The 57,035-nt window shown below is 66.2% G+C and carries 52 protein-coding genes, 1 tRNA gene and 1 pseudogene (2 of these 54 cut by a window edge); 36 read left to right on the forward strand and 18 right to left on the reverse strand.

Annotation, left to right across the window (positions count from 1 at the left end):
• The 3 genes in view from hisF to N4S67_RS15810 are tightly spaced (at most 28 nt apart) and all read left to right on the forward strand, a layout consistent with a single transcriptional unit that may run on beyond the window.
• Positions 1-565 carry the 3' portion of an imidazole glycerol phosphate synthase subunit HisF gene (hisF, locus tag N4S67_RS15800; protein WP_260993899.1) on the forward strand. Its footprint begins 209 nt before the window's first position, so only the last 565 of its 774 coding nucleotides appear in the window; the start codon falls outside the window, past its left edge; its stop codon occupies positions 563-565.
• A gap of 28 nt (positions 566-593) precedes the next feature.
• Positions 594-941 carry a phosphoribosyl-AMP cyclohydrolase gene (hisI, locus tag N4S67_RS15805; RefSeq protein WP_260993900.1) on the forward strand — a complete coding sequence of 116 codons (348 nt, stop codon included), beginning with the start codon at positions 594-596 and terminating at the stop codon, positions 939-941.
• A 3-nt stretch (positions 942-944) separates the two neighbouring features.
• The gene (locus N4S67_RS15810; protein ID WP_260993901.1) at positions 945-1,937 is read left to right on the forward strand and encodes an alpha/beta hydrolase; all 993 of its coding nucleotides are present in this window, start codon (positions 945-947) and stop codon (positions 1,935-1,937) included.
• On the opposite strand, the gene N4S67_RS15815 is transcribed toward N4S67_RS15810, so the two are convergent.
• The 3 genes from N4S67_RS15815 to N4S67_RS15825 are packed head-to-tail and all read right to left on the reverse strand — an operon-like array spanning position 1,934 to position 4,361.
• Positions 1,934-3,091: a SpoIIE family protein phosphatase gene (locus tag N4S67_RS15815; RefSeq protein ID WP_260993902.1), complete on the reverse strand. Its 1,158-nt coding sequence runs from the start codon at positions 3,089-3,091 to the stop codon at positions 1,934-1,936. The genes N4S67_RS15810 and N4S67_RS15815 overlap by 4 nt on opposite strands.
• Positions 3,088-3,888, reverse strand: coding sequence for an alpha/beta fold hydrolase (locus N4S67_RS15820; protein ID WP_260993903.1), 801 nt, complete (start codon positions 3,886-3,888; stop codon positions 3,088-3,090). Before N4S67_RS15820 ends, N4S67_RS15815 begins: the two co-directional genes overlap by 4 nt.
• Positions 3,888-4,361 carry a peroxiredoxin gene (locus N4S67_RS15825; RefSeq protein WP_260993904.1) on the reverse strand — a complete coding sequence of 158 codons (474 nt, stop codon included), beginning with the start codon at positions 4,359-4,361 and terminating at the stop codon, positions 3,888-3,890. Before N4S67_RS15825 ends, N4S67_RS15820 begins: the two co-directional genes overlap by 1 nt.
• Positions 4,362-4,435: 74 nt before the next feature.
• Here N4S67_RS15825 and N4S67_RS15830 point away from each other — a divergent pair, with 74 nt between their 5' ends.
• The 13 genes from N4S67_RS15830 (at position 4,436) to N4S67_RS15890 (ending at position 21,893) form a co-directional block, all read left to right on the forward strand.
• Positions 4,436-5,155, forward strand: coding sequence for a phytanoyl-CoA dioxygenase family protein (locus tag N4S67_RS15830; protein WP_260993905.1), 720 nt, complete (start codon positions 4,436-4,438; stop codon positions 5,153-5,155).
• 39 nt (positions 5,156-5,194) lie between these two features.
• A complete protein-coding gene (locus N4S67_RS15835; protein WP_260994061.1) occupies positions 5,195-6,715 on the forward strand; it encodes an anthranilate synthase component I in 1,521 nt (506 codons plus the stop codon).
• The gene (locus N4S67_RS15840; RefSeq protein WP_260993906.1) at positions 6,712-7,290 is read left to right on the forward strand and encodes a TIGR02234 family membrane protein; all 579 of its coding nucleotides are present in this window, start codon (positions 6,712-6,714) and stop codon (positions 7,288-7,290) included. Before N4S67_RS15835 ends, N4S67_RS15840 begins: the two co-directional genes overlap by 4 nt.
• Before the next feature lie 71 nt (positions 7,291-7,361).
• Entirely contained in the window at positions 7,362-8,180 is an 819-nt protein-coding gene (trpC, locus tag N4S67_RS15845) for an indole-3-glycerol phosphate synthase TrpC (protein ID WP_260993907.1), read from the forward strand.
• Between the two features lie 36 nt (positions 8,181-8,216).
• The gene (trpB, locus tag N4S67_RS15850) at positions 8,217-9,476 is read left to right on the forward strand and encodes a tryptophan synthase subunit beta (protein ID WP_260993908.1); all 1,260 of its coding nucleotides are present in this window, start codon (positions 8,217-8,219) and stop codon (positions 9,474-9,476) included.
• Positions 9,473-10,261: a tryptophan synthase subunit alpha gene (gene trpA / locus N4S67_RS15855; protein ID WP_260993909.1), complete on the forward strand. Its 789-nt coding sequence runs from the start codon at positions 9,473-9,475 to the stop codon at positions 10,259-10,261. The genes trpB and trpA overlap by 4 nt, the downstream gene beginning before the upstream one ends.
• Entirely contained in the window at positions 10,258-12,480 is a 2,223-nt protein-coding gene (gene lgt, locus N4S67_RS15860; RefSeq protein ID WP_260993910.1) for a prolipoprotein diacylglyceryl transferase, read from the forward strand. Before trpA ends, lgt begins: the two co-directional genes overlap by 4 nt.
• Before the next feature lie 87 nt (positions 12,481-12,567).
• Complete coding sequence (locus tag N4S67_RS15865; RefSeq protein WP_260993911.1) at positions 12,568-12,981, forward strand: TM2 domain-containing protein; 414 nt, start codon at positions 12,568-12,570, stop codon at positions 12,979-12,981.
• Positions 12,971-13,381, forward strand: a complete 411-nt coding sequence (locus N4S67_RS15870; RefSeq protein WP_260993912.1) for a DUF2752 domain-containing protein — start codon at positions 12,971-12,973, stop codon at positions 13,379-13,381. The genes N4S67_RS15865 and N4S67_RS15870 overlap by 11 nt, the downstream gene beginning before the upstream one ends.
• An 81-nt stretch (positions 13,382-13,462) precedes the next feature.
• Positions 13,463-18,004 (forward strand): glutamate synthase large subunit, encoded by a 4,542-nt coding sequence (gltB, locus tag N4S67_RS15875; protein WP_260993913.1) that lies wholly within the window; start codon positions 13,463-13,465, stop codon positions 18,002-18,004.
• Positions 17,997-19,514, forward strand: a complete 1,518-nt coding sequence (locus tag N4S67_RS15880; protein ID WP_260993914.1) for a glutamate synthase subunit beta — start codon at positions 17,997-17,999, stop codon at positions 19,512-19,514. The genes gltB and N4S67_RS15880 overlap by 8 nt, the downstream gene beginning before the upstream one ends.
• Before the next feature lie 27 nt (positions 19,515-19,541).
• Entirely contained in the window at positions 19,542-20,960 is a 1,419-nt protein-coding gene (gene pyk / locus N4S67_RS15885; RefSeq protein ID WP_260993915.1) for a pyruvate kinase, read from the forward strand.
• Between the two features lie 63 nt (positions 20,961-21,023).
• The gene (locus N4S67_RS15890; protein WP_260993916.1) at positions 21,024-21,893 is read left to right on the forward strand and encodes an acyl-CoA thioesterase II; all 870 of its coding nucleotides are present in this window, start codon (positions 21,024-21,026) and stop codon (positions 21,891-21,893) included.
• Here the strand turns inward: N4S67_RS15890 and N4S67_RS15895 are convergent.
• From N4S67_RS15895 to N4S67_RS15920, 6 genes are all read right to left on the reverse strand, one after another.
• On the reverse strand, positions 21,890-22,402 hold the full coding sequence (locus N4S67_RS15895; RefSeq protein ID WP_260993917.1) for a DUF4190 domain-containing protein: 513 nt from the start codon (positions 22,400-22,402) through the stop codon (positions 21,890-21,892). The two genes, N4S67_RS15890 and N4S67_RS15895, sit on opposite strands and share 4 nt — an antisense overlap.
• Positions 22,399-23,889 (reverse strand): ATP-binding cassette domain-containing protein, encoded by a 1,491-nt coding sequence (locus tag N4S67_RS15900; RefSeq protein ID WP_260993918.1) that lies wholly within the window; start codon positions 23,887-23,889, stop codon positions 22,399-22,401. Before N4S67_RS15900 ends, N4S67_RS15895 begins: the two co-directional genes overlap by 4 nt.
• Entirely contained in the window at positions 23,882-25,435 is a 1,554-nt protein-coding gene (cydD, locus tag N4S67_RS15905) for a thiol reductant ABC exporter subunit CydD (protein WP_260994062.1), read from the reverse strand. The genes N4S67_RS15900 and cydD overlap by 8 nt, the downstream gene beginning before the upstream one ends.
• 32 nt (positions 25,436-25,467) lie before the next feature.
• Entirely contained in the window at positions 25,468-26,508 is a 1,041-nt protein-coding gene (cydB, locus tag N4S67_RS15910) for a cytochrome d ubiquinol oxidase subunit II (RefSeq protein ID WP_260993919.1), read from the reverse strand.
• 16 nt (positions 26,509-26,524) lie between these two features.
• Positions 26,525-27,979 carry a cytochrome ubiquinol oxidase subunit I gene (locus N4S67_RS15915; RefSeq protein ID WP_260993920.1) on the reverse strand — a complete coding sequence of 485 codons (1,455 nt, stop codon included), beginning with the start codon at positions 27,977-27,979 and terminating at the stop codon, positions 26,525-26,527.
• Positions 27,980-28,041: 62 nt separating this feature from the next.
• The gene (locus N4S67_RS15920; RefSeq protein ID WP_260993921.1) at positions 28,042-28,647 is read right to left on the reverse strand and encodes an HdeD family acid-resistance protein; all 606 of its coding nucleotides are present in this window, start codon (positions 28,645-28,647) and stop codon (positions 28,042-28,044) included.
• Between the two features lie 223 nt (positions 28,648-28,870).
• Between N4S67_RS15920 and N4S67_RS15925 the strand changes: the two genes are divergently transcribed.
• The 8 genes from N4S67_RS15925 (at position 28,871) to N4S67_RS15960 (ending at position 36,159) form a co-directional block, all read left to right on the forward strand.
• Positions 28,871-29,227: a DUF732 domain-containing protein gene (locus N4S67_RS15925; protein WP_260993922.1), complete on the forward strand. Its 357-nt coding sequence runs from the start codon at positions 28,871-28,873 to the stop codon at positions 29,225-29,227.
• Positions 29,228-29,321: 94 nt separating this feature from the next.
• The gene (locus tag N4S67_RS15930) at positions 29,322-30,242 is read left to right on the forward strand and encodes an ABC transporter substrate-binding protein (RefSeq protein ID WP_260993923.1); all 921 of its coding nucleotides are present in this window, start codon (positions 29,322-29,324) and stop codon (positions 30,240-30,242) included.
• A 9-nt stretch (positions 30,243-30,251) separates the two neighbouring features.
• Positions 30,252-31,190, forward strand: coding sequence for an amino acid ABC transporter permease (locus N4S67_RS15935; RefSeq protein WP_260993924.1), 939 nt, complete (start codon positions 30,252-30,254; stop codon positions 31,188-31,190).
• Positions 31,191-31,195: 5 nt separating this feature from the next.
• The gene (locus N4S67_RS15940) at positions 31,196-31,948 is read left to right on the forward strand and encodes an amino acid ABC transporter ATP-binding protein (protein ID WP_260994063.1); all 753 of its coding nucleotides are present in this window, start codon (positions 31,196-31,198) and stop codon (positions 31,946-31,948) included.
• A 5-nt stretch (positions 31,949-31,953) separates the two neighbouring features.
• The gene (gene macS, locus N4S67_RS15945) at positions 31,954-33,081 is read left to right on the forward strand and encodes a MacS family sensor histidine kinase (protein ID WP_260993925.1); all 1,128 of its coding nucleotides are present in this window, start codon (positions 31,954-31,956) and stop codon (positions 33,079-33,081) included.
• On the forward strand, positions 33,054-33,722 hold the full coding sequence (locus N4S67_RS15950; RefSeq protein ID WP_260993926.1) for a response regulator: 669 nt from the start codon (positions 33,054-33,056) through the stop codon (positions 33,720-33,722). The genes macS and N4S67_RS15950 overlap by 28 nt, the downstream gene beginning before the upstream one ends.
• Positions 33,723-33,775: 53 nt before the next feature.
• A complete protein-coding gene (locus N4S67_RS15955; RefSeq protein ID WP_260993927.1) occupies positions 33,776-35,629 on the forward strand; it encodes a DUF2339 domain-containing protein in 1,854 nt (617 codons plus the stop codon).
• Between the two features lie 38 nt (positions 35,630-35,667).
• Positions 35,668-36,159 carry a Dps family protein gene (locus tag N4S67_RS15960; protein WP_260993928.1) on the forward strand — a complete coding sequence of 164 codons (492 nt, stop codon included), beginning with the start codon at positions 35,668-35,670 and terminating at the stop codon, positions 36,157-36,159.
• On the opposite strand, the gene N4S67_RS15965 is transcribed toward N4S67_RS15960, so the two are convergent.
• Complete coding sequence (locus N4S67_RS15965) at positions 36,156-36,773, reverse strand: TetR/AcrR family transcriptional regulator (RefSeq protein ID WP_260993929.1); 618 nt, start codon at positions 36,771-36,773, stop codon at positions 36,156-36,158. The two genes, N4S67_RS15960 and N4S67_RS15965, sit on opposite strands and share 4 nt — an antisense overlap.
• A gap of 29 nt (positions 36,774-36,802) precedes the next feature.
• Here N4S67_RS15965 and N4S67_RS15970 point away from each other — a divergent pair, with 29 nt between their 5' ends.
• On the forward strand, positions 36,803-37,615 hold the full coding sequence (locus N4S67_RS15970) for an alpha/beta fold hydrolase (protein WP_260993930.1): 813 nt from the start codon (positions 36,803-36,805) through the stop codon (positions 37,613-37,615).
• Here N4S67_RS15970 and N4S67_RS15975 read toward each other — a convergent pair.
• Complete coding sequence (locus N4S67_RS15975; protein ID WP_260993931.1) at positions 37,612-38,907, reverse strand: adenylate/guanylate cyclase domain-containing protein; 1,296 nt, start codon at positions 38,905-38,907, stop codon at positions 37,612-37,614. The genes N4S67_RS15970 and N4S67_RS15975 overlap by 4 nt on opposite strands.
• 647 nt (positions 38,908-39,554) lie before the next feature.
• On the opposite strand from N4S67_RS15975, the gene N4S67_RS15980 reads away from it, so the two are divergent.
• Positions 39,555-41,639, forward strand: coding sequence for a cellulase family glycosylhydrolase (locus N4S67_RS15980; protein ID WP_260993932.1), 2,085 nt, complete (start codon positions 39,555-39,557; stop codon positions 41,637-41,639).
• Here N4S67_RS15980 and N4S67_RS15985 read toward each other — a convergent pair.
• Positions 41,636-41,902: a helix-turn-helix domain-containing protein gene (locus tag N4S67_RS15985; protein ID WP_260993933.1), complete on the reverse strand. Its 267-nt coding sequence runs from the start codon at positions 41,900-41,902 to the stop codon at positions 41,636-41,638. The two genes, N4S67_RS15980 and N4S67_RS15985, sit on opposite strands and share 4 nt — an antisense overlap.
• On the opposite strand from N4S67_RS15985, the pseudogene N4S67_RS15990 reads away from it, so the two are divergent.
• A pseudogene (locus tag N4S67_RS15990) lies at positions 41,855-42,046 on the forward strand (arginase family protein); the annotation flags it as partial. The gene N4S67_RS15985 and the pseudogene N4S67_RS15990 sit on opposite strands and share 48 nt — an antisense overlap.
• Before the next feature lie 143 nt (positions 42,047-42,189).
• Here N4S67_RS15990 and N4S67_RS15995 read toward each other — a convergent pair.
• Positions 42,190-42,263 (reverse strand) — tRNA-Leu (locus N4S67_RS15995).
• 66 nt (positions 42,264-42,329) lie between these two features.
• Here N4S67_RS15995 and N4S67_RS16000 point away from each other — a divergent pair.
• From N4S67_RS16000 to N4S67_RS16025, 6 genes are all read left to right on the forward strand, one after another.
• Positions 42,330-42,950 carry an ANTAR domain-containing response regulator gene (locus tag N4S67_RS16000; RefSeq protein ID WP_260993934.1) on the forward strand — a complete coding sequence of 207 codons (621 nt, stop codon included), beginning with the start codon at positions 42,330-42,332 and terminating at the stop codon, positions 42,948-42,950.
• 198 nt (positions 42,951-43,148) lie between these two features.
• On the forward strand, positions 43,149-44,381 hold the full coding sequence (locus N4S67_RS16005; RefSeq protein WP_260993935.1) for a branched-chain amino acid ABC transporter substrate-binding protein: 1,233 nt from the start codon (positions 43,149-43,151) through the stop codon (positions 44,379-44,381).
• 83 nt (positions 44,382-44,464) lie between these two features.
• Entirely contained in the window at positions 44,465-45,502 is a 1,038-nt protein-coding gene (locus tag N4S67_RS16010; protein WP_260993936.1) for a branched-chain amino acid ABC transporter permease, read from the forward strand.
• Positions 45,499-46,668 (forward strand): branched-chain amino acid ABC transporter permease, encoded by a 1,170-nt coding sequence (locus N4S67_RS16015; protein ID WP_260993937.1) that lies wholly within the window; start codon positions 45,499-45,501, stop codon positions 46,666-46,668. The genes N4S67_RS16010 and N4S67_RS16015 overlap by 4 nt, the downstream gene beginning before the upstream one ends.
• Positions 46,665-47,492, forward strand: a complete 828-nt coding sequence (locus N4S67_RS16020; RefSeq protein ID WP_260993938.1) for an ABC transporter ATP-binding protein — start codon at positions 46,665-46,667, stop codon at positions 47,490-47,492. Before N4S67_RS16015 ends, N4S67_RS16020 begins: the two co-directional genes overlap by 4 nt.
• Entirely contained in the window at positions 47,476-48,231 is a 756-nt protein-coding gene (locus N4S67_RS16025) for an ABC transporter ATP-binding protein (RefSeq protein WP_260993939.1), read from the forward strand. Before N4S67_RS16020 ends, N4S67_RS16025 begins: the two co-directional genes overlap by 17 nt.
• Here N4S67_RS16025 and N4S67_RS16030 read toward each other — a convergent pair.
• The 3 genes from N4S67_RS16030 to N4S67_RS16040 are packed head-to-tail and all read right to left on the reverse strand — an operon-like array spanning position 48,228 to position 50,212.
• Positions 48,228-48,542 carry a hypothetical protein gene (locus N4S67_RS16030; RefSeq protein WP_260993940.1) on the reverse strand — a complete coding sequence of 105 codons (315 nt, stop codon included), beginning with the start codon at positions 48,540-48,542 and terminating at the stop codon, positions 48,228-48,230. The genes N4S67_RS16025 and N4S67_RS16030 overlap by 4 nt on opposite strands.
• Positions 48,543-48,551: 9 nt before the next feature.
• The gene (locus N4S67_RS16035) at positions 48,552-49,793 is read right to left on the reverse strand and encodes a lipid-transfer protein (protein ID WP_390893374.1); all 1,242 of its coding nucleotides are present in this window, start codon (positions 49,791-49,793) and stop codon (positions 48,552-48,554) included.
• The gene (locus tag N4S67_RS16040; protein WP_260993942.1) at positions 49,748-50,212 is read right to left on the reverse strand and encodes a Zn-ribbon domain-containing OB-fold protein; all 465 of its coding nucleotides are present in this window, start codon (positions 50,210-50,212) and stop codon (positions 49,748-49,750) included. Before N4S67_RS16040 ends, N4S67_RS16035 begins: the two co-directional genes overlap by 46 nt.
• Before the next feature lie 231 nt (positions 50,213-50,443).
• On the opposite strand from N4S67_RS16040, the gene polA reads away from it, so the two are divergent.
• Positions 50,444-53,203: a DNA polymerase I gene (gene polA, locus N4S67_RS16045; protein ID WP_390893375.1), complete on the forward strand. Its 2,760-nt coding sequence runs from the start codon at positions 50,444-50,446 to the stop codon at positions 53,201-53,203.
• Positions 53,204-53,207: 4 nt separating this feature from the next.
• On the opposite strand, the gene N4S67_RS16050 is transcribed toward polA, so the two are convergent.
• Together N4S67_RS16050 and N4S67_RS16055 are read right to left on the reverse strand one after the other, a co-directional pair.
• Positions 53,208-53,846, reverse strand: coding sequence for a LysE family translocator (locus tag N4S67_RS16050; RefSeq protein ID WP_260993943.1), 639 nt, complete (start codon positions 53,844-53,846; stop codon positions 53,208-53,210).
• Between the two features lie 32 nt (positions 53,847-53,878).
• Positions 53,879-55,069, reverse strand: a complete 1,191-nt coding sequence (locus N4S67_RS16055; protein ID WP_390893376.1) for a PrsW family intramembrane metalloprotease — start codon at positions 55,067-55,069, stop codon at positions 53,879-53,881.
• 285 nt (positions 55,070-55,354) lie between these two features.
• Here N4S67_RS16055 and rpsA point away from each other — a divergent pair, with 285 nt between their 5' ends.
• Positions 55,355-56,803 (forward strand): 30S ribosomal protein S1, encoded by a 1,449-nt coding sequence (gene rpsA / locus N4S67_RS16060; RefSeq protein ID WP_260993944.1) that lies wholly within the window; start codon positions 55,355-55,357, stop codon positions 56,801-56,803.
• Between the two features lie 77 nt (positions 56,804-56,880).
• Positions 56,881-57,035: the beginning of a dephospho-CoA kinase gene (coaE, locus tag N4S67_RS16065; protein WP_260993945.1), read on the forward strand. Its footprint extends 1,057 nt past the window's final position; the window shows 155 of its 1,212 coding nt (coding positions 1-155); it begins with the start codon at positions 56,881-56,883; its stop codon lies beyond the right edge, outside the window.

The raw sequence follows: 57,035 nt of genomic DNA on the forward strand, positions 1-57,035 counted from the left end.
CGCGGAGCAGGTGTTCATTCCGCTGACCGTCGGCGGCGGAGTGCGCTCGGTGGCCGACGTCGATGTGCTTCTGCGTGCGGGTGCCGACAAGGTCGCGGTCAACACCGCCGCTATCGCTCGGCCGGAACTGCTGGCGGAGTTGTCGCGCCAGTTCGGGTCGCAGTGCATAGTACTGTCCGTCGACGCCCGCACCGTGCCGCAGGGGCAGGGCTCAACGCCCTCCGGGTGGGAGGTCACCACCCATGGCGGCCGACGGGGCACCGGTATCGACGCAGTCGAATGGGCGACGCGCGGAGCCGAACTCGGGGTCGGCGAAATCCTGCTGAACTCCATGGACTTCGACGGCACCAAGGCCGGGTTCGATCTGCCGATGATCAAGGCGGTGCGCGGCGCGGTCAATGTGCCCGTGATCGCCAGCGGCGGTGCGGGAGCCGCCGAACACTTCGCGCCGGCCGTCATCGCCGGTGCCGACGCCGTGCTGGCCGCCAGCGTCTTTCACTTCCGCGAACTGACCATCGGTCAGGTCAAGGCGGCGATGGCGGCGGAAGGGATAGTGGTCAGGTGATGAGCGCTCGTGCGGAGAACGGACAGTCATGAGTCTCGACGCAAGCATCGCCGGGCGGTTGAAGCGCGACGCGAACGGGCTGTTCGCCGCGGTCGCGCAGGAGCGCGGCACCGGTCAGGTGCTGATGGTGGCGTGGATGGACGACGACGCCCTGGCCCGCACGCTGGAAACCCGTGAGGCGACGTATTACTCGCGTTCCCGCGGCGAGCAATGGGTCAAGGGCGCGACGTCCGGCCACACGCAGTACGTTCACTCGGTCCGCCTGGACTGTGACGGCGATACCGTCCTGCTGGAGGTCGATCAGGTCGGCGCGGCATGTCACACCGGCGACCACAGTTGCTTCGACGCCGATGTGCTGCTCACGCAGGAAATCTGAGCAATGGTGCGGTTGGCCGCGATAGCCGTCGTGGCATTCGGCGCCGTCGTCGTGCGCACCCGTCTGAAGGTGCGGGATGCGCTCACGGCAGTGGCTCCCGAACTGCGCAGCCCGCTGCTGCCGTTCACCGCGTTGCGGTTCACCGAGCGCAACCTGCCGATCATCCGGCGGGTGTTCGGGATCCGCGCGCGGACCGGTGGCGGCGTCGTAGTCGGTGAGCGTCATATCGGTCGGGTGCCGGTGTTGGTGATCACGCCCGAGAAGCATTCGGCGCCAAGTCCTGCGGTGTTGTGGATTCACGGCGGTGGGTACGTCGTTGGCAGCCCCCAGTTCGAGGCGGGCGGTGCCGCACGTCTGGCGCGTGACCTCGGGGCCGTCGTGGTGTCACCCGACTACCGGTTGGCGCCTGAGCACCCGTTTCCGGCCGGACTGGACGACTGCATGGCGGTGCTGACGTGGATGCGCACCAACGCCGCCGGGTTGGGAATCGACGCCGACCGGATCGCGGTCATCGGGGCGAGCGCAGGAGGTGGTCTGGCCGCGGCGGTCGCTCAACGCAGCCACGACGAGGGCATCCCGCTTCGGGCCCAGGTGCTGGTCTACCCGATGCTCGACGACCGCAGTGCGCTACGAGGAGACCACGGAGGCCGCGGCACCTTCGCGTGGACACCAGAGTCGAACGTCTTCGGGTGGACGGCGTATCTGGGCCGTCCACCGCGGATGTCGGACGCCCCCGATTACGCGGCCCCGGCACGGCGCACCGATCTGGCGGGCCTGCCGCCGGCGTGGGTCGGAGTGGGCCGACTGGACCTCTTCCACGACGAGGACGTCGCCTACGCCGAGAGGCTGCGCCGCGACGGCGTCCCGTGCGAACTCGTGGTCGTGCCGGGGATGTACCACGGCGCGGACGGAATCGCGATGAAGGCCCAGTCGATGATGGACTTTCGCGCAGGCATGCTCGCCCATCTGCGCACCCACCTCGCCGAGGAGGGCTAGGCGGACCGGTTCGCCGGGACGCTCACGGCCAGGACCGCGACATCGTCTTCGACACCGGTGCCGAGACTTTCGAGCAGTTCCTGGACTTGGGTCACGACGGCGACCGCCGTCGTCGGGGCGTGCGCCGATGCGAATTCGATCAACGCGTCCTCGTCGTCGTAGCGCTTCGAGTCGACACCGGTACGCGCTTCGGTCAGTCCGTCGGTGTAGAGCATCAAGGTATCGCCAGGCGCTAACCGCAATCGCGCGGAAACGAACCGCGCGTCGGTGGTGATACCGATGGCCTGGCCACCGGCCGTGCTCACGTAGCGCGCGCTGCCGTCGGCGGTGATCAGCAGGGCCGGCTGATGCCCTCCGCTTGCCAGGTGGACCTCGAAACCATCCCGGTCTCGGGTCAATACACCGAAAATCACCGTGCAGAAACGGAGTGCCTCGTTGAGCACCTCCTGATGAAAGACCACGTCGAGATTGCGCAACACCGTGGTCGGATTGTCGTCGATGGTTGCCGCGGCTCGCAGTGTGTAGCGGGTCAGTGAGGTCAGCGCCGCGGCATTGGCTCCCTTTCCACACACGTCGCCGAGGAAGAATCCTGATTTCTGCGCCGACAGCGGGAACAGATCGTAGAAGTCGCCGCCCACGTCGTCGGACGAGGCCGCGTGATAGTGCGCACGCGCCTGCAAGCCCTCCGGGGGTACGAGCGACGGCGGAAGCAACGAGCGCTGCAGTGTCCGCGCGAGGACCTGTACGCGCATGCGTTCCCGTTCGGCTTCTCTTCGCGCCTCGAGCAGTTCGCGTTCGTAGGAGCGTCGATCGCGCGCGTCCTGCAGGACGAACCGATAGAGCACCGCGTGTCCATCGTCGCCCATCTTCGCGTTCGCCGTGAGGAACACGGGCATGCGTGCGCCGCCCGCGGTGACCAGATCGACGGTGATGCCGGCGAATTCACCGGTCATGTGCAGCATGGGGCCGAAGTGGGTTTCGTAATGGATGCGCCCGCCGGCGCTGAACAGGTCGGTGATCTCGGTTCCCACCAGGTCCTCTGGCCGGTAGCCGAGCCACCGCGCCAGCGTCGAATTAACCGCGGCGATGCGCCGATCGGGGTAGGCCTCGACACACCCGCACGGCGCGTTGTCGAAGAAGTCGCCCGAGTTCACGTCGAACCGGCGAAGGTCGCGATCGCCCGCGCTGTCTCCTCCGGCGCACTGAGATGGGGGCAGTGGCCCGTCGTGTCGAGGGTCAGCAGTGTGCTCCCGGCGATCTGCTCGTGGACATAGGCGCCCACCTCGCGGGGTGCGATCGCATCGTGAGCGCACTCGATCACCAGCGTCGGCACCGAAACACGTTGCAGGTCTTCACGGTTGTCTGACAGGAAAGTGGCGCGAGCGAACACCCGGGCGCACGCGGGATCCGTGCGGCAGAACGAATCCGACAGTTCGTCGGCGAGTTCGGGGCGGTCTGGCGTGCCCATGATCACCGGCGCCATGGTGCGCGACCACCCGAGGTAGTTGCTCTCCAGCGACTCCAGGAGTTCGTCGATGTCGGCCGACGAGAACCCGCCGCGATACCCCTCGTCGTCGACATACCGCGGCGACGGCGTCAGCAGCACCAACCGGGCGAACCGGCGTGGATCGGCGGCAACGGCGAGCACCCCGATCATCGCGGCGACGGAGTGCCCGACGAGGGTCACGTCTCTGAGGTCGAGCGTTGCCGCGATCTCCAAGATGTCCTCGGCGTAAGCCTGCAGCGATTCGTAGCGCTGTGCATCCCAGGCGGCAGGATCGGCTGCGCCGGACCCGACGTGGTCGAACAGGACGACCCGGAAGTTCGGTGCCAGTTGCGGGGTCACCAGTCGCCAGAGGTTCTGGTCGCAGCCGAAACCGTGCGCGAGCATGATCGTCGGTCCACGGCCGGAACCGACGACGTTGACGTTGTTTCTGGTCAGTGGATCCACTAGGCCTTCTGACGCTCCCTCAACACGTCGAGCGCCTTGTCGGCGTGCGTGTTCATGTTGACCTCGCTGCCGATCACTGCCAGCACTGTCCCGTCGGTGTCGATCACGAAGGTGGTGCGCTTGACCGGCATGAACTTGCCCAACAGGCCGCGCTTGACGCCGAACTTGGTGGCGACGGCACCGTCGACGTCGGCCAGCAGCGGGTAGTCGAAGCCTTGCTTGTCGGCGAACTGCGCCTGCTTATCCACAGGGTCGGTACTGATGCCGACACGGCTGGCCCCCACGGCAGCGAATTCCGATGCCAGATCACGGAAATGGCAAGCCTCCTTCGTGCAACCCGGGGTCATGGCGGCGGGGTAGAAGAACAGCACGAGCGGACCGTCGGCCAGCAGGCTAGCCAGGCTGCGTCGAGTGCCCGTCTGATCGGGGAGTTCGAAATCGGCAACCTGGTCACCCCGCTCAAGATGTGTCATGGGTTCAAACGCTACGCCCAGACCCCATGAATTCGTTGGCAGGCTGCACCAAATCCATGCGACGCTGCCCTCCGATGATTGATCTGGATGCGTTCGTTGCAGACGGTTTCGCCAAAATCGAGCAGGCCGCCCCCCAGGGCGTCGCCGATTCAGCGCGCGCCGCGCTGTGGCATCAGATCGGATGGTCGCCGGAATCGCCCGAGGAATGGACGGAGCCGGTGAAGTGGGTGTCCGATATGACGGGCCAGGGCCCGTTCGGTGAATTGGCACGTAGCCCGCTACTCGGTGCCGCTCTGGATCGCATCTGTGGGGTCGGAAGGTGGGTGCCGCGCGGTGCGCTGGGCAACATCCCGGTCCGGTTCCCCGTCTCGCCGCCGAACGACGACCGGGGATGGCACATCGACGCGAACGCACCGCTGCCCGACGGCTCGTGGGTGGTCAGCGGGCGCCCGCAGACCGTGCTGCTGTTGACGCTGCTGTCCGAGGTCGGCGACGACGACGCGCCGACCAGGATTCGCGCGGGGTCACATCGCGACGTCGCCGCCGTCTTGGGCGAAGCCACGTTGGACCCTATGGAGGCGGGCCCGCTGGTCGACGAGGCGAGTTCGGGCCGACCGGTGCGCCACGCGACAGGCAGGCCGGGCGACATGTACGTCGTGCATCCGTTCACCGTGCACGCCGCCGACGAACACCGCGGGCGCGAACCGAGGTTCATGGCGCAGACGCCCGTCATGCTCACCAGCGCGGTCACCCCGGGCTCATCCTCACCCCTCGCGCGCGTCTTCCCGGGCTGAGTGCGGACCGGCCGGTCTGGGACAATCGTCGTTGTGCAATTGACCGCCGGACTCGCCGTCACCACCTCGCGCGAGGACTTCCGGGCGCTGGCCGCCGAGCATCGTGTGGTGCCGGTGACCCGCAAGGTGCTTGCCGACAGCGAGACACCGCTGTCTGCGTACCGCAAGCTGGCGGCCAACCGTCCCGGGACGTTTTTGCTGGAATCAGCCGAGAACGGGCGGTCGTGGTCGCGATGGTCCTTCATCGGAGCTGGGGCGCCCTCGGCGCTGACGGTGCGTGACGGCGAGGCGGTGTGGCTGGGCGTCACTCCGAAAGACGCGCCGAGCGGCGGTGACCCGCTGCGGGCGATCAGCGCCACGCTGGAGCTGTTGCAGACCGAGTCGCTGGCGGGCCTACCGCCGCTGTCGTCGGGTCTGGTGGGGTTCTTCGCCTACGACATGGTGCGCCGACTCGAGCGGCTGCCGTCGCTGGCGGTGGACGACCTCGGACTGCCGGACATGCTGCTGCTGCTGGCCACCGACATCGCCGCCGTCGACCACCACGAGGGCACGATCACGCTGATCGCCAACGCGGTCAACTGGAACGGCACCGACGAGCGTGTCGACTGGGCTTACGACGACGCCGTCGAGCGGCTGGACGTGATGACCGCTGCGCTCAGCGAGCATCTGCCGTCGACGATCGCGACGTTCAGCCGCCCGGCGCCGCTGCACCGCTCACAGCGCACGCTGGAGGAGTACAGCGCGATCGTCGACAAGCTGGTGGGCGACATCGAAGCCGGCGAGGCCTTCCAGGTGGTGCCGTCGCAGCGGTTCGAGATGGATACCGACGCCGACCCGCTCGACGTGTACCGGATGCTGCGGGTCACCAATCCGAGCCCGTACATGTATCTGCTCAACGTGCCCAACGACGCTGGCGGACTGGATTTCTCGATCGTCGGTTCGAGCCCCGAGGCGCTGGTGACGGTCAAGGACGGCAGAGCGACGACCCATCCGATCGCGGGTACCCGATGGCGTGGAGCGACAGAGGAAGAGGATCTGCTGCTCGAGAAGGAGCTGCAGTCCGACGAGAAGGAGCGCGCGGAGCACCTGATGCTCGTCGACCTCGGCCGCAACGACCTGGGCAGGGTGTGCACACCGGGCACGGTGCGCGTCGAGGACTACAGCCACATCGAGCGCTACAGCCACGTCATGCATCTGGTGTCGACGGTGACCGGTCAGCTCGCGGACGGCAAGACGGCTCTGGACGCGGTGACGGCCTGCTTCCCCGCGGGCACGTTGTCGGGTGCGCCGAAGGTGCGGGCGATGGAGTTGATCGAGGAGGTCGAGAAGACCCGCCGCGGCCTGTACGGCGGGGTGATGGGCTACCTGGACTTCGCCGGCAACGCCGACTTCGCGATCGCCATCCGCACCGCCCTCATGCGCGGCGGAACGGCTTACGTGCAGGCGGGCGGGGGAGTCGTGGCCGATTCCAACGGGCCCTACGAGTTCACCGAGGCGGCGAACAAGGCGCGCGCGGTGCTCAACGCGATCGCCGCCGCGGAAACGCTGACAGAGCCATGATTCGGGTGGCTCAGCTGGGTCTCGTGCTCGCTGCGGCGGGGCTGTGGGTGGCGTCGCGGATGACATGGGTCGAGGTGACCTCGTTCGATGGTCTCGGCCAGCCGCAGACGGTGGCTTTGTCCGGGGGCACGTGGTCGACGGTGCTGGCGCCGCTCGCCGTGCTGCTGCTGGCCACCGCCGCGGCTGCGCTGGCCGTGCGCGGGTGGTCGTTGCGGCTGTTGGCGGTCCTGGTTGCGGTCGCGAGCGCAGCGATGGCGTATCTGGCACTCAGCCTGTGGTTGGTCCGCGACGTCGCGGTACGCGCCTCGCATCTCGTCGAGGCTCCGGTGGCCAACCTGATCGACTCCGATCGGCACTACGGCGGAGCGGTGATCACCATGCTCGCTGCGGTGGTGACGCTCGCCGCCGCGGTACTGCTCATGCGGTCGGCGAAAACGGCCGGAGCGGCGCGCTACCAGCGCAAAAAGGTAGCAGCGCAAGTCCCCGAACCCGATGCCGAGATGTCGGAACGGATGATCTGGGACGCGCTCGACGAGGGACGTGACCCGACCGGTCCGGACAACAAGGGGCGGTGATCGACGGTGCTGTGGTGGCGGTTACGCTTCCCTGAAGATCATTCGGCGTCACCTGAAGGGAATGCGCACCCATGAGTTCGGCCACCGTGCTCGACTCCATCATCGAGGGAGTCCGTGCCGACGTCGCCGCTCGTGAGGCCGTCATTCCGATGGCGGAGATCAAGGAAAAAGCCAAGGACGCGCCGCCCCCGCGGGACGTGATGGCGGCTCTGCGCGAACCCGGTATCGGTGTGATCGCCGAAGTGAAGCGCGCCAGCCCATCGCGTGGCGAACTGGCCTCTATCGCCGACCCGGCGAAGCTGGCCCGTGCCTATGAGGACGGCGGCGCGCGAATCATCAGCGTGCTGACCGAGCAGCGCCGGTTCAACGGCTCACTCGACGACCTGGACGCCGTGCGCGCTGTGGTGTCAATCCCGGTGCTGCGCAAGGACTTCATTGTTCGGCCGTACCAGATTCACGAGGCCCGCGCGCACGGCGCGGACATGCTGCTGCTGATCGTCGCGGCACTAGAGCAGTCGGCGCTGGTGTCGATGCTCGATCGCACCGAATCGCTGGGGATGACGGCGCTGGTCGAGGTGCACACCGAGGAGGAGGCGGACCGCGCCCTGCAGGCAGGGGCCCGCGTCATCGGTGTGAACGCACGCGACCTCAAGACGCTGAAGGTCGACAGGGACTGCTTCGCCCGCATCGCACCGGGCCTGCCGAGCAACATCATTCGCGTCGCGGAGTCCGGTGTGCGCGGCACGGCGGACCTTCTCGCGTACGCCGGCGCGGGCGCCGATGCGGTGCTCGTCGGTGAGGGGCTGGTCACCAGCGGCGACCCCCGCAGTGCCGTCGCCGATCTGGTCACCGCAGGCACCCATCCGTCCTGCCCGAAACCCTCTCGCTGACACGGCGATGAGCCGCTTGCGCGAAGAGGATCGTTGATGGCCGATCTCAATGGCCCCGAGTTGCCGCGTTCGAGCGCGGCCGTCGCCGAACCCACAGTTCACGACCCGGACGAGCGTGGCCATTTCGGTGTATACGGAGGACGATTCGTCCCCGAGGCGTTGATGGCCGTCATCGAGGAGGTCACTGCCGCCTACGAGAAATCCCGCGGTGATCAGGCGTTCCTGGACGAACTGGATCGGTTGCAGCGCCACTACAGCGGGCGGCCGTCGCCGATGTACGAAGCCGAACGCCTCTCCGAGCATGCAGGCGGAGCGCGCATCTTCCTCAAGCGAGAAGATCTCAACCACACCGGATCCCACAAGATCAACAACGTTCTCGGGCAGGCTCTGCTGGCGCGGCAGATGGGCAAGTCGCGGGTGATCGCCGAGACCGGCGCCGGTCAGCACGGGGTGGCGACGGCGACGGCGTGCGCACTACTGGGCCTGGACTGCGTCATCTACATGGGCGCCGTCGACACGGCGCGTCAGGCGTTGAATGTGGCGCGGATGCGGCTGCTGGGCGCCGACGTGGTGTCTGTCGAGGCCGGATCCAAGACGCTCAAGGACGCGATCAACGAGGCGTTCCGAGATTGGGTCACCAACGCCGACAACACGTACTACTGCTTCGGCACGGCGGCGGGCCCGCACCCGTTCCCGACGATGGTGCGAGACTTCCAGCGGGTGATCGGCCTCGAGGCGCGAGCCCAGATCCAGGCGCAAGCGGGCAGATTGCCCGACGCGGTGACGGCATGTGTCGGTGGCGGCTCGAACGCGATCGGCATCTTCCACGCGTTCATCGATGATCCGGGTGTGCGGCTCATCGGGTACGAGGCCGCGGGCGACGGTGTCGAAACCGGCCGCCACGCCGCCACTTTCACCGGCGGAACGCCGGGGGCGTTCCAAGGCTCGTTCTCGTATCTGCTGCAGGACGAGGACGGACAGACTATCGAGTCGCATTCCATCTCAGCCGGTTTGGATTATCCGGGCGTCGGCCCCGAGCATGCGTTCCTCAAGGATGCCGGCCGCGCGGAATACCGTCCGATCACCGACACCGAGGCGATGGACGCGTTCTCGCTGCTCTGCCGCTCCGAGGGCATCATTCCTGCAATCGAATCCGCGCACGCCATCGCCGGCGCGCTCAAGCTGGGCCGCGAGTTGGGCTCCGGCGCCCTGATCTTGGTGAACCTTTCGGGTCGGGGTGACAAGGACGTCGAGACCGCGGCGAAGTGGTTCGGACTGCTGGAAGGTGCACCGTGAGCCGGCTGGCTTCGCTATTCGACTCCTGCCGGTCGGAGAACCGGTCTGCGTTGATCGGCTATCTGCCGACGGGTTTCCCCGATGTCGAAACGTCCATCTCTGCGATGACGACGATGGTCGACAACGGCTGCGACATCATCGAAGTGGGCATCGCATATTCGGACCCCGGCATGGACGGGCCGGTCATCGCGGCGGCGACCGAGGTGGCGTTGCGTGGCGGGGTGCGGGTGCGTGACGCACTCAAGGCGGTCGAGGCGATCAGCGAGGCGGGCGGCCGCGCGGTGGTGATGACGTACTGGAATCCGGTGCTGCGTTGGGGTGTCGAGGCGTTCGCGCGGGACCTGGCGTCGGCCGGCGGGCTGGGCTTGATCACTCCCGACCTTATTCCCGACGAGGCATCGGAGTGGTTGGCGGCTTCGGACGAGCACGACTTAGATCGGATCTTCCTGGTGGCGCCGTCCTCCACGCAGGAACGACTGGCCTCAACCGTTGAGGCCTCACGGGGATTCGTCTACGCCGCATCGACGATGGGGGTCACCGGTGCGCGGGACGCGGTGTCCAACGCCGCGCCGGAACTCGTGCAGCGGGTGAAAGCGGTGTCGGACATCCCGGTCGGTGTCGGGCTGGGAGTGCGGTCGCGGGAACAGGCGGCGGAGATCGGCGCCTACGCGGACGGGGTGATCGTGGGTTCGGCGTTGGTGTCGGCTTTGGGAGACGGAATCAGAGCGGTGGGGGAATTGACTGCAGAACTCGCCGACGGAGTGCGGCAGAGGGTCAGCGCGTGACGACGACGGTCCTGGCGTACATTCCCAGTCCGGCGCAGGGTGTGTGGCACCTCGGGCCGTTCCCGCTGCGGGCGTACGCGCTGTTCATCATCGTCGGCATCGTCGCGGCGCTGATCATCGGCGATCGTCGGTGGGAAGCGCGTGGAGGTGAGCGCGGCGTCATCTACGACATCGCTTTGTGGGCGGTGCCTTTCGGTCTGATCGGCGGCCGGCTGTATCACGTCATCACCGACTGGCGGACATATTTCAGCGAGGACGGCGCGGGTCTCGTTGGCGCGCTGAAGATCTGGGATGGCGGTCTCGGCATCTGGGGTGCCGTCGCCCTGGGCGGGGTCGGGGCATGGATAGCGTGCCGCCGCCGAGGTATCCCACTGCCGGCGTTCGGCGATGCCATCGCGCCCGGCATCGTGCTGGCCCAGGCGATCGGCAGGTTGGGCAACTACTTCAACCAGGAGTTGTACGGGCGGGCGACGACCCTGCCGTGGGGACTGGAGATCTATCAACGGCAGGATGCGACGGGAGCCGTGAGTCCGCATCTGGTCAACGGTGTGTCCACCGGACAGCTGGATTCGGTTGTGCACCCGACGTTCCTGTACGAGCTGTTGTGGAACCTGCTCGTCTTCGCGGTGCTGATCTACGTCGACCGCCGATTCCGGATCGGTCATGGTCGACTGTTCGCGTTGTATGTCGCGGGCTATTGCCTCGGCCGGTTCTGGATCGAATTGATGCGCAGCGACGCCGCCACAGTCATCGCCGGGATCCGGATCAACTCGTTCACCGCGACGTTCGTGTTCATCGGCGCGGTGGTGTACATCATGGTCGCCCCGAAGGGGCGCGAGGATCCCGCAACGCTGCAGGGCACCCCCCGCGGCGAACAGAGGTCGGTGGTCGGTGAGGAGCTGGCGGCCGTCGCGGCGACGTCGGCGGTGGTCGGCGCGGCAAGGGTGGCCGGCGAAAGCGATGGGGAGGACGCCAAAGCAGCTTCGGCGCAGGTGTCGTCTGCCGACGATCCTGATAAGCCGGAGGCCGCGATCGAAGCTGAGGCGCTTGCCAACGATGTTGCCGAAGCGCCTGACGAAGACATCGCGGAGGCTCAAGAGTTCGCCGCCGCCAAGGAAGAGGCGGAGCAGGCCGATGTCGCCGACGAAGCGGAGGAACTCGGCGCCGACGTTGCCGGGGTTCCCGCTGACGACGTAGCGGAGGCCGAGGCGTTCGCTATCGAGGGCGAAGAGCCCGAGGAAGAAGTCGAGGCGGAGAAGCCCGAGGCCGTCGTTGAGGCGGAGCAGCTTGCGGCGGACGTGGAAGCGGCTCCGTCGGAGGAGATCGAGGAAGCTGCGGAGTTCGCCGTCGCCGGTGAGGAATCCGATGACGACGAGGAGTCGGCCGAGCCGGTTGCTGTTGAGGGTGTCTCGGAGGCCGATGACGTAGTGGCCGAGGTGTCGGGTGAGCCTGATGCTGAGGATGTGGCCGAATCCGGGTCCGACGATGTTGGCGGTGTCGGTGCGGTGGAGGGTGAGGATGCCGCCCAGGCCGAGGAGTCGGCGGAGGATGTGCATGCGGTTGCTGTTGAGGGTGTCTCGGAGGCCGATGACGTAGTGGCCGAGGTGTCGGGTGAGCCTGATGCTGAGGATGTGGCCGAATCCGGGTCCGACGATGTTGGCGGTGTCGGTGCGGTGGCGGGTGAGGATGCCGCCCAGGCCGAGGAGTCGGCTGCGGAGGCTCACGCGGTCGCTGTTGAGGGTGTCTCGGAGGCCGATGACGTAGTGGCCGAGGTGTCGGGTGAGCCTGACGCTGAGGATGTGGCCGAATCCGGGTCCGACGATGTTGGCGGTGTCGGTGCGGTGGCGGGTGAGGATGCCGCCCAGGCCGAGAACTCGGCTGCGGAGGCTCACGCGGTCGCTGTCGAGGGTTCCGAGAAGGCCGACGACGTCGCCGCCGAGGTCGCCGCCGAACCCGAGGCTGAAACGCCCGACGCTTCGGAATCAGTTGTTGCCCACGGCGATTCTGCTGCTGACGTCGGAGGCGTTGGCGCTGTTGAGGGCGACGATGCCAGCGACGCGCAGGCCGCCGCATCAGAAGCACATGAGACTGCTGTCAAGGGCGTCGAGGAGGCCGAGGGCACCGCAGCCGCCGTCAATCCGAAGCAGTCGGAATTGCCTCAGGGCGATGGGTCCGGCGGCCGCATCCGTCGCTGGCTGCGTCAGCGCCGCGATCGCTGAAGCCGTTATCCACCGGCCCGGGGTCCCTGATAGTTGGCGGGTTTTCCTTACTACATGCGGGCGAGTTGTTCTGGCATGCTGTGTGCCATGACTGAGCCGCAATTCGGTGGCAGCGAGCACGGGACCCCGCCACCCCCGCAGCAGCCGGGGTATCAAGCGCCGTATCCGCCCCCACCCGGCCAATATCCGCCTCCGCCCGGGTCGTACCCGCCTGCGTACCAAGATCCGTCGGCCCCATTCGGCCGTCATCCGATGACCGGCGAACCGCTGTCGGAGAAGTCGAAGACAGTCGCCGGGCTGCTGCAGTTGCTCGGCCTGCTCGGCATCGTGGGTATCGGCCGGATCTACCTCGGCTATACCAGCCTCGGAGTCGCCCAGCTGGTGGTGGGTGTCGTCACGTGCGGCATCGGCGCCGTCATCTGGGGCATCATCGACGCCATCCTGTTGTTGACCGACAAGGTCCGCGACCCGGAGGGGCGCCCCCTGCGCGATGGCACATAGCGCCATATCCAGCCGTGGACGGCTGTACGGCGCACTCGGAACGGGTGCCCTTGTCGTCGGCGGCCTGGCCTATGTCGGCCTGGGCGACCCGCATAACCCCAGCTTCCTGTTTCCTGGCTGCCCTTTCAAGGCGCTGACCGGCCTCAACTGTCCGGGCTGCGGCGGCCTGCGCATGACCCACGACGTCCTACACGGCGACTTCGCCGCCGCCGTCACCGACAACGTCTTCCTACTCGTCGGCCTTCCGCTGCTCGCCGCTTGGCTTCTGCTGCGCTGGCGGCGCCGCCAATCTCTGATGACCAAATCGGCACTCGCCGTCATCATGGTCGCCGCCGTGGCCTGGACAGTGATACGAAACCTGCCCGGGTTTCCGCTGGTCCCGACGGTTCTCAACGGGTAAATATCAGCTGCGCTGATACAATTGCCCTTCGGGCCGCTGCAGTCCCGGATCAACTCTCTCCGGACTGCGAAGGGCCTTGCGATGCTCTATTCGGCGTACCCAGAACCTCAGGGCCTCTACGACCCCGAGAACGAGTCGGACTCCTGCGGCGTCGCCATGATCGCCGACATCCAGGGCCGCCGCTCGCACGGGATCGTCGCCGACGGGCTCGTGGCGTTGGAACATCTCGACCACCGCGGGGCTGCAGGCGCAGAGACAAACAGCGGTGACGGCGCGGGCATCCTCATCCAATTGCCTCGCGAACTTCTCCGCGATGTTGTCGACTTCGACCTTCCCGCTGCCAACGACGACGACTGCAACGCCTTCGCCGCGGGCATCTGCTTCCTGCCGCAGGACCACCATGCCCGAGCCGACGCCCGCGAACAGGTCGAGAGCATCGCGCGCGACGAGGGCCTCAAGGTCCTCGGCTGGCGTGAGCTGCCGGTCGACCCCGACGGGGCTGACCTCGGCGCGACCGCACTGAGCTGCATGCCCTACATGGCCCAGCTCTTCGTCGCGTCTCCCGACCACGTCGGCGGCATAGACCTCGACCGCCGTGTCTACCCGTTGCGCAAACGCGCCGAGCGCCACGGCGTCTACTTTCCGTCGCTGTCCAGCCGGACCATTGCCTACAAGGGCATGCTGACTACCCAGCAACTACCGCAATACTTTCCAGACCTGCGCGACGAACGCAGTCGCAGCGCCATCGCGATCGTTCACAGCCGGTTCTCCACCAACACCTTTCCGTCCTGGCCGCTGGCACACCCGTTTCGCTTCGTCGCCCACAACGGCGAGATCAACACCGTGCGCGGCAACCGCAACCGCATGCATGCCCGCGAAGCGCTGCTCGCCAGCGCCAAGATCCCCGGCGACCTGACCCGCCTCTCGCCGGTCTGCACCCCTGAGGCGTCCGACTCGGCATCCCTCGATGAGGTGCTCGAACTCCTGCACCTCGGCGGGCGCGACCTGCCCCATGCCGTTCTGATGATGATTCCGGCGGCATGGGAGAACAACACCACGATGGGCCTCGCCGAGCGGGCGTTCTGGCAGTTCCATGCCTCGCTGATGGAGCCGTGGGACGGCCCGGCCTGCGTGACCTTCACCGACGGCACGCTCGTTGGAGCGGTGTTGGACCGCAACGGATTACGGCCCGGGCGTTGGTGGCGCACGATCGACGACCGTGTCATTCTCGCCAGCGAGAGTGGAGTGCTCGACGTGCCGTCGGCCGAGATCGTCGCCAAAGGCCGCCTGCAGCCGGGCAGGATGTTTTTGGTCGACACCGCTGCGGGCCGCATCGTGCCCGACGAGGAAATCAAGGAGGACCTCGCCGGCCGGGAAGCCTACGGGGAATGGCTGCACGCCGGTCTGCTCGACATCCAGACCCTGCCCGACCGTTCCCGCAGTCAACCCAACCACGAATCGGTCGTGCGCCGTCAGATCTCCTTCGGCTACACCGAGGAGGACCTGCGCGTCCTTCTCACCCCGATGGCCGCTTCCGGCGTTGAACCGCTGGGTTCGATGGGCACGGACACCCCGAGTGCCGTTCTCTCGCAACGGTCCAAGTTGCTCTACGACTACTTCGTCGAACTCTTCGCCCAGGTCACCAATCCGCCGCTGGACGCGATCCGCGAGGAAGTCGTCACCTCGATGGCCCGCATCATGGGGCCCGAGCAGAATCTCCTGGAACCGACCGCGGCGTCGTGTCGCCAGATCGTCCTGCGCTGGCCCGTCCTCGACAACGACGAACTCAACAAGATCGTCCATATCAACGACGACGGTGAGCATCCCGGCCTCAAAACCGCTGTCCTCAAGGGCCTTTACGACGTCGAACGCGGAGGTGAAGGACTCGCCGACGCCATCGACGAACTCCGGCACCGCGCCTGCGAGGCAATCGCTGACGGTGCCCGCACGCTGGTCATCACCGATCGCGACTCCGACCACACCAGAGCGCCCATCCCGTCACTGCTGGCTGTCTCGGCCGTCCACCACCACCTGGTGCGCACGAAGCAGCGCACCACCGTCGCCCTGGTCGTCGAAAGCGGCGACGCCCGCGAAGTCCACCACATCGCCATGCTCATCGGCTTCGGTGCTGCCGCCGTCAACCCCTATCTGGCGTTCGAATCGATCGAGGACCTCATCCGCGAGGGCGAACTCACCGGCATCGAACCCGCCGCCGCCGTGCGGAACTTCTGCAAGGCGCTCGGCAAGGGCGTGATGAAGGTGATGAGCAAGATGGGCATCTCCACCGTCGCCTCGTACACCGCCGCTCAGGCGTTCGAGGCCGTCGGCATCGACAAGGACGTCGTCGACGAATACTTCGCTGGCACTCCGAGTCAACTCGGCGGCGTCGGGCTCGACGTCCTCGCCGAGGAGGTGAAGCTCCGGCACCGTCGCGCCTATCCGGAGAACCCGACCGAGCGTGTCCATCGGCGCCTTGAAGTCGGCGGCGAATACGCCTTTCGCCGCGAAGGCGAGTTGCACCTGTTCACTCCCGAAGTGGTTTTCCTGCTGCAGCATTCGACCCGCACCGGCCGCTACGACATCTTCGGTCAGTACTCCGATGAGGTGAACCGGATCTCGAAGGACGGCGGTACCCTGCGCGGCCTGTTCGAGTTCAAGAAGCTCAGGGCGCCGGTGCCGCTCGATGAAGTCGAACCCGTCGAGTCCATCGTCACCCGGTTCAACACCGGCGCCATGAGTTACGGCTCGATCTCGGCCGAAGCCCACGAAACCATGGCCATCGCGATGAACAACCTCGGCGGGCGATCGAACTCCGGTGAAGGGGGCGAGGACGTCGACCGGCTCTACGATCCGAAGCGCCGCAGTGCGGTCAAACAGGTGGCTTCCGGGCGCTTCGGCGTGACCAGTGACTACCTCGTCAATGCCACCGACATCCAGATCAAGATGGCCCAGGGCGCCAAACCCGGTGAGGGCGGCCAGCTTCCAGGTTACAAGGTGTATCCCAACATCGCCAAGACGCGACACTCGACACCAGGTGTCGCCCTGATCAGCCCGCCGCCGCACCACGACATCTACTCGATCGAGGATCTGGCGCAATTGATCCACGACCTGAAGAACGCCAACGACAAGGCGCGCATCCACGTCAAGCTCGTCAGCAGCGTCGGTGTCGGAACCGTCGCGGCGGGAGTGTCGAAGGCGCACGCCGACGTCGTGCTGATCTCCGGCCACGACGGAGGCACCGGCGCCGCCCCGTTGACCAGCCTCAAGCACGCGGGAGTGCCGTGGGAGATCGGGCTCGCCGACACCCAGCAGACGCTCATGTTGAACGGCCTACGCGACCGCATCACCGTCCAGTGCGACGGCGGGATGCGGACCGCCCGAGACGTCATGGTCGCGGCACTGCTCGGCGCCGAGGAGTACGGCTTCGCCACCGCGCCACTGGTGGTGTCGGGCTGCATCATGATGCGCGTCTGCCACCTCGACACCTGCCCCGTCGGCGTGGCCACCCAGAACCCGGAACTGCGCGCGCGGTTCAACGGCAAGCCGGAGTTCGTAGAGAACTACTTCCGGTTCATCGCCGAGGACATCCGCAAGTACCTGGCCGAATTGGGCTTCCGCAGTCTCGACGAGGCCATCGGGCACGCCGAGGTGCTCGACACCGCCGAGGGGATCGCCCACTGGAAGGACAAGGGCCTGGACCTCACGCCCATCTTCGCCGTGCCCGAGAACGGTCACACCGGTGAGCCCGCCGCGCGTCGGAGACTGCACGATCAGTACCACGCTCTGGACAAAGCCTTGGACCAGACGCTGATTCAACTGACAGAAGGCGCTTTGGAGGATGCGCGCCCCGTCCGGCTCGAGCTGCCGATACGCAATGTCAACCGCACGGTCGGCACGCTGCTGGGCAGCGAAATCACCAGGCGCTACGGGGCCGCCGGGCTTCCCGACGGCACGATCCACATCACGCTCAACGGGTCCGCGGGCCAGTCGATAGGCGCATTCCTGCCGCCCGGTGTGACGCTGGACCTCGTCGGCGACGCCAACGACTATGTGGGTAAGGGTCTTTCCGGCGGACGTGTCATCGTGCGGCCGCCCGACGACGTCCTGTTCCTTCCCGAAGACAACGTGATCGCCGGCAACACGCTGCTGTTCGGTGCGACGTCGGGCGAGCTGTACCTGCGCGGCCGTGTCGGCGAACGCTTCGCGGCCCGCAACTCCGGCGCGCTGGCCGTCGTCGAAGGCGTCGGCGACCACGCCTGCGAATACATGACCGGCGGTCGCGTCGTCGTGCTCGGCAAAACGGGCCGCAACATGGCGGCGGGCATGTCGGGTGGCATCGCGTTCGTGTTGGGCCTCGACCCCAAGCGGGTGAACACCGAAATGGTGGAACTGCAGCATCTGGAACCCGAGGACCTGGCGTGGCTGTGCGACGTCGTCGCCCGCCATGCACATCACACCGGCAGCGCGCTGGCGGCCTCGGTGTTGTCGGACTGGCCGAGGCGCAGCGCGCAATTCACAAAGATCATGCCCCGCGACTATCAGCGCGTCCTCGAGGCCACTTTGGTGGCCAAACGCGACGGACGCGACGTCGACACCGCGATCATGGAGGCCAGTCGTGGCTGATCCCAGCGGGTTTCTGAAGGTACCGAAGATCGAAGCCGCCAAACGCCCGGTCGACGAGCGCGTCGGCGACTGGCGTGAAGTGTACGAGCAGCAGGATCCGCACCATCGCGCCGACGAGGTGTCACAGCAGGCCCGCCGATGTATGGACTGCGGAATTCCGTTCTGCCACTCTGGAACTGCTGGCTGCCCGCTGGGCAATCTGATTCCCGAGTGGAACGACCTTGTCAGGCGCGGCCGCTGGGACGCCGCCAGCGACCGCCTGCACGCCACCAATAACTTCCCGGAGTTCACCGGCCGGTTGTGTCCCGCGCCGTGCGAGGCGGCCTGCGTGCTGTCGATCTCCGAGGAGCAGACCGGCGGCAGCGTCACGATCAAGCGCATCGAGCAGACCATCGCCGATCAGGCATGGACGGACGGCATAGTCGAGCCGCAGCCCGCGGCAATCACGACCGGTAAGCGCGTCGCCATCGTCGGCTCCGGTCCGGCCGGACTCGCAGCGGCGCAACAACTCACGCGCGCAGGTCACGATGTCACCGTCTACGAGCGGGACGATCGTATCGGCGGGCTGATGCGCTACGGCATCCCCGAGTACAAGCTGGAAAAGTCGAGACTGGATCGGCGGCTTGCTCAGATGCGGGCAGAGGGAACACGTTTCGTCACCGAGTGCGAGGTCGGGGTGGATCTGACCGTCGACCAACTTCGCGAGCAGTACCACGCCGTCGTCCTGGCGGTGGGGGCATTGCGGGCGCGCGACACCGACGTCGACGGCCGCGACCTCAAAGGCGTCCACCTGGCGATGGAGCACCTCGTTCCGGCCAACAAAGAGTGTGGGGGCGACGGCGCCAGCACCCTGTCGGCGAAGGGCAAGCACGTGGTGATCATCGGTGGTGGTGACACCGGAGCCGACTGCCTCGGCACCGCGCACCGCCAGGGTGCGCTCTCGGTGACCCAGCTGGACTACAACCCGGAACCGCCCGAGCAGCGCGACGACTCGCGCTCTCCATGGCCGATGTGGCCGATCGTGTTGCGCACCCGGCTCTCGCCCGCGCACGCCGAAGGCGGGGACCGCCGCTACGAGGTGGCCGTGCAGCGCTTCCTCGGCGACGATCGCGGGCACCTGCGAGCCATGCAGATCGCCGAGGTGAAGGTCGAGCGTGACGTGAACAGCCGCGACGGCAGGCGCATCATCACACCGGTGGGCGAGCCCATCGAGATCCCGTGTGAGCTGGCGCTGCTGGCTATCGGGTTCGACGGCGTCGAACGCATGCCGCTGCTCGACCAGCTCGGCCTCGAACTGAACCGGCGCGGCGCGCTTGCCTGCGGGTCGGACTGGCAGACGGACGCCCCCGGCGTCTTCGTGTGCGGTGACGCCCATCGCGGCGCGTCGCTGATCGTGTGGGCCATCGCGGAGGGGCGGAGCGCGGCGCACGCGGTGGACGCCCACCTGATGGGCGACTCCGATCTACCCGCGCCGGTCATCCCGGGCGCGCTCCCGCTAGCCGTCATCTGAATCGATCAACGTCTATGCTGGGGAGTCGTGAATAGACGCGGAAAGATCGTCTGCACTTTGGGCCCGGCCACTGGGACTGAAGACGCTGTCAGGGCGTTGGTCGAGGCCGGAATGGACGTGGCGAGGCTCAACTTCAGCCACGGCGACTACACCGACCACGAAGCCAGCTACAAGCGGGTACGCACCGCATCCGACCAGACCGGACGTGCTGTCGGCGTACTTGCTGACCTGCAGGGACCCAAGATCCGGCTCGGCAGATTCAAGGACGGCCCGACGTTCTGGGCCACCGGCGAAACGGTGCGCATCACCGTCGACGACTGCGAGGGCACTCCCGATCGGGTGTCCACCACGTACAAGCGTCTCGCCGAAGACGCATCGCCCGGCGATCGGGTGCTCGTCGACGACGGCAATGTGGGCCTGGTCATCGAGAGCATCGACGGCAACGACGTCGTCTGCACGGTCACCGAAGGCGGGCCCGTCAGCAACAACAAGGGCATGTCGCTGCCCGGCATGAAGGTCACCGCGCCCGCGCTGTCGGAGAAGGACCGCGAAGATCTGGAGTTCGCGCTCCGCCTCGGCGTCGACCTGGTCGCACTGTCGTTCGTCCGGTCGCCGGCCGACGTCGAACTCGTCCACGAGATCATGGACGGTGTCGGCAGGCGGGTGCCCGTCATCGCGAAACTGGAGAAGCCCGAGGCCATCGACAATCTCGAGGCCATCGTGCTCGCATTCGACGCGATCATGGTTGCCCGTGGCGATCTCGGCGTCGAGCTGGCGCTCGAGGAAGTTCCGCTGGTGCAGAAGCGGGCGATCCAAATGGCAAGGGAGAACGCCAAACCCGTCATCGTCGCCACGCAGATGCTGGAGTCGATGATCGAGAACTCGCGACCCACCCGCGCCGAGGCCTCCGACGTCGCGAACGCGGTTCTCGACGGTGCCGACGCGGTGATGCTCTCTGGCGAGACGTCTGTCGGCAAGTTCCCCCTCGATGCGGTCAAGACGATGGCCCGCATCATCAGCGCGGTCGAGGAGAACTCCGTCGTCGTGCCGCCGCTGACGCATGTGCCGCGCACCAAGCGCGGGGTGATCTCCTACGCGGCCCGCGACATCGGGGAGCGGTTGGACGCCAGGGCGCTGGTGGCCTACACCCAGTCCGGTGACACGGTGCGCCGCCTCGCGCGGTTGCACACGCCGCTGCCACTGCTGGCCTTCACGTCGTTACCCGAGGTCCGCAGCCAGCTGGCGTTGACCTGGGGCACCGAGACCTTCATCGTGCCGCACATCCAGACGACCGACGGCATGATCCGCCAGGTGGACAAGTCGCTGCTGGAGTTGGGCCGCTACAAGCGGGGCGACCTGATCGTCATCGTCGCAGGCGCTCCGCCGGGCACAGTAGGCTCCACGAATCTGATCCACGTGCACCGGATCGGAGAAGAAGACCTTTAGTCAGACGACGATCAAGCGGCGCCAGCCGCATTGAGGAGTCCGACAATCAGATTAGGAGGTTGTGTGTCGCCGACGGCAGATTTCACCGAACTGCTGGCGATACTCGACCTTCGGCAGATCGACGACGACACGTTCGTGGGTTCGCATCCGAGCAAGAACCCGGTGCGCACGTTCGGCGGCCAGATGATGGCGCAGTCACTCATGGCGGCGAGTCGCAGTCTCAAGCACGCGTTGCCGCCGAGCGCGTTGTCGGTGCACTTCATCGCGGGCGGAGACCCGGGCAAGGACCTCGAGTTCCACATCGTGCGGCTGCGCGACGAGCGGCGCTTCGCCAACCGCCGCATCGACGTCATGCAGGACGGCGAACTGCTGACCACCGCGATGGTGTCCTACCTGTCGGGCGGTCGCAGTCTCGAGCACGGGATCACACCTCCGGACCTGCCCGATCCGCTCTCACTGCCCTCGGTCGACGACCTGCTACGCGGGTACGAGGACGTTGTACCGCATTTCGTCAACGCACTGCGGCCGATCGACTGGCGCTACACCAACGACCCGGCCTGGGTGATGCGAGCCAAGGGCGAGACGCTCGAACACAACCGGGTGTGGATGAAGGCCGTCGCCGACATGCCCGACGACCCCGCGTTGCACGCCGCTGCGCTGGTGTACTCGTCGGACACCACCGTGCTCGACTCGATCATCACCACCCACGGTCTGTCGTGGGGGTTTGACCGCATTTTCGCGGTGACCACGAACCATTCGGTGTGGTTCCACCGTCCCGTGCGCTTCGACGACTGGGTCCTGTACTCGACGTCGTCGCCGGTGGCCGCGGATTCCCGCGGACTCGGCACGGGTCACTTCTTCGACCGGTCGGGTCAGCTCCTCGCGACCGTGGTGCAGGAAGGCATCGTCAAATACTTCCCCGCCAAGGGTTAAGGGGTCGGCGTCGGTGTGAGTGTGACGGAGAACTCGTCCTGGACCCGTTCCTGGAACTGGTTTGCGCACTGCTCCAATTCCTGCTGGTCGTTACCCGCCTGCGACACGCAGTCCATGTAGTCGGTGCCGCCGACCGAGTCGAACACTCCGAACCAGATCGCGATGAACGCCAGTGACACGATGACCGCCAGGATGCCCAGCACGATGCCGGCGATCGCGACGCCGCCGTTGGTGGCCTCTCCGCGCTTGACGCGGCCGCGCGCGATGAAGCCGATGATGACCGCGCACACGCCGAGGATGACCCCGCCAACCACGGTCCAGCAGAACACGAGCCCAACGATCGCGAGCACCAGCGCTGTGATGCCGAGGCCGTTCTTCGGGCTGGTCGGTGGCGGCGCGTACCCCGCGTACGGCACCGGCGGCGGCGGGGGATAACCACCGGGATAGGCGCCGTACTGGGGCGAAGGAGGAGGTGCCTGCGGCGTCTCGGGCCTGTCCGGTTCGCTCATGCGGCTGAGATTACCTCCCCGTTGGTCAGGTCGAGGGTCGGACAGCGAAGCTGGTCGGGCAGGTGGTGAGTTGCGACGACCACCGTGCGATCCGGCGGGAAAAGCCCACCCGGCGTAAGCAGTTCGGTCAGGATTTGTCGTCCGCTGTCCGCGTCGAGATGTTCGGTCGGCTCGTCGAGCAGTATTGTCCGCCCCCCGCAGATCAAGGCCCGAGCGAGTAACAAACGTCGGCGTTGCCCAGCCGAGACCGCCGCCGCGCCGCCGTCGAGAATCGTCGACAATTCGTCGGGAAGGGAGTCGAGCCACTCGCCAAGACCGACCCGCCGCAACGCATTACGCAAAAGCTCATCGTCAGCGTCACCTCGGGCCACCAGCAGGTTGTCTCGCACCGTGGTCGCGAACAGATGTGCGTCCTCGGCGAAAAATAGCGCCGCGGGATCGCTTTCGGCTGTCGCCATCAACAGCGTCGTCTTGCCCGACCCGCTGGGGCCGGTGACCGCGAGCCTGTCGCCGCGTGTCAAGTCGATCGGCGATGCGGGCGGGCGTGACCTCATTGTTTCACTGGGCTGGCTGAGTTCGCGCAGTCGCCGCGCGGCGATCCGGCTTCTGGTGAGCTGCACCGCGGCGGCAGGCAACGCGTTTGTGGCCTCGAACGCCGACAGCGGGAGCAGCATCATGATCGCTAGAGTCATCGGGGACACGGTGCTCGCGATCGAAAGGGCCGTGGCGACGGCGCCGAGCACACTGACGCCGATGGCGGCCGTGGGGGCGGCAGCGGCGAGGGCGCCGGGCCTTGCGGCCGCGTCGGCGGCGACCCCCCAGTCGCAGTGCCGACGCTCGGCTTCGGCAATGACGTCGTCGAGTCGGCTGCCGACCCGAAGCTCCGGTGCATGCTCCAAAGCGAGCATTACGGCGTTGTCCCGATCCGAATGATGCTGCACCGCAACTTCTTCAGCGGCGGCAGCGGCCCGCGACGCGAGCCACGGCGCCACGACACCCGCGACCGCCAGGCAGAGCGCGAGCACGACCGCCGCAGCAGGCGAGATGACCGCAATGGCGGCGACGGCAGCCAGCGACAGCACCACGGCGACGGTGATCGGCAACATCGCACGCACCAGAACATCGGCCAACTCGTCCACCGAGTCGCCGATACGGGCCACGAGGTTGCCACTGGAGAGTCGCATCGCGGTGTCTGCCGGTGCGGCGGCGAGCCTGCGGTACAGCAATTCTCGGGTCTGCGCAGCCGATCGCAGTGCGACATCGTGGGCCGTCAGTCGCTGACAGTAGCCCAGCACGCCGCGGGAGATGCCCAGCGCGCGGACCGCGACCACGGCGATCGTGAGGTCGAGAACGGGGGGCATCTGCCAGGCGCGGGTGATCAGCCACGCCGCGATCGCGGCGAGCGCAAGCGCGCTGCCCAACGCGAGCACCCCGAGCGTTGCCGCCAGCGCCAGGCGTGCCAATCGGGGACGGAGAAGCTCAAGCATCGGCCAGCACTCCCATGTGCAATACCCGGTCGCCGATCGCGCGTACCGGTTCGCGGTGGCCGACGACGAGCACAGTCGCACCCTCTCGCGCGCGTGCGACGAGCGCGTCGAGGACCTGGGACTCCAATTGTCCGTCCAGGTGTGACGTGGGTTCGTCGAGCAGGAGCACCTGCGCGGACGACCCGAACACCCGGGCGAGACCCAACCGTTGGCGTTGGCCCAGTGACAATCCGACGCCGTCGCGGCCCAGAACGGTATCTAGCCCCTTTGGCAGGTTTGCGAGCACTTCGGCGAAACCGGCTGTGCGGCAAGCTTCGGCGAGATCGGTCAGCGGGCCGAACAGCTCCAGGTTGGCACGGACAGTACCCGGAATGAGGACCGGTCGATGCGGCAGCCATGCCACCTGACGCCACCACTGCCGGAGATCGAGGTCGGTGACGTCGACGCCGCCGACACGGACGCGCTCTGCCGAATGCAGGCCGAGAATCGTGTGCAGCAGGGTGGTTTTCCCGACACCGTTGGGTCCGGTCAGCACCGTGACGCGGCCGGGTTCGAGGTCGGCGTCGAGCGCATCGAGGTGGATTGTGGCTCCGGTCGCAACGACGGACTGTCTTCCGGCGGGGGAGCAGGGCCCCGTGTCGAGCAGACGAAAAGCTGCTTCAGCGGCTGTCTTTCCGTCCGCAGCGGCGTGGAACTCGACCCCGACGCGGCGTAGGGGCCAGAACACCTCGGGGGCGAGCAACAGTGCAATCAGGCCCGCCGACAACGTCATCTCACCGAACACCAGCCGCAGCCCGATTCCGACGGCAACGAGCGCCACGCCGAGAGTGGCCAGCAGTTCGAGCACGAGCGCCGACAGGAAGGCGATTCGTAAGGTTGCCATCGCCGAACGCCGATGTGCGGCACCCAGTTCGACGATGCGATGCGCGGCGCCGTCGATCCTGCCCATTGCCCGCAGGGTGGGAATTCCGGCGGCCAGGTCGAGTAGCCGCGCCTGCAGAGTCGTCATGGCGGCCAGTGACGCGGCCGAGCGTTCGGCAGTCAGCAGTCCTATCAGCACCATGAAAATCGGGATGAGTGGCAGGGCGATCAGCACGATCACCGCTGACTGCCAGTCGTATACCGCGATCGCCAGCACGGCGGCGGGGGTGAGGATCCCCGCCGAGAAGAGCGCTGGCAGGTAGGCGGTGAAGAACGGCCGCAGGCCGTCGAGGCCGCGGGTGATCAGCGTGGCGGCCCGGTCGCGCTCGGCCGCGAGCCGCCGCGGCGGCAACGCCGAGACAGTGCGCAGTACCTGAGCGGACAGGTCGGCGATCACTGCTGTCGCGCCGCGTTGGGACAGGCGACCCTGCAGCCACACGGCGATGGTGCGACCCATCCACAACGCCAGCAGAAGACTCAGCGGCCCGGTCCAGTGCGCCATGGTGCGCGTCGCGGGATCGGTGATCACGCCGGCGACGATGTGGGCGAGCACGACGGCCGAGCCGATCGTCGCCGCCGCGTTGACGACGGCGCAGCCCACCGAAGCGGCAAGATAGGTGCGCATCGGAGGCGATACCGTCGCGACCCGCAACAGGTTCACGTCGACCGCCTCGCCAAACCGATGGGCGGCGGGATGTGCTCGGCCGAGATACGTTGCCGGAACACCCAATACGTCCAACCCTGATACATCAACACCAGGGGCGCGAAGATCGCGGCCGCCCACGTCATGATCTTCAGCGTGTAAGCAGTCGACGACGCGTTGTCGACGGTCAGGCTCCAGTCCGGATTCAGCGTCGACGGCACCAGGTTCGGATACAGGGCGCCAAACAACATGATGACCATTCCGGCGACGACAACCGCCGTGTAGCCGAACGCCCATCCCTCGCCCGCTCCGGTCCAGACCTTGGTCATCGCGCCCAGCAGGGCGACGATCATGACGGCCAGCACGAGCCATGTCCAGCTCTTGCCGTGTGCAAGCTGCGTCCACGCGCCGAAAGCCGCGACCACCACCGTCACCGGCAAGGCGAGCAGACCTCCGTAGCCCAACGCGTTGTCGCGCACCACGCCGTCGGTTTTCAGCGCCACGAAGACGGCGCCGTGCAGAAGGAACAGCCCACTCGTGGCGGCGCCGCCGAGAAGCGTGTAGACGTTGACGACGTCTCCGATCGACAGGTGGACGTGCTTGTCGCCATCCACGGGCAATCCCTGCACCAGGGCGGCGAAAATGACACCCCACAGCACTGCGGGAAGCCATGAGCCCACGGCGATCCCGACGTCAGCCCAGCGCCGCCAGCCGTCGTCGTCGATCTTGCCGCGCCATTCGATGGCGACCACGCGCAGAATCATTCCGAACAGAATCAGCAGCAGGGGTAGATACAACGTGGAGAACGTCGTGGCGTACCAGTCCGGGAAGGCCGCGAACATGGCACCGGCTGCGGTGATGAGCCAGACCTCGTTACCGTCCCACACCGGACCGATGGTGTTGAGCGCCGCGCGGCGGTGTCGTTCGCTGTCGTCGCCGCCGCTGCGCCCGAAGAACGCCATCAGCATGCCGACACCGAAGTCGAAACCCTCGAGGACGAAAAAGCCGCAGAACAGCGCGGCCATGACCGCGAACCAGATGTCCGGCAATCCCATGGTTTGCGCCTCCTCCTCAGTACGCGAACGACAACGGCGCCACTTCGTCCCTGCCGGGCGGCGCGGGTGGGGCCGGTTCGCTGTCGTGCTCGAGCGGACCTTGGACGACGTAGCGGCGGATCAACCAGAACCAAATGACCGCCAGCACTGCGTAAACCGCGGTGAAGGTCACCAGTGACGCGATGACCATGCCAACCGAGTGCCCCGACACCCCCTCGGCGACGGTCAGGTGGATCATCGGATCGCCCGTGGGGTTGGGCACCACAACCCAGGGTTGACGGCCCATCTCGGTGAACACCCACCCGGCGCTGTTGGCCAGGAACGGTGTCGGCAGCGTCACCAACGCGGCAGTGGACAACCAGCGCGCCCGTGGAATTCGGCCGCGGCGCATGAGCCACAGTGCCGCCATCGCGAAAAGCACTGGGACGGCTAGTAATCCGATCATCGCGCGAAACGACCAGTAGGTCACAAACAAATTCGGCCGGTAGTCACCGGGCCCGAACTTCTCTTGATACTGCTCTTGGAGGTCTTTCACGCCCTCCAGGCGCACGCCGCTGAACTGACCCTGCGCCAGGAACGGCAGCACGTAGGGCACCTCGACAACGTGCGTGACGCTGTCGCAGTTGTTGTGCGTGCCAACCGTCAGCACCGAGAAGTCGGGGTCGGTCTGGGTGTGGCACAGCGACTCCGCCGATGCCATCTTCATGGGCTGCTGTTCGAACATCAGCTTGCCCTGGACATCGCCGGTGAACACCAGGCCGACAGTGGACACCAGTGCCACCAGACAACCCATCACGGTCGCAGGCCGATACATCGTGCGTGCCTCGGGCTGGCCCTGACGGTGGGCGCGCATCATCCACCACCCACCCACGCCCGCCACGAACGTGCCCGCGGTCAGCAACGCGCCGAAGACCGCATGCGAGAACGCGGCGATCGCGGTGTTGTTGGTGAACAACGCCATGATGCTGGTCAACTCGGCACGACCGGTATCCGGGTTGAAGCGCGCGCCGACCGGGTGCTGCATCCAGGAGTTCGCGGCAATGATGAAGAACGCCGACGCGTTGACCGCGATAGCCACGACCCAGATGCAGGCCAGGTGGACGAGTCTGGGCAGCCTGGACCAGCCGAAGATCCACAGACCCAAGAACGTCGACTCGAAGAAGAACGCGGCCAGCCCCTCCATCGCCAGGGGCGCGCCGAACACGTCGCCGACGAAGCGCGAGTACTCGCTCCAGTTCATGCCGAACTGGAACTCCTGGACGATGCCCGTCGCCACCCCAAGCGCGAAGTTGATCAGGAACAACTTGCCGAAGAACCGGGTCAGCCGGTACCAGGCGCTGTTGTCGGTGATGAGCCATGCGGTCTGCATGGCCGCGATGAGGGGCGCAAGCCCGATGGTCAGCGGAACGAAAATGAAGTGGTAGACGGTGGTGATTCCGAACTGCCACCGCGAGACATCGAGCGCGTCCATCTCACCCTCTTTCGTGGCTGTGACTCCAGCCTACGACAGGGCGTAGTAGACGTCAGTGTGGGTTAGCTCACCGGCGCTTCTGTGGTCGGTGCTGCCGGGGCGGGGGCCGTCGCGCCGACGTTTCTGGAGGCCTTGCGGATGCCGAATGCCGACACGACTTCGAATACGCCCAGCACGATCAGCCAGATACCGACGACGACGGTCAAGGTCGCGATCGACTCGAACGGAGCTGCCAGCATGACGACCCCGGCGATCAGGCTGATGACGCCGATGAAAATCTCCCAGCCGCGCCCGGGCAATGTCGTGTCGCTGATTGCGGAAACCGCTGTCGCGACGCCGCGGAAGATAAAGCCGACGCCGACCCAGATAGCAAGCAGAAGGATCGACTCCTGCAAACTGCGAAAGCACAGCACGGCCAGAATCAACGCGGCGGCACCGCTGATGAACAGCAGCACCCGTCCGCCGGCCGATACGTGCACACTGAACGCGAGGATCACCTGGGAAATGCCGGTGACCAACAAGTAGGCGCCGAAGAGTATTGCCGCGATCACGATGGTGATGGCGGGCCACGTCAACACCGCGACCCCGAGGATGACGGCCAGAATTCCCGAAACGAGCGTGGACTTCCAAAGGTGCTGCAGCAGGCTTGGTGGCGCGGGGCTTTCCATGCGCGAAGTGTGGCATAAAGGTAAGTGGCAGACCGCCGATCTGCGTTATCGACGCGTCTTCGATAAGGCTCGCGCAAAGGCGTGGAAGTCGTCGCCGCAAATTGTGTCGCGCGCCGATCAGCGCCGGATTTCGTGTAACAGTTGGTCTGTTCGCTACGATGAGTATTCGTACGCCCTGGCTGAGCACAGCACAACGGCCTCTACGGGCAAACAAGGAGTGGAGATGACCAGGACCGCCGTCCGCCGCACGGGCAGAGCGACGATCGCCGCGTTGATGATTGCGGCCGGTGCCGCTGTGGCCTCGCTGACCGCCGCGCCCGCGTCGGCGCAGCCGTCGCCGGAGGAGAAGAACCAGATCTTCATGGACTTCCTGGACAAGAAGAATGTGCCGTACAAGAACCGGACCGAGGCGATCCGGATGGCCAAGGAGTTCTGTCTCGACGCCAAGCGCCAGGGCAATCCGGACTGGCTGGCCGGTTACAACCTGCAGTACAAGGGCGGCTGGTCGCAGACCGAGGCCGAAACTTTCGTCGAGGGCGCGGTATACGTCTATTGCCCGAAGGTCTGGGGAGTGGAGTAGCGATCCAATAGTCCTGCCGCCGCGGTAGGTCTCTACTACTGTTCCGTTACCGGCGCTTCGCGCCGATTCCACGAAGCAGAAAGTAGAGGCAACCGTGCTGGGTGAGTGTCAAGTCCGACGAGGGAAATATTGGCGCATCGTCGCGGTGTTTGCTGCGGCCGGCGCCCTTGCCTTCTCAGGGTGCGCGAGCGGTAGCGACTCCGGCGATTCGGACACCCCGTCAACACCGGCGGGCTCCTCTGAGAAGGTCGAGGAGATCGCCAATTCCGTTCCTGAGGCCATCAAGTCGTCGGGCAAGTTGATCGTCGGCGTCAACATTCCTTACAAACCCAACGAATTCAAGGATCCCAGCGGCAAGATCGTCGGCTTCGATGTCGACCTGATGAACGCCATCGCCGCCACCCTCGGCCTGACCCCCGAGTATCGCGAGTCCGACTTCGCCAGGATCATTCCCTCGATCCAGGGCGGCACCTATAACGTCGGCATGTCGTCGTTCACCGACACCAAGGAGCGCGAGCAGTCGGTCGATTTCGTGACCTACTTCAGCGCGGGCACCCTCTGGGCCCAGCGACCGGGCGCACCGATCGACCCAAACAACGCCTGCGGCAAGAAGGTCGCGGTGCAGGCCACCACCTACCAGGACACCGACGAACTGCCCGCCAAACGCAAAGCGTGCACCGACGCAGGCAAGCCGCCCATCGAGATCGTCTCGTTCGACGGTCAGGATGCGGCCACCAATGCGGTCGTCCTCGGTCAGGTGGACGCGATGTCAGCCGACTCGCCGGTGACCGCGTACGCAATCAAGGAAACCAACGGCAAGCTCGAAGCCGCCGGGGAGATCTTTGATTCGGCGCCCTACGGGTGGCCGGTGCAGAAGGGCTCACCGCTGGCGCAGTCGCTGCAGAAGGCGCTCGAGCATCTCATCGAAAACGGCAAATACGAAGAGATCGCCAAGAACTGGGGCGTCGAATCAGGAATGATCGATAAGCCGGTGATCAACGGCGCAGTCAACTAGGGCGCCGACATGACTGATGTCGACACGTCGTCACCCCCCACTCCAGCCGCCATCGATGCCGTCCCGCTGCGACATCCATGGCGGTGGGTGGCGGCGGTCGTCATCATCGCCCTTCTCGGACTGTTCCTCTGGGGAGCGGCCACCAACCCGGCCTATCGCTGGTCGGTCTTCACTGAATACCTGTTCAACGAACGGGTGTTGACCGTCGGCTTGCTCAACACCCTTCAGCTGACCATCTATTCGATGGCGCTGGGCATCGTGCTCGGCGTCCTGCTCGCCGTGATGCGGCTGTCACCGAACCCCATCTTCAAAGCGGTGTCGTGGGTGTACCTGTGGATCTTCCGCGGCACCCCGATCTACGTCCAGTTGGTGTTCTGGGGCCTGATACCGACGATCTACCAGAACATCCGGCTCGGAGTGCCGTTCGGCCCCGCGTTTTTCGAGCTCAACCTGCAGGCGCTGTCCATCCCGTTCCTGCTGGCAATCCTCGGTCTGGCACTCAACGAGGCCGCCTACATGGCCGAGATCATCCGTGCCGGAATAAGTTCAGTACCGGAGGGGCAGTTCGAAGCGTCGACGGCACTGGGCATGTCGTGGGGAATGACCATGCGAAGGACGATCCTGCCGCAGGCGATGCGGGTGATCATCCCGCCGACCGGCAACCAGGTCATCAGCATGCTCAAGACGACGTCGCTGGTCACCGCCGTGCCGTTCACCTTGGACCTGTACGGCATCACCTCCCGCGAGATCGCCGCCAGGACCTTCGAGCCAGTCCCGCTGCTTCTCGTGGCGGCGTTCTGGTATCTCGTGGCCACGAGCATCCTGATGGTCGGCCAGTTCTACCTCGAGAAGTACTTCGCCCGCGGCGCGTCGCGGAAGCTGACCACCAAGCAGCTCGAGGCGTTGGCCAAGGCGCAACTCAGTGAGAGAGGCGGTGCCGCCACATGACGCCGATGGTGAAGGCCGAACAGGTGTGTAAGAGCTTCGGAGCCTTGCGCGTCCTCAAGGGCATCACGCTCGAGATCGGCCGCGGCGAGGTGCTGTGCATGGTCGGCCCGTCGGGCTCGGGCAAGTCGACGTTTCTGCGCTGTATCAATCATCTGGAACAGGTCAACGCGGGCCGGCTGTATGTGGACGGCGAGCTCATCGGTTACCGGGAACGAGGGGGCAAGCTGCACGAGATGTCGCCGCGCGACGCCGCCAAACAGCGCCGCGACATCGGCATGGTATTTCAGCACTTCAACCTCTTCCCCCATCGCACCGCGCTGGAGAACGTCATCGAGGCGCCGATTCACGTCGCGGGGACCAAGAAGGATGCCGCGATCGCACGTGGCAAGGATCTGCTCGAACAGGTCGGCCTCACCGAGAAAGCCGGCGCGTATCCCGCCCAGCTCTCCGGCGGCCAGCAGCAGCGGGTGGCGATCGCGCGGGCATTGGCGATGAACCCCAAACTGATGCTGTTCGACGAGCCCACCTCGGCACTGGACCCCGAATTGGTGGGTGAGGTGCTCGAAGTCATGAAAAAGCTTGCCACGGAGGGTATGACGATGGTGGTCGTCACCCACGAGATGGGGTTCGCCAGAGAGGTGGCCAACCATCTGGTGTTCATGGACGATGGTGTCGTCGTGGAGAGCGGCAACCCGCGTGACGTGCTGAGCAACCCGCAGCACGAACGCACGAAGGCCTTTCTGTCCAAGGTGCTGTAACGCTGATGCCGGACACTGGACCGGATCCGGCGGCGCCGCTGTGGCGGGCCGCGCAGGTGTTCCGGCTGCTGAGTTGCATTTACGCGGCGGGCTTTTCGATAGCGGTCAACCCCGACCTGCAACAGCCCGGCGCCGCGTGGTTACTGTTCGCCGCGCTGATCGCATGGAGCGCGGTCTGCGCCGTCGCCTACCTTCAGGGGTTCGGCAGAAGGCGGTCATGGGTGCTGGCCGAGCTCATTGTGGTGGTCGCGTTGATCCTGTCCACCGAGTTGGTCGCGTCCGAGCAGTGGACGCTGGACAACCAGTCGCTGCCGACCACCCTGTGGGCCACCAACGCGACGATCTCGGCCGCAATCGTGTCCGGCCCGATCGCCGGCATGCTGACCGGGGTGGTGGTGATGATCGCGAGCACGGTGGTGAAGGGGTTCATCAACTACGACCTCGGTCGCAACGCGACGATCGTCATCGAACTCGCAGTCGGGCTCGCGGTGGGGATGGCAGCGCAGACCGCACGCCGGGCGCACGCCGAACTGGAGAGGGCCACCCGGCTTGCGGCATCGCAGCAGGAGCGGGAACGGTTGTCTCGTGAGGTGCACGACGGCGCGATCCAGGTGCTCGCGCTGGTAGCTCGCCGTGGCCGCGAAATCGGCGGGGAGACAGCAGAACTCGCCGAACTCGCCGGCCAGCAGGAGCGAGCGCTGCGGCGGCTGATCAGCTCGGCTGATGTGGAGCCGCGAGTCGGAGCCATGTCCGATGTCGGTGCGCTGCTGCGGCGACAGGCTTCAGACCGGGTGGCGGTGAGTCTGCCCGCCGAACCGGTGCTACTCGACGAGGCAACGGCCACCGAACTCGTCGCGGCGGCGACCAACGCGCTCGACAACGTCACGGCGCATGCCGGACCTGACGCGCGCGCCTACGTGCTGCTAGAGGACCTGGGCGATTCGGTGACCGTCAGTATCCGCGACGACGGTGTCGGGATCGCCAACGGTCGGCTCGACGAAGCGGTCGGTGAAGGCCGCGTCGGTATTGCGAAGTCCATTGTCGGAAGGATGACTTGGCTCGGTGGCAGCGCGACGCTGACCACCGCACCGGGAAGCGGGACGGAATGGGAGTTGACGGTTCCCCGACGGTGATGGTGGTCGACGACCATCCGATCTGGCGGGATGCGGTGGCGCGGGATCTCGCAGAGGACGGTTTCACGGTGGTCGCCACCGCCGAGGGGGTGGCTGCCGCGCGGCGCCGGGCGGCGGTGGTGACCCCGGACGTCGTGCTGATGGACATGCGACTCGCCGACGGTAACGGTGCCCAGGCCACCGCTGAGGTGCTCGCGGTGTCGCCGTCGTCGCGCATCCTGGTGCTGTCGGCGTCCGACGAGCGCGAAGATGTTCTCGAAGCTGTGAAGGCAGGCGCCACAGGATATCTCGTGAAGTCGGCGTCCAAGCAGGAGCTCGGCGACGCGGTGCGCGCCACCGCAGACGGCCGCGCGGTGTTCACGCCCGGGCTGGCCGGGCTGGTGCTGGGAGAGTACCGGCGCATCGCGCAATCCAGGCAGACGGGCGCCGCGGGAACGTCCGTGCCGAGTCTGACCGAGCGTGAGACCGAGATCCTGCGCTACGTCGCGAAAGGTATGACTGCCAAACAGATCGCCGGCCGGTTGTCGTTGAGCCACCGGACCGTCGAGAACCATGTGCAGGCCACGTTCCGCAAGCTCCAAGTCGCCAACCGAGTGGAACTGGCCCGGTACGCGATCGAGCACGGGCTGGATTCCGAATAGCCGAGTAGTCCTACTCATCCGCAATCGGCGCCATTGCTGCGACGATATCGGCCATGACCGAACCGCATCGCGCCGTCATCGCCCGGTTGTTGACCGACTTCGCCGCGATCTCTACGCAACTCGCGCGGGTCTCGACCGACTTGACGGAATTGGACCGGCTGCTGTCGGAGTCGCCGCAAGCCGCGGCGCACTCGCCTGCGCCCCCGGCACCGCAGTATCAACCGCCGACATATCAGGCACCGCAGTACTGGCCGCAGTACCACGCCCAGTACGCCCAGCCCCAGTACGCACCGGCCGCGCAATATCCGCCTCAGACGTCGCCTCCGCCGGTCGCTGCGGCCGTCCCTGCGGTGCGCAAGCCTCGCGGCGAAGGGTGGATCGGCAAGCTGTTGGCCGTCGCCGGGGTCGCGGTCACCCTGATCGGTGTCGTGCTGCTGCTGGTGCTCGCCGCACAGGCCGGCATCCTGCGCCCGGAATTCCGCGTCGCGGCCGGCGCCGTGCTCGCTGTCGCGCTGGTGGGTGCCGCGACCCGGTTGTCCGCGCGACCAGGCGGACGGGTCGGTGCCATCGCGCTGGCGGCCACGGGGATCGCCGCGGCCTACATCGACGTCATCGCTGTCACCACGATCTACGACTGGGTGAGCGCGCCCGTCGGTCTCGTCATCGCGGCAGTCGTCGCCGGCGCCGGGCTCACGCTGGCCCGCCGCTGGGACTCTGAGCACCTGGGCCTTTTGGTATTGGTGCCACTGATCGTGCTGGCGCCCGTTGTCGTCGGCGGTATCACGTTGTTGCTGGTCGGCTTCATGCTCGCGCTGGCCGCGGCGTCGCTACCAGTGCAATTCGGCAAGGACTGGGTGTGGCTGCATGCCGCGCGCACCGCGGCCACCGCGGCGCCGCTTCTGGTGGCGCTCGTTGCGGTGTACTTCGACGACCGCCATGACGCGTGGTTGGTCGGTGCCTGCGGCATCGCGGCGGTACTCGCCATCACCGGTGCGCTGATCCTGTTGCCCCGCACGCGGAACCGCGTCGCGATCGCGCTGATGACCGGTGCGGGCGTACTACCCGTGCTGTCCGCAGGGCTGGCCGTGGACCGGGTGATCGCCGCTTTGATGGCGGCCGCGCTCGCGTCGGCACTGCTGGGCATCGTGTCCATCGGCGATCGGCTGCCCGGGGTGGACGGCGCCGTCCGCCGAGTCTGGGCCGCGTTGTCCGCGGTGTCGGCGGTGATCGCCGTCCTCGTCGCCTTCAACGGCGAGGTTGCGGCGCCGCTGCTGCTGGCGATGGCGGCCGTGGTCGCCATCGGAGGTCGTCGCGAACCGGTCGCCCGGTGCGTGGCAATCGGTTTCGCGGTAATCGGCGCCGTGGTCTACCTCGCCTACGCATCGCCCAGCACCCTGGTCGAAGCGACCGAGACAAGCGTCCCGGATGCCGTCTCGATACTGATCGCCAGCCTGCTGCTCATCGGGTGTGCCGTAGCGATCGTATGGTCGTTCCCACACCGCGAACCTGCGGCCTGGGCAGGCGCGGCGGCGGTGAGCATCTACGCGGTGACAGCGTTCACAGTCACCGTCGGAGTGTTGATCGGCGGTGAGGGTGCAGGCTTCTTCGCCGGTCACGTCGCCGCGACCATCTGCTGGATCGCGATGGCCGCGGCGCTGTTCGGATACGCGGCGCGGGTCGCTCGCACCGAGCGGTCGGTGCCGATCGGCGGGGGATTGGCTCTGGTGGCCGCCGCGATGGCCAAGCTGTTCCTGTTCGACCTGGGAACATTGGACGGCATCTTCCGGGTCGTCGTCTTCATCGTCGTGGGCCTCGTGCTTCTGGGCATGGGCGCGGGTTATGCGCGGCTCCTGGAGAAGCAGGACCAGCAGAACGCGCCCGCAGATGTGACCGCTACCACACCGTAAATTGGAGTCATTCCAGATTAGATGACGTTGAGTAGAGCATGACCACTACAATTCGTCGCACCGAATCCGAAGTACAGGGCTTTCAAGCGTCGCCGGAACTGACCGCCAGCCTGCAGCGTGTCCTCGTCGACCTGATCGAGCTCCATCTGCAGGGCAAGCAGGCGCACTGGAACGTGGTGGGGTCGAACTTCCGCGACCTCCATCTGCAACTCGACGAATTGGTCGACTTCGCCCGTGCGGGCAGCGACACCATCGCCGAGCGGATGCGCGCGCTCGACGCCGTACCCGACGGACGGTCCGACACCGTGGCAGCCGGGACCACCCTTCCGCAGTTCCCGGCATACGAGCAGAGCACCGGCGAGGTCGTCGACCTCATCGCCGGCCGGATCTACGCGGCTGTCGACACCATGCGCACCGTGCACGACGCGGTCGACGCCGAGGATCCCAGCACCGCCGACATCCTGCATTCGCTGATCGACGGCCTGGAGAAGCTGGCCTGGTTGATCAAGTCGGAGAACCGCAAGGTCTAGTCCGGTCGGGCGCACACGACGTCAACTGTGGCGTCGATGAGTGCGTCGAGCTCATCTCGGCTTGCGCCCATTCGTGCGCGAACAGCGAGCGTGTTCAAAGCGGCGGTCGCGATACGGGCGAGCGCGTCGGGCGCGTGCGGAGAAAGTTCCCCCTGCCGCTCGGCGCGCTCGAATCGTTCGGCGAACGCCTCGGTGAAGGCGGTCATGGTCGCTTCGACCTCGATACGGGTCGCTTCATCGGCATTCGCTTCGGTGACCGCGGTGCCGATCAGGAAACACCCTCGCGCCCCCTGCTCACCTACCAGGTAGAAATCCCGGGCCTCGCGGTAAACGGCGCGAAGCCCGTCGCGCAAGGGCAGCGCTTCGGTTAGGGCGGATGCCAGCCAATCGCGCGAGTTCTGGGCGTAGTCGGTCACACACCGTCGGTACAGCGCGCGTTTGTCGCCGAATGCGGCGTAGATGCTTGGCCGGTTCATTTCCATGCGTGCCGCGAGGTCGTCGAGCGATGTGGCCGCAAAGCCGTTGAGCCAGAACGTGTCACGTGCCCGCCGCAGGGCGACCGCAGGGTTGTACGCGCGCGGCCGGCCCCGCTTGTTCGGAGAAGCTCTGGTCATGCACCGAATTTTATACTAATTTGAACAAAATGAACGTGTTCCACGTCGAGCAGGGCGAAGGTGAACCGGTTCTTCTGCTCCACGGATATCCGCAGAGTGCCTCTTGTTGGCGCCATCAGATCGACGCCCTGGCGCAGAATCACCGCGTAATCGCGCCCGATTGGCCGGGTTTCGGTCGTTCGGAGCCCCCGGATTCGCCGCCGACCTATGACAACGAGGTCGACCGGATCGGCACGCTGGCCGATTCGTTGGGGCTCGACCGCTTCAACCTCGTCGCCCACGACTACGGCGGTTTCCTCGGGCTGGGATTCGTGCTGCGCCACCCGGGACGGGTTACGCGGCTTGCGTTGCTGAACACGCGGGCGCACAACATCTTCCGGCCCTGGTTCTACCGCTTCTCGCAGGGTCAGCGGTGGGCCGCAATGAACGCGCCGTCGGTGCTGCGCAGGTTACCGCTGCGCCTGCTGCATCATGTCGCGCTTCGTCCGTACCGCCGACTCGGCTGTTTCGACGACGCCATGGAAGACGAGTACCTCGGATGGATGGACTCTGCCCGGGGAAGGCGCACGTTCGTCGATTTCTTCACCCATTATCACCTGCCGGCTGTGTCCGGTCTCGCCGACGGACTGCCGCACATCGGTTGTCCGACCGCGATCATCTGGGGTGACCGCGACCGATATATCCCCTTCGCCACCGCCCGGGAGCTGGCCGAGCGCATCCCGGGTGCGACGTTGACGCGGCTGTCGGGCGGCGACCACTACATCATGGAAGAACGGCCCACAGAGGTGACCGCCGCGCTGCGGGACCTGCTTGCGCGAAAACCGGTCCATTCCCGCGGCTAGGACCGCCCCGCCACAACGTCGCGTTCGACGGCGTGGCGCACCGCCTCGTCGTTGCGGCGCCCCACCAGGTACCAGGTGTGCATCAAGCCCTTGCCCTTCACATCGACCTCTCCACGCTCTTCTAGTACAAATGCGTGGTTCAGCCGTTCATACACGTTGTGGGGCACCTGAATTCGACCCTCGACATCGGTGGACTCCATGCGCGACGCGACGTTGACCGCGTCACCCCACACGTCGTAGAAGAACTTGCGGGCACCGACCACGCCGGCAACGACGGGGCCCGCCGCCAGGCCGATGCGCAGGGGCACTGCCCGCCCGCCGGGATCGGTGAGGTCGGCGACCGCGTCGGCCATGTCCAACGCCAGGCAGGCCAGAGCCTCCATGTGATCGGACCGCGGGTGCGGCACCCCGCTGACCACCATGTAGGAGTCGCCGCTGGTCTTGACCTTCTCCAAACCGTGCCGGTCGACCAACGCGTCGAGATCGGTGTAGAGGCGATCGAGGAAGCGAACGAGGTCGCTCGGCGTGGTGTCGCTGGCCCGCTTGGTGTATCCGGCGATGTCGGCGAACAGGATTGAGGCGTCGTCGTATTTGTCGGCGATGACGGTGCGGCTCGGATCCTTCAGCCGTTCGGCGATGGTCGCGGGCAGGATGTTGGTGAGCAGCCGTTCGGATCGCTCGTACTCGGCTTCCATCGCTTCTCGGGCCCGCCTGATCTCGCGCAGCGCGAAGCTCACCACCGCGACCACCATGATCCACGCGGTGACCACCGTCAGAATGAACCCGGTCTGGAACGACCAGTCAGGTTGCACCCCGGTGTTGTCCGGGACCAGCAGCTCGAGTGCGATCACGGTGGCGCCGCTCAGTGCTGCCAGGGCCCACGTCAACACCAGACGGTCGCTTCCGAGGATCAGCGCCATCAGGGTTGCCGCGACCAGGTAGTAGAACGGGAGACCGGAGCCGGTGCCCAGATGCCAGCACACCACAGTGATCGAGGCGTAGGCCGCGAAGAAGAACACCAGGGCGGGGACCAGCTCGCCGAACCGGTACAGCAGCGGAATGAGGTAGAAGACCGCGGCGCTGGCCAGGTTCACCGCGCCGATCCACCACTCGTCTCCCCGGTACACGAACACGCCCTGAACACCGAAGAAAGCGCTGACCACCGCCGCGATACGGCTCGTGACCGTCAGCAGCCGAAGGTGGCGGGCGGTTCGTTGCGCGTGATGACGAGTGCGAGCCGGGATGCGACTCTCCAGCGCAACCTCTGGCACACAGACCGGACGTACGCCCACAGGGCAAGCCTATCGCCGTACCGGGTGTCCACCTGGGGTTTTCGCCTGTTTGCTCGGACGCTGTCGCCGTCCGTTGTGGCGCAATCTGAGCTTTGCTTGATTGATCATTGCGTTAGCTTGTATTGCGGTTGGCTATCCGGCCCGCCGCGCTCTTGATGCGGCGGCTCGAACAGACGCAGCGACCGTGGCAGAAGTCGCTGCGAGTGGAGCCTGGCAACAACGAGAAGTTTGCGAGATTTCGCCCCTGCCGACGCGGAAATCCGGGACTACTTATTTGCACCAACGCTGATTATTGGTGAGCGCAAGGTTGCCTCGCTGCTTCTTGCGGACGCGGCTCCGCGGTCTCTGCGCATTCCTGGGCTGATATTTGACCTTGATATCAGCCCATTACGCAGTACTCCAGGGTGTAGCAGAACTAATTCCCAGTTTGTAGTAACGAAATGAGCCGATCGGTACGCAATTTTGCTCTGCGAGCACATTTGCGCTGTCCTCGGGCATGTTTCAGCGCAAAGGCTTGGATAATGAAGTCTCGGCGAGATGGGGCGATCGGCGTTGCAGAGTTTCTGCAATTGGGCCTGCTTCTTTTGACCGAATGGGCTAATTTGAGTCGGTCACACCCCAGACCCAGAACTGAAACAGGAGCGACCATGAGGCGCGACATCAAGCGTCGGATACGGCGCTATGCGATAGCTACCGTGATTGCCGCCGCCCCGGCCGCAGTCCTGTGCGCGTATGTCACTAATTTGCTCGTTCCCACGGAGCCGGTCCCGAGGCAGGTGAGCTACGAATACATCCCCACCGCGGTGATCAACGAGTCCAACGAAACCATCGGGATCGCGGACTCGGATATCTACGGCTTGTCACTGCCGAACGGCCAGATGGACACGGCGATGATCGACAAGCACCTCACTGAGATGCAGAAGTTGGGCGTCAACACGGTCCGTGTGCTGATTCCGTGGGCCGATATCCAGCCAGTACCGCCAGGTCAGTTCCCCACTCCCGAGTGGGAGGAGTCGATGTGGACCCGGTCGCAGTACATCATCGACAAGGCGTCGTCGCTCGGCATGGGGGTTCTGGGGGTACTGAACACGACACCGGCGTGGGGCGATGATCCGGACGAGCCGGGATACGGGATTTACACGCCCCCCGACCCCGATCTGTACGCGGCCTGGGCGGCCACGGTCGCGGAGAGGTTCCAGGGCAAGGTGTCGGCCTACGAGATCTGGAACGAGCCGAATTACGCCGCGTACTGGACGGCGGGGCCTGACCCGGCGCATTACACCGAGATCCTCAAGGCCGCGTACGCGGCCATCAAGGGAGTCGATGACGAGGCGCTCGTGGTCGCGGGTGTGCTTGGCACGGTGCAGAATTCGGGCGTGACGATGAACCCGGTGTCGTTCATCGAGCAGATGTACGCCAACGACGCCAAGGGGTTCTTCGACGCGCTGTCGATCCATCCGTACAACTACCAGGTCAAGTTCTCGCAGGGTCTCGACCCGACTAATCAGTGGCAGACACCGCTCGAGCAGCTCATTGCTATCCGTCAGCTGATGTTGGCCAACGGCGACGAAGAGCTAAAGATCTGGGCTACCGAATACGGTCTCAGCACCACCATCACAGATGAGGCGACGCAGGCGGCGTGGGTGAAGGACTTCCTCGACACCTGGAAGGACCTCGACTACACGGGGCCGGCCTTCCTCTACACCCTGCGCGACCGCCTGAACACCACGACTGAGGAAGGCTCGATGGGCATCTTCAGGTATGACTGGGGACGCAAGCTGGTGGCGGACGTCATCTGCCAGGCGACCGGCGCTTGCGAGGACCCAGGTGAAGAGCCGGGCGAAAACCCCCCGAACCCCGGTGAGGCACTCGCCCAAGCCATCCAGGCCATCGTTCAACAGCTGTATACGGTTGTCGCGCAGGCTTTCACGCAGCTCGCTAATCAGATCGTCAGCGCGATCACCGAGGCGCTCAGCAATCTGTTCTCTGCCGTCAATCCTGCTCCGGCCATCGCCGACGTGCCGACCGAGGCTCGGCTCGCCATCGCCAGCGCCGTCACCACGGCGACCGCCGAGGTGACGGGCGAGGAGACCCCGGTCGACGCGCTGAACACCGCGCCGGCCGGCGAACCGGCGCCTGATGCAGGCGAGGCCGAGGTGCCGCAGCCCGAGGTCACCGAACCCGAGGTGACCGAGCCCGTGCTGACGGAGCCTGAGGTGACGGAGCCTGAGGTGACTGAGCCTGAAGTGACTCAGCCTGAGGTGACTGAGCCGGAGGTGACTGAGCCGGAGGTGACCGAGCCGGAGGTGACCGAGGAGCCAGAGGCCACGGAAACCGAGGACCCGGTGGTCGACGAGGCCGACGAGCCTCTGACGTCGGACGAGCCCGAGACCTCCGATGAGCCGAAGGACGAGTCGGACAGCCGCGACGACAACGAGTCGCCGTCGGGCGGAGACGCGAAGGCTGACGACGACGCATCGGAATCCGACGGGCCGGGCAACGCCGACGCCAACGGCTCGACTGGAAACAACGGAGGGGCCGGTGCCAACGGATCAGGTGGCGGCGCCGGCTCCGGCAGCGGTGCGGGATCGGCGGGCGGTGCCGGATCGGGCGGAATCGGCGGTTCCGACGGTGGCGGCGGTTCAGGCGGAAGTGACGGCGGTGGCTCCGGCGGGAGCGACAATGTCGGCTACCTCGAACCTGGTCATGGCTACGTGATCAGCGCGGCTTAAACCGACGACATCCGGGCGGCGTCCCTGGCTCGCAGCGCAAGCCAGAGCTCGTGGCGGTCGTGTGCAGAGTCCAGCCGCCGCCCGGTCAGTCGCTCGATGGTGATCACGCGGTTGCGCATGGTGTGGCGATGGACGTGTAGCGCACCCGCGGCCGCACCCCAGTGCCCGTTGTGGTCGAGGAACGCGGTCAGATCGCGCAGCAACTCGTCGGCGCGACCGGCCGCATCGAGGCCGGCGGGTTGACCAGTCGCGAACTTCTGCACTGCTTGCGAAACCTCGTCGGGCTCAACGTCGTCGGCGCCGACATCGGCGAGGTGGCCCTCGCGCATGACCATGCCGAGATCACCGGCATCGCGGCGGCCCGCGTCGCGTACGAGTTGCTGTCCGTGCTGGCGGCGACGCCATGAACGGGTACCGAATGGAGGCGGCGATCGCGTGCGCACTGCTGCTCATGGTGACGACACGTTCGCCAACAACCGATCGACTGGGGCTCGGCGCAGCCGCGGTATGGACCATGAGACGCCGCCGAAGCGGCGGCCTAGCGTTCCGGTGCCCCTGGTGAGATTCGAACTCACACTGTCACGATTTTGAGTCGTGTGCCTCTGCCGGTTGGGCTACAGGGGCTTCCTGGTGCGGCACTCCACCATAGAGGATGCCCCGCGGTCGCTGAGCGCGGCCGCAACCGCCACAATGGCAGCCATGACCGACGCTGAAAAGCCACGCCGCGTTCTTATCGCCGAGGACGAGGCGCTCATCCGGCTGGACCTGGCTGAGATGCTGCGCGAGGAGGGCTACGAGATCGTCGGTGAAGCCGGTGACGGGCAGGAAGCCGTCGACCTGGCCGAGAGCCTGAAGCCCGATTTGGTGATCATGGACGTCAAGATGCCGCGCAGGGACGGCATCGACGCAGCGTCGGAGATCGCGGGCAAGCGCATCGCGCCCATCGTCATCCTCACCGCGTTCAGCCAGCGCGACCTCGTCGAGCGGGCCCGGGACGCTGGCGCGATGGCGTACCTGGTCAAGCCGTTCAACATCACCGACCTCATCCCCGCAATCGAGGTCGCGGTGAGCCGCTTCGGCGAGATCGGCGCCCTGGAGCAGGAGGTCGCGACACTGTCGGACCGGTTGGAGACCCGCAAGCTGGTGGAGCGCGCAAAGGGTTTGCTGCAGGCCAAGCAGGGGATGACTGAACCCGAGGCCTTCAAGTGGATCCAGCGCGCCGCGATGGACCGGCGCACCACCATGAAGCGGGTGGCCGAAGTGGTCCTCGAGACCCTCGACACGCCCGAGGGCGCACCGCCCGCAAGCTAAGAATTCGCCCCGCGCCCGTAAATATTGCGTTTCCGACGGCGCTGTTTGGGTTGATGCGGCGCCGATTGGACGCTACGCATTTTCCAACAGCACGCACCGCGGCCATGCGTTGGCTATGGTCGTCCCGAAGCATCGCCGCCCGAGCCGACCAGGTCAGGACCGGCGGGGCCGACAAACACATTGACCCGGAGGTGAAACGTGCGCGGTCGCGTGGCGCGGAGTGCATTTGCTATCGGTAGCGCGAGTTTGGTCGTGCTCGGCAGCGGATGGTTAGCCGGCTGCCAACAACAAGCCGAGCCCAGCGAGGGCGGAGGTGGCACGGCGCAGACGGACCTGAAGATCGTCGAACAGGTGCAGATCGATCAGAACGGCGCCGAGGTCAAGCCCGCGGAGGGCGCCAAGCCCGCCGCCCCCGCCGGCGACGGCAAAGCGCAGTGCCCGCCGGTGTCGCTTGCGATGGCCGGTGCGCTCAACGGACCCGATGCGGCGCTGGGCATCAACATCAAGAACGGCATCCAGCTCGCGGTCGACGAGCACAATGCCGCCAACCCCGGATGCCAGGTCCAGCTGAAGACCTTCGACACCGAGGGTGACCCGCAGAAAGCCACCCAGATTGCGCCCCAGATCATCAACGACGCCTTCACCATCGGCCTGATCGGCCCGGCCTTCTCCGGCGAGACCAACGCGACCGGCGACGTGTTCAACCAGGCCGGCCTGGTCGCTGCGACGGCCTCGGCTACCAACGTCACACTGTCCGAAAAGGGATGGAAGACCTTCTTCCGCGGCCTGGCCAACGACGGCGTGCAGGGCCCGTCGGTCGCGAACTACCTGAAGAACACACTCAAGCACCAGAAGGTGTGTGTGGTCGACGACAGCACCGACTACGGCCTGGGCCTTGCCCAGTCGATTCGGGAAACGCTGGGGCCGGTGGCGGACTCGGCGTGCAACATCTCGGTCAAGAAGGGCGACAAGGACTTCTCGGCCGCGGTGACCCAGATCAAGGGCGCCAGCCCGGATTCGGTGTTCTTCGCCGGCTACTACGCCGAGGCCGCACCGTTGGTCCAGCAGCTCAAAGACGGGGGCTATGAGGGCACGTTCGTCAGCGCCGACGGCACCAAGGACCCCGAGTTCGTCAAGCAGGCAGGCGAGTCGTCGAAGGACGCCCTGCTCGCGTGCCCGTGCGGTCCCGCCGTCGGCACCTTCGCCGAGGACTACACCAAGAAGTTCAACCAGGAGCCCGGCACCTACAGCGTCGAGGGGTACGACCTCGGCACCATCATGCTCAAGGGCATCGACTCCGGGAAGATCACCCGGCCTGACCTGCTGGAGTTCGTGCGCACCTACAACGGCCAGGGTGTCGGGCGTAACTACCAGTGGACCCCGAACGGCGAGCTGACGACGTCGCTGATCTGGATCTACAAGGTTCAGTAACCGCTGAGGCGAGACGCGTCCGAGACCGCAAGGCTCGGACGCGTTTTCGCTAAAACTCCCACCGCGCAAGGAGCAGCGCCCGGATGACACCCGCGTGCGTCGAGCAGTACGCCTGCCTGGCCGCCAACATCAATTTCAACCTGGAAGGTCTGCGGAACGGCTTCTGGCAGCTGACCATCGACGGTCTGTCGTGGGGCGCGATTTATGCGCTGGTGGCGGTCGGCTACACGTTGGTGTTCGGCGTGCTGCGCCTGATCAACTTCGCGCACTCCGAGATATTCATGCTCGGCATGTTCGGTGCCTACTTCTGTCTCGATATGATCCTGGGCTTCACGCCGAGCGGGAACGCCTACAGCGTCGGCCTGACGCTGACGGTGTTGTACCTGCTGATCGCCATGTTGTTCGCGATGTTGGTGTCTGGTTCTGCGGCCGTGGGGTTGGAGTTCGTCGCGTACCGTCCGCTGCGAAAACGGGGGGCGCGCTCCTTGACGTTCCTGATCACCGCGATCGGGATGTCGTTCGTGCTGCAGGAATTCGTCCACTTCGTGCTGCCCAAGATCATCCCCGGCTACGGCGGCAGCAATGCGCAACAGCCGATCACGTTGGTACAGCCCAAGACCCAGTTCGAGATATTCGGGGCCAGCGTCTCGAACGTCACGCTGGTGATCATCGGTGCCGCACTGCTGTTTGCGCTGCTGACGGACATGGCGCTGAACCGGACCAAGTTCGGCCGCGGCATCCGGGCCGTCGCGCAAGACCCCACCACAGCCACGCTGATGGGAGTCTCCCGCGAGCGCATCATCATGATGACGTTCCTGCTGGGTGGCCTGCTGGCCGGGGCCGCCGCGTTGCTCTACACACTGAAAGTGCCGCAGGGAATCATCTACTCGGGCGGGTTCCTGCTCGGCATCAAGGCGTTCTCGGCCGCGGTGCTGGGCGGTATCGGCAACCTGCGCGGTGCGCTGCTGGGCGGATTGCTGCTGGGCATCATGGAGAACTACGGGCAGGCGGTGTTCGGCACCCAGTGGCGCGATGTCGTGGCGTTCGTGTTGCTGGTCCTGGTGCTGCTGTTCCGGCCGACCGGAATACTCGGTGAGAGCCTCGGGAAGGCGAGAGTATGAGCACCACTGAGAAGCTCCTGGCGCCCGGTGACGCGATGCGCGGTTGGTGGGACAACCTGTCGCGAGTCGAGAAGTGGTTCTTCGGTCTCGTCGGCTTCGGGCTGCTGGCGCTGCTGCCGCTGTTCCCGCCGCCGTTCCTGAACACCCCGAACATCAGCTTCGGCGGCACGATGGCGCAGTTCGCGATGGTGGCGATCATCGCAATCGGCCTCAACGTCGTGGTCGGCCAGGCAGGCCTGCTCGATCTCGGGTATGTCGGCTTTTATGCCGTCGGCGCGTACACCGTCGCGCTGCTCACCAGCCCCAACAGCCCATGGAACAAGGTGGGTGCGACGGGCTGGTTCACCGAGGACTGGGCGTGGCTTGCGTGTGTGCCGCTTGCGATGGCGATCACCGCTCTGGCCGGCCTCATCCTGGGCACACCGACCCTGCGGCTGCGCGGCGACTATCTCGCCATCGTCACGCTCGGCTTCGGCGAGATCATCCGTCTGTTGGCCGACAACCTCTCCGACATCACCAACGGCCCACGCGGCCTCAACGAGGTGGCCTACCCGCGCGTGGGGGAGAGCGAGACGCTGCCCGAAGGCGTGTTCTCCAGCGGCAACTCGACGGGTGACGCCAACTACGGCACGTGGTGGTTCTGGCTCGGCATTGTCATGATCGTGTTGATTCTGCTTCTGGTCGGCAACCTGGAACGCAGCCGGGTCGGGCGCGCATGGATCGCCGTCCGTGAGGACGAGGACGCCGCGGAAGTCATGGGGGTCAACACATTCCGCTTTAAGCTGTGGGCGTTCGTGATCGGCGCGGCGATCGGCGGGCTGTCCGGGGCGCTCTACGCGGGACAGGTGCAGTTCGTCGCGCCGCCGACGTTCAACATCATCAATTCCATGCTGTTCCTGTGTGCCGTGGTGCTCGGCGGGCAGGGAAACAAGCTGGGTGTCGTATTCGGCGCGTTCATCATCGTCTACCTGCCGAACCGCCTTCTGGGGGTGTCGTTCCTCGGTATCAATCTCGGCGACCTGAAGTATTTGTTCTTCGGCATGGCCCTGGTCGCTCTGATGATCTTCCGGCCCGAGGGTCTGTTCCCCGCACGGCAGCAACTGCTCGCCTACGGAAGGGCCGCACGCAACCTGTTGCGGCATCCGGAGAAGGAGTCCGCGCGATGAGTATCGAAGAACTGGCGGGCGTCCACCGCGACATCGCGGCCGCTGAGGGTGAAACCCTGCTGCAGACACATGAATTGACGGTCAAGTTCGGCGGCCTGACCGCCCTGGACGCGGTGACCTTCGACATCCGCCGGGGCGAGATTCTCGGGATGATCGGCCCCAACGGAGCGGGCAAGACGACGTGCTTCAACGCGATCACCGGCGTGTACCGGCCGACGTCGGGCACGGTGTTGTTCGACGGTGCGCCACTCGGCCGGATCAAGCGCCACCAGATCACCCGCCGCGGCATCGCCCGGACGTTCCAGAACATTCGGTTGTGGGGTGAGATGACCGCACTCGAGAACGTCATGGTGGGCACCGATGCGCGGCATTTCACGTCGGTACCCGGGGCCCTGGTCCGCACGCCGCGGCATCGCCGGGAGGAACGGTCGGCCATCGAACGGTCCGCCGCTCTGCTGCATTTCGTCGGGATCGGCCACCGCGGCGAAGAGAAGGCAAAGAATCTTCCGTATGGCGATCAGCGAAGACTTGAGATCGCCCGCGCGCTGGCCACCGAACCGAAGCTGCTGTGTCTCGATGAACCGGCCGCGGGGTTCAACCCCCGCGAGAAGGCGGCACTGATCGAGTTGATCCAGAAGATCCGCGACGACGGCTACACCGTGCTGCTGATCGAACACGACATGAGGCTTGTCATGGGCGTCACCGACCGCATCGTGGTGCTGGAGTTCGGCCGCAAGATCGCCGACGGCCTGCCGGCGGAGATTCGCGAAGACCCGAAGGTCATCGCCGCATACCTGGGGGTTCCTGATGACGCAGTCGAGTGATCCGCCGAAGACCGAACGCCCGGTGCTGCTCGAGGTGCGCGACATCGTCGTGCAGTACGGACGCATCCGTGCGCTGCACGGCATTTCGCTACAGGTGCACGAAGGTGAGCTGGTGACCCTGCTGGGGTCCAACGGAGCCGGCAAGACGACGACGATGAGGGCGCTGTCAGGGTTGCTGCCGCTGACGTCGGGTTCGGTGTGGTTCGACGGCGAAGACATCTCGAAGGTCAAGGCACATCAACGCGTGGCGCGAGGTCTGGTGCAGGCGCCGGAGGGCCGCGGTGTGTTTCCCGGCATGACGGTGGTCGAGAACCTCGAAATGGGCTGCTATGCAAGGAAGTTCCCGTCGCGATCGGAACACACTGAGCGGCTCGACTTCGTCTTGACAACCTTTCCCCGACTGGCCGAGCGGCGCAGCCAGGTCGGCGGCACGCTCTCCGGCGGCGAACAGCAGATGCTGGCGATCGGTCGCGCGTTGATGGCCCGGCCGAGGGTGTTGCTGCTCGATGAGCCGTCAATGGGTTTGGCGCCGATGGTGATTTCGCAGATCTTCAAGATCATCGCCGACATCAACGCGCAGGGCACGACGGTGCTGTTGGTGGAACAGAATGCACAGCAGGCGCTGAGCCGCTCGGACCGCGCCTACATTCTGGAGACGGGCGAGGTGACGCATACCGGTGATGCGCGAGACCTGTTGAAGGATGACAGCATTCGCGCCGCCTACCTCGGCGTCGCCTAGCGCGGTCTGCCGCAGCGCGCCTCGATCGCATCGAGCACCCCGATGTGAGCGGGCGGAACCGTGACGCACATCAGCACATCGCCGCCATCCGATCCGAACTCGAATGCAAAGAAGGAGCAGCACTCTGATTCGCGGCGGGCAAGATCGCGGGCGGCAGCCTCAACGTGGCGGGGGAGAACCAGCCCCAATTGGGTCGGCCCACTTCGCTGCGCCCGCAGGACGAACGCGAACAACCGGTCGAATTCCGCGATGCGCAACGGTCTGTCGACGGTCGGCAGTGTGCAGGTCTTCGGTGCCCAGTCCTCGGACATGACCCCAGGCTAGCGCGCGACGACGACCGAGGAGCCGTGTCCGAACAGTCCTTGGTTGGCGGTGACGCCGACGGTAGCGCCGTCGACCTGTCTGCCGGTGGCTTGGCCCTTGAGTTGCCAGTTCAGCTCGCAGACCTGGGCGATGGCTTGCGCGGGGATGGCTTCGCCGAAGCAGGCCAGCCCGCCGGACGGATTGACCGGGATCTTGCCGCCGATGGTCGTGGCTCCGCTGCGCAGCAGGTGTTCTGCCTCACCCTTGGCGCACAGGCCGAGGTGCTCGTACCAGTCGAGTTCGAGTGCGGTGGACAGGTCGTAGACCTCGGCCAGGCTCAGATCCTCGGGTCCGATGCCGGCCTCGGTGTAGGCGGCGTCGAGGATCTGGTCCTTGAACACCCGTTCCGGTGCGGGCACCGCCGCGGTGGAATCGGTCGCGATATCGGGCAGTTCCGGCAGATGCTGGGGGTACTGCGGGGTCTGCAGGCTGACCGCCCGCACCGACGGCACGCCCTGGACCGAGCCCAGATGCTTTTCCGCGAACGACTTGCTGGCCACGATCAGCGCGGCCGCACCGTCTGAGGTCGCGCAGATGTCCAGCAGCCGAAGCGGATCGGACACCACGGGACTGGCGAGCACGTCCTCGATCGAGCTCTCCTTGCGGTACCGGGCGTTCGGGTTGTCCAGCCCGTGTTTGGCGTTCTTGACCTTCACCTGGGCGAAGTCCTCGAGCGTTGCCCCGTAGAGATCCATCCGCCGGCGCGCCAGCAGCGCGAAGTACACGGTGTTGGTCGCACCGATCAGGTGGAAGCGCTGCCAGTCCGGATCGTTGCGGCGTTCACCGCCGACCGGGGCGAAGAATCCCTTCGGGGTGGTGTCGGCGCCGATGACCAGCGCGACGTCGCAGAACCCAGCCAGGATCTGGGCCCGCGCGCTCTGCAACGCCTGCGATCCACTGGCACACGCGGCGTAACTCGAGGTGACCGGCACCCCGTTCCAGCCCAGCTTCTGGGCAAACGTCGCACCGGCCACGAAGCCGGGGTAGCCGTTGCGGATCGTGTCGGCCCCGGCTACCAGCTGGATCTGGCGCCAGTCCAGACCCGCCTCGGCCAACGCCGCACGCGCGGCGACGACGCCGTACTCGGTGAAGTCACGGCCCCACTTGCCCCACGGGTGCATGCCCGCACCCAGGATGTACACCGGCTCAGGACTCATGCCGCGCCGCCCTTCGTGCTCCTTGCGTCCGCGATCCTCCATGCGTGCACGACGCGTTCGACGCCCTCGTCGTCGACGTACAGCGTCATCGTCGCGAGCTCCATCTCCATGCCCACCTTCAGATCGGCGGCCAGCGTGCCCTGCACGACCTTGCCCAACACGATCACACCCTCATCGGCCAACTGCACCGCGGCAACGGCGAACGGCTCGAACGGATCCGGCGACGGATACGGCGGCGGCGGCGCGTAGCGGTTCTCGGTGTAACTCCACAGCGTTCCCCGCCGCGACAGCGGTACCTGCGCCAGCTCATCGCCGTCGCAGCCGGGATTGGGGCAGTTGTTGGCCCGCGGTGGGAACACATACGTCCCGCACTGATCGCACTTGCCGCCGATCAGGTACGGCGCACCGGAGTCATCCGTGGCGAACCACCCGTCAACAGCGGGCTGAGTTGAAGTTGACACGCCGGTCAGCGTACCGACTACCGATCGCGAAACTGAAACGTGTTCCAGTTTTTCCTGCATGAAGTTGCGATCGCCAACCGGCCGCTGATCGAGCGGCCGGTCGAACTAGGGGAGGAACTGGGCCCATCGCCGTCACCCCGCAACTGGGCGGCGGACTGGCGCCCGCGTGGCGCCTCGGGGGCGTGAGCCCCGCCGCCCGTGTCCTGGTTGCACTAGCCCGGGAACAACGCGATGTCAGCAGGGGTGCATAGAGTTAGGGCCGTGAGCCCCGCCAGCGCGACCGACAAGAAGAAGGCGTCCGACGGCCCAGTCGACCAGAAGCCCACACTCATGCTGCTGGACGGCAATTCGCTGGCGTACCGGGCGTTCTACGCGTTGCCCGCCGAGAACTTCAAGACCCAGGGCGGGCTGACCACCAACGCCGTGTACGGGTTCACCGCGATGTTGATCAACTTGCTGCGCGACGAACAGCCCAGCCACATCGCCGCCGCGTTCGACGTATCGCGTAAGACGTTCCGCGTCGACAAATATCCCGAGTACAAAGCGGGCCGGTCCTCCACCCCCGACGAGTTCCGCGGCCAGATCGACATCACCAAGGAGGTACTCGCCGCGCTCGGCATCACCACGCTGGCTGAACCCGGGTTCGAGGCCGACGACATCATCGCCACGTTGGCCACCCAGGCCCGGGACGAGGGCTACCGGGTGCTGGTGGTCAGCGGCGACCGTGACTCGCTACAGCTGGTCAGCGACGATGTCACCGTTCTGTACCCGCGTAAGGGCGTCAGCGAGCTGACGCGGTTCACCCCGGAGGCTGTGCTCGAGAAGTACGGGTTGACCCCGCAGCAGTACCCCGACTTCGCGGCGCTGCGCGGCGACCCCAGCGACAACCTGCCCGGCATCCCCGGTGTCGGCGAGAAGACCGCGACGAAGTGGATCGCCGAATACGGCTCGTTGCAGGCGCTCGTCGACAAGGTCGACACCGTCAAGGGCAAGGTCGGCGACGCGCTGCGTGCCAACCTGTCCAGCGTCGTGCTCAACCGCGAACTGACCGACCTGGTCAAGGACGTGCCGCTGGCCCACACACCCGACACGCTGCGGATGCAGTCCTGGAACCGCGATCAGATCCACCGGCTGTTCGACGATCTGGAGTTCCGGGTGCTGCGCGACCGGCTGTTCGAGACGCTGGCATCGGCCGATCCCGAGGTCGACCAGGGTTTCGACATCAGGGGAGGTGCGCTGGAGCCCGGCGAACTCGCCGCCTGGCTGGCCGAGCACAGCACGGGGCAACGCTTCGGGATGGCCGTCGTCGGCACGCATCTGGCGTTCGACGCCGACGCCACCGCGCTGGCCATCGTCGCCGCCGACGGCGACGGCCGCTACATCGATACCTCGACGTTGCACCCCGAGGACGAGAAGGCGCTTGCGTCGTGGCTGGCCGACCCCGGCCTACCCAAGGCGCTGCACGAGGCCAAGCTCGCCATGCACGATCTGCAAGGGCGTGGGTGGACGCTCGCCGGCGTCACGTCTGACACCGCGCTGGCGGCCTACCTTGTTCGCCCCGGGCAGCGCAGCTTCGCTCTCGACGACCTGTCCCTGCGCTACCTCAAACGCGAATTGCGCGCGGATAACCCCGAACAGCAACAGCTTTCGCTGCTCGATGACACCGACGGAGTCGACGACCAGGCGGTGCAGACCGTGATCCTGCGGGCCAGCGCGGTGATGGATCTGGCGGACGCGCTCGACGAAGAGTTGGCGCGCATCGACTCGTCTGCGCTGTTGGGCAACATGGAGCTGCCGGTGCAGCGCGCGTTGGCCGAGATGGAGACCGCAGGTATCGCCGTCGACCTGCCGATGCTGAGCGAGCTGCAGAGCGAGTTCGCCGACCAGATCCGCGATGCCGCCGAGGCGGCGTACTCGGTGATCGGCAAGCAGATCAACCTCGGCTCGCCCAAGCAGCTACAGGTGGTTCTGTTCGACGAGCTGGAGATGCCGAAGACCAAGCGGACCAAGACCGGCTACACCACCGACGCCGATGCGCTGCAATCGTTGTTCGACAAGACCGGCCATCCGTTCCTGCAGCACCTGCTGGCTCACCGCGACGCCACCAGGCTCAAGGTCACCGTCGACGGGCTGCTCAACTCGGTGGCCTCCGACGGTCGCATCCACACCACGTTCAATCAGACGATCGCCGCGACGGGTCGGTTGTCCTCGACGGAGCCCAACCTGCAGAACATCCCGATCCGGACCGAGGCGGGTCGGCGGATCCGGGACGCGTTCGTGGTCGGCGAAGGCTATTCGGAGTTGATGACCGCCGACTACAGCCAGATCGAGATGCGGATCATGGCGCACCTGTCACGCGACGAGGGCCTGATCGAAGCCTTCAACACCGGCGAGGACCTGCACTCTTTCGTCGCCTCGCGGGCGTTCGACGTGCCCATCGACGAGGTGACCGCCGAGCTGCGCCGCCGCGTCAAGGCGATGTCCTACGGGCTGGCGTACGGCTTGAGCGCATACGGTCTCGCGGCGCAGCTCAAGATCTCCACCGAAGAGGCCAAGGTGCAGATGGAGCAGTATTTCGATCGCTTCGGCGGAATCCGCGACTACCTGCGTGACGTGGTCGACCAGGCACGCAAGGACGGCTATACGTCGACGGTGTTCGGCAGGCGGCGCTATCTGCCGGAACTCGACAGCAGCAACCGCAATGTGCGCGAGGCCGCTGAACGCGCGGCGCTCAACGCGCCGATCCAGGGCAGCGCCGCCGACATCATCAAGGTGGCGATGATCAACGTCGATTCGGCGCTCAAGGACTCCGGGATGAAGTCGCGGATGCTGCTGCAGGTGCACGACGAACTGCTATTCGAGGTCGCCGAGGGCGAGCGCGAGGCGCTGGAGAAGTTGGTCGCGGAGCAGATGGGCAATGCCTATCCGCTAGACGTTCCCCTCGAGGTGTCGGTCGGTTACGGCCGCAGCTGGGACAGCGCCGCCCACTGACGGGTCAGCGCGCCTCGGCGACCAGACCAATGCCGAGCGCCACAAGCATCGCTCCCATGGCACGTTCGATGCGACGGCGAACGTTGGTTCGGCTCAACAGGTTTCGTGCCCGGTCCGCTGCCAGTACCACGGCCGCGCACCACGCGGTGTCGACCACCAACTGAATCACCGCCAGCACAAGCAGCGTCAGCAGGACGGGGCCGCTTGACGGCAGGAACTGCGGGATGACCGCGATTCCGAAGGCGGCCGCCTTCGGATTGGCCGCAATCGACAAGAGGGCGGCGCGAAAGGCGGCGGCGGGCGTGCGTCCGCGCGCAGGCAGCGGCACCTCGGTCGCAGCGGAATGGTCGGCGTTGCGCCATGCGCTGATGCCCAGCCAGATCAGGATCCCCGCACCGATGACGTGCAACGCCAACGACAGCGCCCGGTTGGCCATGAGCAGCACCGACAGTCCGGCGCCGCCGGCCAGGGTCCACCCGAATATCCCGATCTCGTTGCCGACGACAGCGGCCAGGCCCGCCGCACGGCCGTCGCGCACCGAGCGGTGCAGGAAGAGCGCCGTCGCCGGCCCCGGAAGCGCAGCCAAGATCACACACGCCACGAGAAATGCCGGCAGCACCTCGAGGACGTGGTCTAGCTGCATGTGCGAAGTATGGCCGACCAGCGCAATTGTTTTTAGCCGCCGACGAACGGCGCGCGGTAGCCGGCCAGGTGCTGCAGCATCGGAGCGGCGGCCCGCGCCGCGTGCACCGCGTAAGCCTCCTCGGTCTGCAGCGCGGCGACCCGCTCGTCGCCGAACCCGCGCTCGATCCGATCACGGACGAACGCCAGTTCCACCACCTGCGCCGCGAAACTCTTGACCGCCTTGCCGCCGGGTTTGCCGCCCACCCTCTTGGCTTCGCCGATGGCCAGCTTTCGGGTGCGGATCGAGCCCAACCAGGTGGCTTCGTTGGGTGTCACGAGCCCCGCCTGCACCATCCCGGGCAGCTTGGCGGCGACCACGCGTTGTTCGCGGCGGCGGCTCTGCACAGCGAGCACGATCGCCATCGCGAAGATCGGCACCATCCAGAACAGGTAGGTCCCGAAATACCACCCGATGCCCAACAGCGAGGAGCCGTTCCACAGCCCGTGCATCACGACCGCGCCGAGGTAGCCGAGCAGAAGGCAGATGGCCTTCGCGGCGACGCCTCGCCGGTGCAGGGCGAAGTAGACGCCGAGGCCGAACATCGTGGTGAACAGGGAATGCGCGAACGGCGCCATGACCAGTCGCAGGGCGGCGGTCAGGAGGGAGTCGCCCAGCGACTCGCCACCGGCGATGTAGAGGATGTCTTCGAGCCACGCGAACCCAGCCCCGACGAGGCCCGCGTACACCAGGCAGTCGGTCAGCGAATTGAGCTCGTTGCGGCGGCGGCCGGTCATCATGACCACCAGGAACAGGCCCTTGGCCGCCTCCTCGACCAGCGGCGCGCCGACGGCCACCGAGACCCAGCTCACCTCGTCGGTGGCCCCGCCGGTGATCAACGACTCGAGGTAGAGGCCGACGACCAGCGACAGGATGACGGCCACCGATGCGCCCCACAGGAACGCGAAGACCAGCAGCCGGGGCGGCTCCGGCTCCCACCGGTCCAGCCATATGTAGGCCAGGATCACCACCGCCATGGTCACGCTCGAAAGGACGAAGCCGATGCCGGCGCCGACCGGATTGAGCGCGGTCAGCAGGATGACGATCAAGCCCGCCACGGTGCCGAGCAGGATGAGCACCACCAGCGGCGCCCCCACCTTGCGTACCTTCCGCTGCAACGGCGGATACATAGGCCACGGTGGGTGGGGCGGCTGTGGCTGCTGAGGCGCGCCGGCGTAGGACACGTCAGGAGGGTAACTGCACGGGACGCCCGCCGGAGGGAGCGCCATGACGTGAATCGAGCTCGAAACACGCCGTCGCGTCCCACGCGTCGCCCACGCTCCCGTCGATCATGATCCCCAGTTGGGCAGACCGGGTTTGTCCAGCATGTGCACCGTCGAGTAACCTCGACGGGTACCCGTCTGTGCAAGATCGCGGGTGCACAGCATTAGAGAGTCGGCGTCCGCGCCGGAAGCAAAACCCAGATGTCCAATTCCCTACGACCCAACCTGTCCGGAGCAACCCACCACATGCCAAGTCCCTCCGTCACCTCGCCGCAAGTAGCCGTCAACGACATCGGCTCGGCTGAGGACTTTCTCGCCGCCATCGACAAAACCATCAAATACTTCAACGATGGCGACATCGTCGAGGGAACCATCGTCAAGGTTGACCGCGACGAGGTCCTGCTCGACATCGGCTACAAGACCGAAGGCGTCATCCCTTCCCGTGAGCTCTCCATCAAGCACGACGTCGACCCCAACGAGGTCGTCTCCGTCGGCGATGAGGTCGAAGCTCTGGTCCTCACCAAGGAGGACAAGGAAGGCCGCCTGATCCTGTCCAAGAAGCGCGCTCAGTACGAGCGCGCCTGGGGCACCATCGAGGAGCTCAAGGAGAAGGACGAGGCCGTCAAGGGCACCGTCATCGAGGTCGTCAAGGGCGGCCTGATCCTCGACATCGGCCTGCGCGGCTTCCTGCCCGCATCGCTGGTGGAGATGCGTCGGGTCCGCGATCTGCAGCCGTACATCGGCAAGGAGATCGAGGCCAAGATCATCGAGCTCGACAAGAACCGCAACAACGTGGTGCTCTCCCGCCGCGCCTGGCTGGAGCAGACCCAGTCCGAGGTGCGCAGCGAGTTCCTCAACCAGCTGCAGAAGGGCGCCATCCGCAAGGGTGTGGTGTCCTCGATCGTCAACTTCGGCGCATTCGTCGATCTCGGCGGTGTCGACGGCCTGGTGCACGTCTCCGAGCTGTCCTGGAAGCACATCGACCACCCCTCCGAGGTCGTCCAGGTCGGCGACGAGGTCACCGTCGAGGTGCTCGACGTCGACATGGACCGCGAGCGGGTGTCGTTGTCGCTCAAGGCAACTCAGGAAGATCCCTGGCGCCACTTCGCCCGCACCCATGCGATCGGCCAGATCGTGCCCGGCAAGGTCACCAAGCTGGTGCCGTTCGGCGCGTTCGTCCGCGTCGAGGAGGGTATCGAGGGCCTGGTGCACATCTCCGAGCTGTCCGAGCGCCACGTCGAGGTCCCCGACCAGGTGGTGCAGGTCGGCGACGACGCGATGGTCAAGGTCATCGACATCGACCTGGAGCGTCGCCGTATCTCGCTGAGCCTCAAGCAGGCCAACGAGGACTACACCGAGGAGTTCGAGGCCTGGAAGTACGGCATGGCCGACAGCTACGACGAGCAGGGCAACTACATCTTCCCGGAGGGCTTCGACTCCGAGACCAACGAATGGCTCGAGGGTTTCGAGAAGCAGCGTGAGGAGTGGGAGGCCCGCTACGCCGAGGCCGAGCGCCGCTACAAGATGCACACCACGCAGATGGAGAAGTTCGCCGCCGCTGAAGAAGCCGAAGTCGAGGCGGCGGGATCCAGGCCCAACGGCTCGTCGCGTTCCGAGGAGTCCCAGGCCGGCGGCTCGCTGGCCAGCGACGCCCAGTTGGCCGCGCTGCGGGAGAAGCTCGCCGGTAACGCCTAACCGGCCTACCGGAACGAACGCCTCGGCTCACCGGAGTCGGGGCGTTCGTCTTTTCGCGCTCCTGACACACTGGTGCGGTGCTGCGAATCGGTCTATCTGGCGGTATCGGCGCCGGAAAATCAACGGTGTCCGCCACATTCGGTGAGCTCGGGGGAATAGTCGTCGACGGCGACGTGATCGCCCGCGAGGTCGTCGAACCCGGGACCGAGGGCCTGGCCAAGCTGGTCGATGC

The sequence above is a fragment of the Mycobacterium deserti genome, assembly GCF_025345615.1.
Lineage (GTDB): Bacteria > Actinomycetota > Actinomycetes > Mycobacteriales > Mycobacteriaceae > Mycobacterium > Mycobacterium deserti.

What these genes read in the sequence shown, in the direction of transcription:
- hisI (WP_260993900.1), top strand. Translation starts at nt 594, where the DNA reads ATGAGTCTCGACGCAAGCATCGCCGGGCGGTTGAAGCGCGACGCGAAC.
- N4S67_RS15810 (WP_260993901.1), top strand. Translation starts at nt 945, where the DNA reads ATGGTGCGGTTGGCCGCGATAGCCGTCGTGGCATTCGGCGCCGTCGTC.
- N4S67_RS15825 (WP_260993904.1), bottom strand. Translation starts at nt 4,361, where the DNA reads ATGACACATCTTGAGCGGGGTGACCAGGTTGCCGATTTCGAACTCCCC.
- N4S67_RS15830 (WP_260993905.1), top strand. Translation starts at nt 4,436, where the DNA reads ATGATTGATCTGGATGCGTTCGTTGCAGACGGTTTCGCCAAAATCGAG.
- N4S67_RS15840 (WP_260993906.1), top strand. Translation starts at nt 6,712, where the DNA reads ATGATTCGGGTGGCTCAGCTGGGTCTCGTGCTCGCTGCGGCGGGGCTG.
- trpC (WP_260993907.1), top strand. Translation starts at nt 7,362, where the DNA reads ATGAGTTCGGCCACCGTGCTCGACTCCATCATCGAGGGAGTCCGTGCC.
- trpB (WP_260993908.1), top strand. Translation starts at nt 8,217, where the DNA reads ATGGCCGATCTCAATGGCCCCGAGTTGCCGCGTTCGAGCGCGGCCGTC.
- N4S67_RS15865 (WP_260993911.1), top strand. Translation starts at nt 12,568, where the DNA reads ATGACTGAGCCGCAATTCGGTGGCAGCGAGCACGGGACCCCGCCACCC.
- N4S67_RS15870 (WP_260993912.1), top strand. Translation starts at nt 12,971, where the DNA reads ATGGCACATAGCGCCATATCCAGCCGTGGACGGCTGTACGGCGCACTC.
- gltB (WP_260993913.1), top strand. Translation starts at nt 13,463, where the DNA reads ATGCTCTATTCGGCGTACCCAGAACCTCAGGGCCTCTACGACCCCGAG.
- N4S67_RS15895 (WP_260993917.1), bottom strand. Translation starts at nt 22,402, where the DNA reads ATGAGCGAACCGGACAGGCCCGAGACGCCGCAGGCACCTCCTCCTTCG.
- N4S67_RS15900 (WP_260993918.1), bottom strand. Translation starts at nt 23,889, where the DNA reads ATGCTTGAGCTTCTCCGTCCCCGATTGGCACGCCTGGCGCTGGCGGCA.
- cydD (WP_260994062.1), bottom strand. Translation starts at nt 25,435, where the DNA reads ATGCGCACCTATCTTGCCGCTTCGGTGGGCTGCGCCGTCGTCAACGCG.
- cydB (WP_260993919.1), bottom strand. Translation starts at nt 26,508, where the DNA reads ATGGGATTGCCGGACATCTGGTTCGCGGTCATGGCCGCGCTGTTCTGC.
- N4S67_RS15915 (WP_260993920.1), bottom strand. Translation starts at nt 27,979, where the DNA reads ATGGACGCGCTCGATGTCTCGCGGTGGCAGTTCGGAATCACCACCGTC.
- N4S67_RS15920 (WP_260993921.1), bottom strand. Translation starts at nt 28,647, where the DNA reads ATGGAAAGCCCCGCGCCACCAAGCCTGCTGCAGCACCTTTGGAAGTCC.
- N4S67_RS15925 (WP_260993922.1), top strand. Translation starts at nt 28,871, where the DNA reads ATGACCAGGACCGCCGTCCGCCGCACGGGCAGAGCGACGATCGCCGCG.
- N4S67_RS15935 (WP_260993924.1), top strand. Translation starts at nt 30,252, where the DNA reads ATGACTGATGTCGACACGTCGTCACCCCCCACTCCAGCCGCCATCGAT.
- N4S67_RS15940 (WP_260994063.1), top strand. Translation starts at nt 31,196, where the DNA reads ATGGTGAAGGCCGAACAGGTGTGTAAGAGCTTCGGAGCCTTGCGCGTC.
- macS (WP_260993925.1), top strand. Translation starts at nt 31,954, where the DNA reads ATGCCGGACACTGGACCGGATCCGGCGGCGCCGCTGTGGCGGGCCGCG.
- N4S67_RS15950 (WP_260993926.1), top strand. Translation starts at nt 33,054, where the DNA reads ATGGGAGTTGACGGTTCCCCGACGGTGATGGTGGTCGACGACCATCCG.
- N4S67_RS15955 (WP_260993927.1), top strand. Translation starts at nt 33,776, where the DNA reads ATGACCGAACCGCATCGCGCCGTCATCGCCCGGTTGTTGACCGACTTC.
- N4S67_RS15960 (WP_260993928.1), top strand. Translation starts at nt 35,668, where the DNA reads ATGACCACTACAATTCGTCGCACCGAATCCGAAGTACAGGGCTTTCAA.
- N4S67_RS15965 (WP_260993929.1), bottom strand. Translation starts at nt 36,773, where the DNA reads ATGACCAGAGCTTCTCCGAACAAGCGGGGCCGGCCGCGCGCGTACAAC.
- N4S67_RS15970 (WP_260993930.1), top strand. Translation starts at nt 36,803, where the DNA reads ATGAACGTGTTCCACGTCGAGCAGGGCGAAGGTGAACCGGTTCTTCTG.
- N4S67_RS15980 (WP_260993932.1), top strand. Translation starts at nt 39,555, where the DNA reads ATGAGGCGCGACATCAAGCGTCGGATACGGCGCTATGCGATAGCTACC.
- N4S67_RS16000 (WP_260993934.1), top strand. Translation starts at nt 42,330, where the DNA reads ATGGCAGCCATGACCGACGCTGAAAAGCCACGCCGCGTTCTTATCGCC.
- N4S67_RS16010 (WP_260993936.1), top strand. Translation starts at nt 44,465, where the DNA reads ATGACACCCGCGTGCGTCGAGCAGTACGCCTGCCTGGCCGCCAACATC.
- N4S67_RS16015 (WP_260993937.1), top strand. Translation starts at nt 45,499, where the DNA reads ATGAGCACCACTGAGAAGCTCCTGGCGCCCGGTGACGCGATGCGCGGT.
- N4S67_RS16020 (WP_260993938.1), top strand. Translation starts at nt 46,665, where the DNA reads ATGAGTATCGAAGAACTGGCGGGCGTCCACCGCGACATCGCGGCCGCT.
- N4S67_RS16025 (WP_260993939.1), top strand. Translation starts at nt 47,476, where the DNA reads ATGACGCAGTCGAGTGATCCGCCGAAGACCGAACGCCCGGTGCTGCTC.
- N4S67_RS16030 (WP_260993940.1), bottom strand. Translation starts at nt 48,542, where the DNA reads ATGTCCGAGGACTGGGCACCGAAGACCTGCACACTGCCGACCGTCGAC.
- N4S67_RS16035 (WP_390893374.1), bottom strand. Translation starts at nt 49,793, where the DNA reads ATGGAGGATCGCGGACGCAAGGAGCACGAAGGGCGGCGCGGCATGAGT.
- polA (WP_390893375.1), top strand. Translation starts at nt 50,444, where the DNA reads ATGTCAGCAGGGGTGCATAGAGTTAGGGCCGTGAGCCCCGCCAGCGCG.
- N4S67_RS16050 (WP_260993943.1), bottom strand. Translation starts at nt 53,846, where the DNA reads ATGCAGCTAGACCACGTCCTCGAGGTGCTGCCGGCATTTCTCGTGGCG.
- rpsA (WP_260993944.1), top strand. Translation starts at nt 55,355, where the DNA reads ATGCCAAGTCCCTCCGTCACCTCGCCGCAAGTAGCCGTCAACGACATC.